The following is a 56,280-nucleotide window of genomic DNA, read 5'->3' as shown; positions in this document are numbered from 1 at the left end:
ATTCCGAACTCTGGTGGTTTGCGCGCAGCGGCGGCCAGATCGGCTGGCTGTCGCCGGATCACTTCCTTTCCTATTAGCGTCGGCACGGTGGCGGGCGTTGTCACGGCGCCCGCCGCCCGAGCTTGAATCGCTGACCCTCTCCCCGATCTCCGGGTCGGGCGGATGCGGCTGCTCGATGCCATTACCGGGCCGCCCCACTTGAATCTGGGAGCGCTACCCCCAAGAATTAGCAGCCTTTCATGGGGAGTGCTAACAACGGCCGCGGCAGAGCAGCCGGGAGCGTTCCCCTTTGAAGAATTAAGTCATTGAATCCTATTGGAGATTTCGTATGAACCTGCGTCCCCTGCATGATCGCGTGATCGTGAAGCGCCTCGAAGAAGAGAAGAAGTCGGCTGGCGGCATCATCATCCCGGACAACGCTTCGGAAAAGCCGTCGCGTGGCAAGGTCATCGCCGTCGGCGCTGGCAAGAAGGGCGATGACGGCAAGCTCATCCCGATGGACGTCAAGAAGGGCGACACCGTCCTCTTCGGCAAGTACTCGGGCTCGGAAGTGAAGGTTGATGGCGAAGACGTCCTCGTGATGCGCGAAGACGACATCATGGCGGTCTTCACGAAGTAAGCCGCGCGGGGTGCTCTCCTGCACTCCGGCAAACAATCAAACCCTGGATTCCCGCGTTCGCGGGAATGACGATTTAAAGAATTTAGTGAGGAATTGAGAAATGGCAGCCAAAGAAGTTCGTTTTGGTGATGACGCCCGCGCCCGCATGGTGGCCGGTGTCAACATTCTGGCCAATGCGGTCAAGGTCACCCTCGGCCCGAAGGGTCGCAATGTGGTGCTCGAGAAGTCCTTCGGCGCTCCGACCGTGACCAAGGACGGTGTGTCCGTGGCCAAGGAAATCGAGCTGGCCGACAAGTTCGAGAACATGGGCGCCCAGCTCGTCAAGGAAGTCGCTTCGAAGACCTCCGACGAAGCCGGTGACGGCACGACGACGGCGACGGTGCTGGCTCAGGCCATCGTCAACGAAGGTCTGAAGTCGGTCACCGCCGGCATCGACCCGATGGAAATCAAGCGCGGCATCGACAAGGCGGTTGCCGCCGTCGTCGCCGAGATCAAGAAGGTGTCGAAGCCCTGCAAGGACCGCAAGGCGATTGCCCAGGTCGGCACCGTGTCGGCCAACAACGACGAGTCGATCGGCGAGCGCATCGCTGAAGCGATGGACAAGGTCGGCAAGGAAGGCGTCATCACCGTTGAGGAAGGCTCCGGCCTGAGCGACGAGCTGGATGTCGTCGAAGGCATGCAGTTCGACCGCGGTTACCTCTCGCCGTACTTCATCAACAACGCGCAGAGCCAGACCGTCGAGCTGGAAAACCCGCTGATCCTGATCACCGAGAAGAAGATCTCCAACATCCGCGAGATGCTGACGGTCCTCGAAGGCGTGGCCAAGGCTGGCCGTCCGCTGCTGATCATTGCCGAAGACGTCGAAGGCGAAGCGCTGGCGACCCTGGTCGTCAACAACCTGCGCGGCATCCTCAAGGTCGCTGCCGTGAAGTCGCCGGGCTTCGGCGATCGTCGCAAGGAAATGCTCAAGGACATCGCCATCCTGACCGGTGGCCAGGTGATCTCCGAAGAACTGGGCCTGTCGCTCGAGAAGGTTGCCGTGACCGACCTCGGCACCGCCAAGAAGGTCCAGATCGACAAGGAAAACACCACGATCATCGACGGCGTCGGCAAGAAGGACAAGATCGAAGCGCGCGTCAAGGAAATCAAGGCGCAGGTCGAAGCTTCGACCAGCGACTATGACCGCGAGAAGCTGCAGGAGCGTCTGGCCAAGCTGTCGGGCGGCGTTGCCGTCATCAAGGTTGGCGCTGCTACCGAAGTCGCGATGAAGGAAAAGAAGGCCCGCGTCGAAGACGCGCTGCACGCCACCCGTGCGGCCGTTGAGGAAGGCATCGTCGCCGGCGGCGGCACCGCGCTGATCCGTGCACAGAAGGTGCTCGATGCGCTCAAGGCACCGACCGACGACCAGCAGGTCGGCGTCAACATCCTGCGTCGTGCGATCGAAGAACCGCTGCGCCAGATCGTCCGCAATGCGGGCGGCGAGCCGTCGGTCGTCGTCAACAAGGTCAAGGAAGGCAAGGGTTCGAACGGCTACAACGCCGGCACGGGCACGTTTGTCGACATGATCGACGCGGGCATCATCGACCCGGCCAAGGTCACGCGCATGGCGCTGCAGAACGCGGCCTCGGTCGCCGGCCTGCTGCTGACCACCGAAGCGATGATTGCCGAAGCGCCGAAGAAGGACGACGGCGCGCCGTCGATGCCTTCGGGTGGCGGCATGGGTGGCATGGGCGGCATGGGCGACTTCTAAAGCCTGCCGTTCGCTGCAAGCAATACCGACCAGGGCTCCGCAAGGAGCCCTGGTTTTTTGTGCCTGCCGAAAAACCCGCTTGTATCAGTCGCCCGGATGGAATCCGGAGTGCGGCCCGAACGATGAACAATCCCGGGTTGCACCCGGGCTACGCGAATCCCAGAGCTGTGTAGGCAGAAATTACAAGAACTACCCGCCGCAGAACTTTCATGTAATGTCCATTGGCGGCATCATGGCGGCCCGGTTTTCAAAGTGCCCCCGGAGTCGCTCATGAGTCAGTCCGCGCAGTTCATCACTCACGAAGTCAGCAACCAGGCCGCGCCGATCGGCCGCTACAACGCCTGGACGACGGACACCGCGCTGCGCGAGGCGGTCGAACGCGAAGGCGGCGGCTGGGCCGCGCCGCAGCTGACCGCCTTCGGCGAAGTTGCCGGGGGCGAGCTGATGGAGCTTGGTTACACCGCCAACGAGAACAAGCCGAAGCTGCGCAGCTTCGATCGCTATGGCAACCGCATCGACGAGATCGAATTCCATCCGAGCTATCACCGCGTGTTCGAGCTGGCGATGGCGCACGGCGTCCATGCGTTCGCCTGGCAGAACGAGAACAAGCCGGGCGCCCATGTCGCGCGGGCCGCGCTGTCGTACATGCATTCGCAGGCCGAGGCCGGCACTGGCTGTCCGCTGACGATGACGCACTCCGCCGTTCCGGCGATCCGTCACGAAGCCAGCGTGGCGAAGGACTGGATTCCCAAGATCATCGGCAACGCCTACGATCCGCGCGTGTTGCCGTTCGCGCAGAAAACTGCCGTGACGATCGGCATGGGCATGACCGAAAAGCAGGGCGGCTCGGACGTGCGAGCGAACACCACGCGCGCCACGCTGCAGCCCGACGGCAGCTACGAGATCGTCGGTCACAAGTGGTTCTTCTCGGCGCCGATGTGCGACGCCTGGCTGGTGCTCGCCTACACCGACGCGGGGCTCGGCTGCTTCCTGATGCCCAAGCTGCGGCCGGATGGTTCGCGTAACGCGATCCGCATCCAGCGTCTGAAGGACAAGCTCGGCGACTGGAGCAATGCATCCAGTGAAGTCGAATTCCACGGCGCCTGGGCGCAGCGCGTCGGTGGTGAGGGGCGCGGCGTCGCGACGATCCTCGAGATGGTTTCGTTGACCCGGCTCGATTGCATGATCGGATCGAGCGCTCTGATGCGCCAGGCCGTTATCCAGGCGCTGCATCACACGCAGCATCGCAAGGCCTTCGGCAAGCTGCTGGTGGAGCAGCCGCTGATGCGCAATGTGCTCGCCGATCTGGCGCTCGACTCCGAAGCCTCTACCGCGCTGACGATGCGTGTCGCCCGCGCCGTCGACGCGTCGGCACGCAATCCAAGCGAAGCGGCTTTCGCACGCATCGCGACCGCGATCGGCAAATACTGGATCTGCAAGCGCTGCCCGCCGCTGGTCAACGAAGCGCAGGAATGCCTGGGCGGCATGGGCTACGTCGAGGAAAGCAACCTGCCGCGCCTGTACCGGCAGGCGCCGTTGAATTCGATCTGGGAAGGCAGCGGCAACATCCAGTGCCTCGACGTGCTGCGCGCCTTGTCGAAGAGCCCGGAGACGCGCGAGGCGCTGTTCGCAGAACTGCTGAGCGCGCGCGGCGGCCACGCCGATCTCGATCGCGAAATCGGTTGGCTCAACGGCGCGCTCGATGACGTCAGCACGCTGGAGCTGCGTTCACGCATCGTCACCGAACGCATTGCGCTCGCGCTGCAGGCGACGATCTTGATCAAGGCAGGCGACGCGGCTGTCTCGGATGCTTTCTGCGCCAGCCGCCTGGGCGGTGAGCACGGCTTGAATTACGGCACGCTGGGGCCGCAGACACCGTTTGCGGCGCTGATCGATAGGGCGGTGATTGCTGCGTAACCCGCAAGAGAAACCAACGGGACGCAAGGAAAGAATTGGTCGGCGCGAGAGGATTTGAACCTCCGACCACCTCCACCCCAAGGAGGTGCGCTACCAGGCTGCGCTACGCGCCGACACGATGAATCTTTGCGAGGACCAGCGTTGCTGGCCGCCGCATGCGGGGGCGGCAGTGTAACGGACGCATGGGGGCAAGAAAAGGCGCGTTGGGGCGCCGTGCTGCGCGCGGGATTTACTCGGGCAGCAGCCTGAGCAGCGATTCCAGCTCGTCGCGCAGCTCCTTGATCTCTTCGGCGCGATGTTCCGGATGCGGCGTCGCGGCGGCAAGCAGCTTGCTATCGTTCGCGGCGCCGGCGTTTTTCGCGAGTTCCTTGAGGCGCAGGCGCGCGCCGCCGATCGTGAAGCCCTGTTCGTAGAGCAGGCTGCGGATCTTGCGCACCATCAGGACGTCGTCCTGCTGGTAATAGCGGCGATTGCCGCGGCGCTTGACGGGTTTGAGCTGCGGGAACTCCTGTTCCCAATACCGCAACACATGCGGTTTAACATCGCACAACTCGCTGACCTCGCCGATGGCGAAGTAGCGCTTGCGCGGAATCTCCGGCAGGTCGACAACCAGTGCTTTTTGATCAGCTGGTGACATCTGCCTCGACCCTCAGGCGCAGTTTCTGGCCCGGACGGAAAGTAACAACACGCCGTGCGGAGATCGGAATCTCTTCGCCGGTCTTGGGGTTGCGTCCAGGACGCTGATTCTTCGAGCGCAGTTCGAAGTTGCCGAAGCCGGAGAGTTTGACCTCTTCGCCAGCTTCCAGGCGACCGCGAATCTCCTCGAAAAAGAGGTCCACGAACTCCTTCGCTTCGCGCTTGTTGAGGCCCAACTCCTCAAACAAGGCTTCAGCAAGCTCCGCCTTCGTCAACGCCACGTGCAGTCCCTGGCTACTGCTTATTGTCGGATGGACGCTTCGACATCGCGCGCCAGCCCCTCTGTAATAGCAACCGTCGCAACATCTACGTCATCAATGGTTAGGGTGCGCGAATAGTCATTGAAAATCAAGCCCAAAGCCACGCTTTTGCAAGCCTTTCCGAGGGCTTGGTCGCGGTAGATGTCAAACACCAGTACTTTCTGCAAGAGATTGCCACCGGCGCGACGGGCGCTGTCGATCAAAGCCTGTGCGGATACCGATTCCTTGACCACGACCGCAATGTCGCGGCGCGACGAGGGGAATTCCGACAGCGCCTTGGCGCTGGGGATCGCCAGGTCGCGGATCGCGGCCCAGTCGACTTCGAAAACCAGCGGCGTTTCGGCGAGGTCGAGCTCGGCGACGCTGCGCGGATGCAGTTCGCCGATCCAGCCGATGCCCTGCTCGCCGCGCAGGATGCGCGCGCTGCGGCCCGGATGCAGGGCCGGATGCTGGGCGGCGACGAAGCGGAAGTCTTCCGCGGCCGGGCCGAACAGCGCGACGACATCGGCCTTCAGATCGTAGAAGTCGCTGGCGCGCTGCTTGGCATCCCAGTGCTCGGCACTCGCGCTGCCGGCGGCGAGGCCGGCGATGCGCAGGTTTTCGACGACTTCGCCATCCTGCAACGAGAAGCAGACGCCGGCTTCGAACAGCCGCTGACGCTGGACCTGACGCTGGCGGTTGTACTGCCAGGCGCCGACCAGGCCGGCCCACAGCGTCGTGCGCATCGCCGATTGCGGGTCGGCGATCGGATTGTCGACCGCGATCGCAGCCTCATCCGGATTCAAGGCCGCCTGGACGCGCGGCTCGACGAAGGCCAGCGAAACGATTTCCTGCCAGCCACGGGCGGCGAGTACATCGCGCGCTGCCGACAGCAGGCGCCGCTTCTCTTCCGGCTGTGCCGGTGCCATCGCGGCGCGGTAGGGCTTGGCCGGAATGCGGTCGTAGCCGTACAGGCGCGCGGCTTCCTCGATCAGGTCGACTTCGAGGCGCAGATCGTAGCGGTGGCTGGGGATCTTGCAGGTCCAGCTGTCGCCGATCTCGTTGCGCGTGACGATGCCCAGGCGCGCGAGCAGTTGCTCGACTTCGCGCGAGGGAATGTCGTGGCCGAGCAACTGGCCGAGGCGCGCGTGGCGCAGGCGCACGTTGATCTGCTCGGGCTGGCCGCGGCCGACCTGAGTGACCGGATGCACTTCGCCGCCGCAGATTTCGGTGATCAGCTGGGTCGCGCGATCGAGGCCGGTGCGCTGCAGCGCCGGATCGACACCACGTTCGAAACGGAAGGCGGCATCCGAGGTCAGCTTGTGGCGGCGCGCGGTGCCGGCAACGGCAGTCGGCGCGAAGCAGGCGGATTCGAGGAAGATCGCCGTCGTTGCGTCGGTCACGCCGGAAGCCAAGCCGCCCATGACGCCGGCCAGCGCCAGTGGGCCCTTGTCGTCGGCGATCAGCAGTTCCTGTTTGTTCAGCGTGACGTCTTCGCCGGTCAGCATCTTCAGCGTCTCGCCCGCGCTGGCGCGGCGCACGCGGATGCTGCCGCTGATCTTTTCCAGATCGAAGGCATGCAGCGGCTGGCCGAGTTCGAGCATCACGTAGTTGGTGATGTCGACCAGCGGATGAATGCAGCGCAGGCCGCTGCGCCGCAGGCGCTCGCGCATCCAGTCCGGCGTGCGCGCTTTCGGATTGATCTTCGAGATCACGCGGCCGGCGTAAGTCGGGCAGGTGGTCAGATCGTCGATGTCGACCTTCAGCTGCTTGTGGCCGACGACGACTGCCGGCGGCAGGTTTGGCCGCTTCATGTTGACGTTGAACAGCGCCGAAACATCGCGCGCGAGGCCCAGCACCGAAAGACAGTCGCCGCGATTGGGCGTGATCTCCAGATGCAGGACGTTGTCCTTCAGATTCAGGTACTCGCTGATCGGCTGGCCGGGCGTTGCGGTCGCATCGAGTTCGAGCAGGCCGTCGGACTTGTCCGACAGCGCGAGTTCCTTCGCCGAACACAGCATGCCGAAGCTCTCGACGCCGCGCAGCTTGGCCTCGCCGATCTCCATGCCGCCAGGCAGCTTGGCGCCGACCGTTGCACAGGCAACCGTCAGGCCTTCACGCGCATTCGCCGCACCGCAGACGATCTGCAGTGGAGTGCCGGTGCCGGCGTCGACGCTGCAGATCTGCAGGCGATCGGCGGTCGGATGCTTCTCGGCCTTGAGGATGCGACCGACGACGACACCCTGCGGCAAGGTATCGACAGCCGGCTCGATTTCCAGCTCGAGACCGCCCATGACCAGACGATCGGCGATTTCCTGAATCGTCGCCTGCGGATTGGCCCACTCGCGCAGCCAGTTTTCGGAGAGCTTCACTTGAACTGCTCCAGGAAGCGCAAATCGTTGTTGAAGAAAAGGCGAAGGTCGTCGACGCCGTAGCGCAGCATCGCCATGCGCTCGATGCCCATGCCGAAGGCATAGCCCGTGTAACGCTCGGGATCGATGCCCACCGCCTCGAATACCTTGGGATGAACCATGCCGCAGCCGCCGATCTCCAGCCAACGCCCGCGCTCGTCCTTGACGTCGATCTCGGCCGACGGCTCGGTGAACGGGAAGAACGACGGGCGCAGGCGGATTTCAGCCTCGCGCTCGAAGAAGCGCGACAGGAATTCCTTCATGTCGTACTTCAGATCGGTGAACGCAATTTTCTCAGCGACGTACAAGCCCTCGATCTGATGGAACATCGGGCTGTGCGTGCGATCGGATTCGCAGCGATAGACGCGGCCTGGACAGACGATGCGGATCGGCGGCTGGCGCGTGCGCATCGTGCGGATCTGCACCGAGCTGGTATGCGTGCGCAGCAGACGCGCGCCATTGAGCACGTAGAACGTGTCCTGCATCGCCCGCGCCGGGTGGGTCTCCGGAATGTTGAGCGCGGCGAAGTTGTGGAAATCGTCTTCGATCTCTGGACCTTCGACGGTCTCGAAGCCAAGTTCGTTGAACAGGCGGCAGATGCGGTTGGTCGCGCGCGTCAGCGGATGCAGGCCGCCGGTGACTTCGCCACGGCCGGGCAGCGTGACGTCGATCGCCTCGGCGGACAGGCGCTGCTCCAGCTCGGCCTGTTCCAGCGTGGCGCTGCGCGCATCGAGCGCTGCCTGCACCGCGACCTTGACCTTGTTGACCTTCTCGCCGAAGGCCTTGCGCTCGTAACCCTCAAGGGTCGCGAGCTGCTTCATCAAGTCGGTGATGCGGCCCTTCTTGCCGAGCAGTTCGACGCGCAGCGTTTCGAGAGCGCGCAGGTCGGCGGCAGCGGCAAGATCGGTCTTGGCCTGTTCCAGCAGTTGGTCGAGCGATTCGTTCATGACGGTCTGATCAGCGAAAACAAAAAAGGGGAGCGGCTTGGCGCCACTCCCCTTTGCTTAACATCCGTTGATAAGGATGCGTTGCGCTTTAGGCGGCGCCGAGCTGGGCCTTGGCCTGGGTCACCAGAGCTGCAAACGCTGCCTTGTCATGTACCGCGAGGTCTGCGAGCACCTTGCGATCCAGGGCGACGCCAGCTTTGGCGAGCCCGTTGATAAATCGGCTGTACGACAGACCGAGTTCCTTGGTCGCGGCGCCGATACGGATGATCCACAGTGCGCGGAACTCGCGCTTCTTCACGCGGCGGTCACGGTAGGCGTACTGGCCCGACTTGATGACCTGCTGCTTTGCACTGCGGAACTGGCGCGACTTGGCGCCGTAATAACCCTTCGCCTTGTCGAGCACTTTCTTGTGCTTCGCGCGGGCGGTAACACCTCTTTTTACACGTGCCATGGTCTATCTCCTCGCTTAAGCGTACGGCAGCATGATGCGAACTTCGCGGACGTCGGACGCGTGAACCTGCGCCTCGCCACGGAGCTGCCGGATGCGCTTGCCCGACTTCTTCGTCAGGATGTGGCGCTTATGCGAGTGAGAGCGCTTGAAGCCGCCCTTACCGGTCTTGGAAAAGCGCTTGGCGGCGCTTTTCACGGTTTTCATCTTTGGCATTTCTGTGACTCCTGTTTAGGTCAATTACCGGGTTCGCATCCTTGCCGAGGAGCTGGCCGGGCCTGCCACGGTGTTGCTGGCAGGACTTCCATACCGCTGCGGGGTACGCAGAGGGGGGCGAATTCTGGACTTTCCGGGCGGAATATTCAAGTGTTAGCGCGGTTTAGGCGCCAATCCACCCCTTTCAGGCGATGACCTCGCTGCGCGTAGTCGGCGCCAGCGATCTGTTCCTGACTCAGCGCACCGCTGGCGTCGAAGTAGAACTCAAGATGCCCGCTGAGGCTGATGCGCTCGTGTGAGGATGAGGCATCGAGGAGCACTGGGTCGGCTTGCGCTGCGGGCGCGCACAGCAAGGCCAGCAGCAGGCAAAGATGAATCAGCGTGGCATTGAAAGCGGACCTCGACACCCTCGACGCCCCCTGCGGCGGATACGGATGATCGGCAGGGAGGCATCATCGCATGGCGGCGGCCGCCGGACCGGCGGCGCGCTCGCCAGCAGCCGCAGCGCTTATTTGCGCTTGGGCGACAGAACCATGACCGACTGGCGGCCTTCCATCTTCGGGAACTGCTCGACGACGACCGTATCGCCCAACTCATCGCGCAGGCGGGTCATCATCTCCATGCCGAGTTCCTGGTGCGCCATTTCGCGACCACGGAAACGCACGACGATCTTGACCTTGTCGCCTTCTTCGAGGAATCGCATGATCGACCGCATCTTGGTCTGGTAATCGCCATCGTCCGTGGTCGGACGGAATTTGATTTCCTTGATCTGGATCTGCTTCTGCTTTTTCTTTGCAGCGTGCGCGGCCTTGTCCTTCTGATAAAGGTACTTGCCGTAATCCATGATCTTGCAGACCGGCGGTTCGGCGTTGGGCGATACCTCAACGAGGTCCAGCCCTTCTTCTTCCGCCCGGGCTAGCGCATCGCGGGTTGCGATGACGCCAAGCTGGGTGCCGTCGTCAGTGATGACGCGTACGCGCGGCGCGGTGATTTGATGATTGCGCCGATCTTCACGTTCCGAAGCGATGCGAAGTCTCCTAAGTCAGGCCGCGATGGGCCGAAAATGCGGCCAGAGTTGCACGCAAGTGCGTGCCGGGGGCCGACAAGACCGCGGATTGTAAGGGCGGGGGGCGGGGTTCACAAGGGGCGCTCGGCTGGCTTGCCGGCATCCGGCTACGGAGCCGGAGCGCGGGCACTGCAGCTCTGACTTCGAATCCAAGTAAGCTTTCACAAAAGGCGCGCCCCGTTTTCCGCGGTGATCTGCGCCGCTGCCATCCTTCAAGAGATCTCCGAATCATGAGTCAGGACGCCCCCGCCACCGAGCCCGGTGCCGATCGATCCCGCGCCGACCTGCGCAAGGCCGCACTCGACTATCACGAGTTTCCGACCCCGGGAAAACTCAACGTCACGCCGAGCAAGCAGCTGGTCAACCAGCGCGATCTGGCGCTGGCCTACTCGCCCGGCGTAGCAGCGGCCTGCGAGGAGATTGCCGCCGATCCGATCAATGCCTATCGCTACACGGCGCGCGGCAATCTGGTCGCGGTGATCACCAACGGCACCGCGGTGCTGGGCCTCGGCAATATCGGCCCGCTGGCGGCCAAGCCGGTGATGGAAGGCAAGGCTGTGCTGTTCAAGAAATTCGCCGGCATCGATGTCTTCGATATCGAGGTCAACGAACTCGACCCTGACAAGCTGATCGAGGTCATTGCCGCGCTGGAGCCGACGTTCGGCGGCATCAACCTGGAAGACATCAAGGCGCCGGAATGCTTCTACGTCGAGCGCAAGCTGCGCGAGCGCATGAAGATTCCGGTCTTCCACGACGATCAGCACGGTACCGCGATCATCGTCGGCGCGGCGGTGCTCAATGGCCTGGAAGTGGTCGGCAAGCGCATTGACGAGGTCAAGCTGGTGGTGTCGGGCGCGGGCGCGGCGGCGATGGCCTGTGTTGAGCTGCTCGTCGAACTCGGCCTGCGCAAGAGCAATGTCTGGCTGACCGATATCGATGGCGTCGTCTATCGCGGTCGCGAAAAGGGCATGGACGACATCAAGGCGCCGTTTGCGCAGGAGACCGCGGCGCGCACGTTGGCGGAAGTGATGCCGGGCGCCGACGTCTTCCTCGGCCTGTCGGCCGGTGGCGTGCTGAAGCCGGAGATGGTGCGCGGCATGGCGCCGCGGCCGTTGATCCTGGCGCTCGCCAATCCGACGCCGGAAATCCTGCCGGAGCTGGCGAAGGCGGAGCGCAGCGACGCGATCATCGCGACCGGTCGTTCGGACTATCCGAATCAGGTCAACAATGTCCTGTGCTTTCCGTTCATCTTCCGCGGCGCGCTCGACGCCGGCGCAACGACGATCACGCGCGAGATGGAAATTGCCGCGGTGCGCGCGATCGCCGGCCTCGCTCGCGAAGAGCAGAACGATGTGGTCGCCAGCGCCTACAGCGTCTCGGATCTCAGCTTCGGTCCCGAATATCTGATCCCACGCCCTTTCGATCCGCGACTGATCGTGCGGATCGCGCCCGCCGTCGCGCGGGCGGCGATGGAGTCCGGCGTCGCGACGCGACCGATCGCCGACTTCGATGTGTATATCGAAAAGCTCCAGCAGTTCGTATTCCACAGCGGCACGATGATGAAGCCCATCGTCAGTCTCGCGCGGCGCATCGAGCCGGAGGCCAAGCGCATCATCTTTGCCGAAGGCGAGGAGGAGCGCGTGCTGCGCGCCGCGCAGGTGCTGGTGGACGACCGCATCGCGCGGCCGATTCTGGTCGGCCGGCCGGCGGTGATCGAAGAGCGCCTCAAGCGCTTCGGTCTGCGCATCAGGGAAGGCGAGCATTACAGCGTCGTCAACACCGAAAACGATCCGCGTTATCGCGAATACTGGCAGTCGTATTACGCGCTGATGCAGCGGCGCGGCATCTCGGAACAATACGCCAAGCTCGAGATGCGCCGGCGCACGACGCTGATCGCTTCGATGCTGCTCGACAAAGGCGAGGCCGACGGCATGATCTGCGGCACGATCAGCACGACCGGCCGCCACCTGCGGTACATCGACGAGGTGATCGGCCGCAAGGTCGGCTGCAGCGTCTACGGCGCGATGAACGCGCTGGTGTTGCCGGGGCGCCAGGTCTTCATCGTCGACACCCACGTCAATCTCGATCCCAGCGCCGATGAGCTGGCCGAGATCACGATCATGGCGGCGGAGGAAGTCCTGCGTTTCGGTATCGAGCCGAAGATCGCGCTGCTGTCGCATTCCAACTTCGGCAGTTCCGACGGTCCGTCGGCGCGCAAGATGCGCGAAGTGCTGCGTCTGCTGCATGCGCGGGCGCCTTCGCTGCAGGTCGACGGCGAGATGCACGGCGACTGCGCGCTCAACGAACGCATGCGCAAGGCGGCGCTGGCGTCGACGACGTTGCACGGCGACGCCAATCTGCTGGTGATGCCGAATCTCGATGCGGCCAACATCGCCTACAACCTGCTGAAGACGGCGGCCGGCAACAACGTGGCGATCGGGCCGATCCTGCTGGGCTGCAAGCGTCCGGTGCATATCCTGACGCCGTCGGCGACGGTTCGGCGCATCGTCAACATGACGGCGCTGGCCGTCGCGGATGCGCACGCGGAGCGTTCAGCGAAGGCTTAAAGCAGGATCAGCGTTCCGAGGCCAAGCAACGCGAAGAAGCCGACGACATCGGTCACTGTCGTCAGCAGCACCGACCCGGCGAGCGCCGGGTCGACGCCGATGCGCTTGAGGAATAGCGGCACGATGACGCCGAAGGCGGCGGCGATCACCTGGTTGATCACCAGCGCGAGGCCGATGACGAGTGCCAGCGCAAGATTCTTGAACCAGAAGCCGGTGATCACCGCGACGACCACCGCCCAGATGGCGCCGTTGATCGCGGCGACGGCAAGCTCCTTGCGCAAGAGGAAGCGCGTGTTTCCGGAGACGACCTGGCCCATCGCCAGACCGCGCACCATCAGCGTCAAGGTCTGGCTGCCGCCGATGCCGCCCATGCTGGCGACGACGGGCATCAGTACCGCCAACGCGACGACCTGTTCGATCGTCGCCTCGAACTTGCCGACCACCCACGCGGCCGCGAATGCGGTCAGCAGGTTGATGCCGAGCCAGACGGCGCGCCGGAACGAGGCGTTGCGCACTGGCGCGAAGATATCTTCGTCTTCGGCGAGGCCGGCCATCGACATCATGTTGTGCTCGCCTTCGGCGCGGATGACGTCGACGACGTCGTCGACCGTGATGCGCCCGACGAGGATGCCCTTGGCATTGACGACCGGCGCCGAGATCAAGTCCGCCGATTCGAAGCGGCGCGCAACGTCGTGCGAATCTTCCTGGGCCGGGATCGCGGCTGTTTCGCGCGCCATCGCGTTGGCAACCAGGTCTTCCGGCGGGCGCGTGAGAATCTTGTCCAGCGTCAGCGCGCCGAGGTAGGCGCCGTAGCGGTCGACGACATACAGCGCATCGGTATGCGACGGCAGTTCGCCGCGCAGGCGCAGGTAACGCTGGACAACGTCCAGAGACACGTCCGGCCGCACCGTGACCGTGTCGGTATTCATCAGACCGCCGGCGGTGTCGGGCTCGTGCGCGAGCACCTGCTCAAGGCGCGTCCGATCGTCCTCGTCGAGGGCCTTGAGTACCTGCTGGGTGACGGTCTCCGGCAGGTCCTCGAGGAAGTCGGCGAGGTCGTCGATTTCTAGTTCTTCGGCCGCTTTGACCAGCTCGGCCGTGTCCATCTGGCGGATCAGGCCGGCGCGGACCGAGTCCGGCACGTGCAGCAGCACCTCGCCGTCGTCCTCCGGGCTGACCATCTCCCAGACCAGATTGCGCTCCGGCGGCGGCAGCGAGACCAACAGCTTGGCGATCTCGGCGGGATTGAGCGCATGCAGCGATCGCTTCACCGGCAGCATGCTGCCCGCCGCGAGGCGTTCGCGCAGGCGCAGCAGTGCAGCTTCGGTGGGGTCGCGCTCGGCCATGTTACTGACGCGTATCGATTCTGGATTCAGTGATCGATAGCGAGCATAGCATCGCGAAGTTTGATGCCGCTGTGATGCGCGTTCGAAAACGCGCAGTGTCGACAGACTCTACAGATGATCCAGCGCAGCGATGGCGTCGCGCAGCCTCTGCGGTTCGCCGTCTTCGAGGGCGATGCTCACCGCTCTGCGCAACGCGGCGATGTCGGACTCCACGACGATCTGCTTGACCTCGAGAATGTTCGACGGGTGCATCGAGAAGTCGGTCAGGCCCAGGCCCAGCAGGAGCCGCGTGAAGCGCGGATCGCCCGCCATCTCACCGCACATCGCAACCGGGATGCCGGCATTGCGTCCGGACTCGATCGTGTGGCGGATCAGTTCGAGTACCGCCGGATGGGTCGGGTCGTAAAGGTAGTTGACCTCGTCGTCGACGCGGTCGATCGCCAGCGTGTACTGGATCAGGTCGTTGGTGCCGATCGAGAAGAAGCGTGCATGCCGCGCCAGCATCTTCGAGGCGATGGCCGCGGCCGGCACTTCAATCATTGCGCCGATCGGCACATCGTCAGCCAGCTTGTAGCCCTCGGCACGAAGCTCGTCGCGGGCTGAGTCGATCAGGGTGTTGGCCTGGCGGAACTCCTGCAGGCTGGAGATCATCGGCAGCATGATCTGCACGCGGCCGAGCGCGGCGGCGCGCAGCAGCGCTCGGACCTGTATGCGGAACAGCTCGGGTTCCTTGAGGCACAGGCGGATCGCGCGCAATCCGAGGGCCGGATTGGTTGGTAATGGCCCATGGCTGCGACCGCTGTCGACCTGCTTGTCGGCGCCCAGATCGAGCGTACGGATCGTGATCGGCCCGGAAACGGCGGAGACGATGCGTGCGTAGGCCTCGTACTGTTCCTCTTCGGTCGGCAGCTCCTTGCGGTTCATGTACATGAACTCGGTGCGGTAGAGGCCGACGCCTTCTGCGCCCGCTTCCTCGGCAACCCTGGCGTCTTCCGGCAGTTCGATATTCGCCAGCAGGCGGATGCGCACGCCGTCGCGCGAGATTGCGTCGCGGCCCTTGAGCTTGTCGAGGCCGGCGCGATGGCGCGCGTGCGCGGCCTGCTTTTCACGATAGAAGGCGAGGGCCTTGGCGTCCGGATCGGTGATGATCTGGCCGGCTTCGCCATCGACGATGACCGTCTCGTTGTCGCGGATCAGGCGTCGCGCATCGCGCAGGCCGACGACGGCGGGGATGCCGAGGCTGCGCGCGAGAATCGCGGTATGCGACAGCGGGCCGCCGTACTCGGTGACGAACGCGGCGACCTGCTGTTGCGACAGCAGGATGATGTCGGCCGGCGTGACATCGTCGGCGACGATGACGAAAGCCTCGGCGCCGTCGCCTTGGGTCGGCAGCTGGCGTTCGGACTTCAGCAGGATGCGCAGGATGCGGCTGCAGACATGCTCGACGTCGTCCTTGCGCGTGCGCAGATAGGCGTCGTCCATCTTCTCGAACACCGCGACCAGGGCGTCGCGAGTGCGCTGCAACGCCGCTTCGGCGTTGATGCGATCGGTGCGGATATGCGCGACCGTCGCGTCGGTGATGGAGCGGTCGTCCATCATCAGGATGTGCGTGTCGATGAAGGCGGCGATGTCGCCGGGCGTGCCGAGCGGAATCTGCTCGCGCACTTCGCGCAGCTGCTCCTTCGCGCGGCGATGGGCTTGGTAGAAGCGGGTTACCTCTCCTTCGACGTCTTCCTTCGCCAGCCGGTATTCCGGAATGTCCAGCTCGCCGCCATGCATCTTCTGCACGCGGGCAATTGCGATGCCGCGCGAGACGCCGATGCCCGGCAGCCACAGGCTCATGGAGCGCCCCGCGGGTGTGCGGCCGGTTCGATCACTCGTCTTCGCCGAAGCAATCCGCGATCAACTGGGTCAGTTCGTCGAGCGCCTGTTCGGCGTCGCTGCCATTGGCGATCAGGGTGATTTCGCTGCCCTTCGCCGCGGCGAGCATCATCACGCCCATGATCGACTTGCCGCTGACCTCGCGGCCGTCCTTGCGGATCGTCACATCCGCCTCGAACTTGCTTGCCAAGGTAACCAGCTTGGCCGCGGCGCGCGCATGCAGGCCGAGCTTGTTGATGATTCCGACGGTACGTTCCATGGCGATCGCTTCGGTAGTGATTGGCGGCTAAGGGGTCCGGCGCGGGCACTCGATGATGCCGCGGCTGCCGCCTTCGACGGCGCTGCGGGTCATCTCGGCCAGCGGCAGATTCGGATAATTGAAGATGCGCACCAGCATCGGCAGGTTGACGCCGGCAACGACGGCGACGCGATCGTCGGTGCAGAGCTTGTTGGCGATGTTGCTCGGCGTCGATCCGAACGCATCGGTCAGGATCAGCACGCCGGCGCCCGAATCGAGACGGTCGATCATCTTGCGGCCCTGGCTGATCAGCACGTCGTGTGCCGACACGCGGCGCACTTCCAGCACGTCCGAGGCCAGCGGCAGGTCGCCAAGCATCTCGCGCAAGGTATCGAGCAAGTGATGGCCGAGCTTGCCGTGGGTCACCAGCAGCAACCCGGTCCGCAGTCCTACGCCACCACTCATGCCGGGGTCTCCACAGGGTTGCGTTGCTGGGTGGCGTCCCACAGCTCGCGATGACGGACAGTCAGTTGTTCGTAGTGATCGCGCAGCAGCGCGGCCAGGCGTTCGACGATGTAGACGCTGCGATGCTGGCCGCCGGTGCAGCCGATCGCGATCGTCACGTAGGCGCGGTCCTGCTTGCGGTATTCGGGCAGCCAGCGCGTCAGAAGCCGGTGCAGGTCGTTGATCATGTCCTGCACGATGGGCTGCTGGGAAAACCATTTGGCGACGGCGGCATCGCGGCCGGACAGCTTGCGCAGCGAGGCTTCCCAATGCGGATTGGGCAGGCAGCGCACGTCGAACAGGAAGTCGACATTGTCCGGCGTGCCGTTGCGAAAGCCGAAGGATTCCAGCTGCACGCTCAGCTTGCCCGGTCCGCCGCCGGGAATCTGATTGAGGATTTCCTCGCGCAGCTCGTGCAGGTTCTTGTAGGTGGTGTCGATCGTCGCATCCGCGACGCTGGCGATCGGTGCGAGCAAAGCCTTCTCGGCGCGGATCGCTTCCAGCAGCGGCAGTTCGCCAATCGCCAGCGGATGGCGGCGCTTGGTGTCGGAATAGCGCTGCAGCAGCACCGATTCGTCGGCGCGCAGGAAGATGACGCGAATATCGATTCCGCGGTCGCGCAGCTTCTGCACATAACGCGGAAAGCGTTCGATCTCGGTCGGGTTCTCGCGCGCATCGACGCCGACGGCGAGATTCTTGTAGCGACTTTCGGTGGCACGCAACGCGGTGCGCGAGATCGGCGCGAACAGCTGCAGCGGCAGGTTGTCGATGCAGTAGTACCCCATGTCCTCATACTGCTTGAGGGCCACGGTCTTGCCTGCACCCGACAGGCCGCTGACGATGACGACTTTCATCTCGACCTCCGCTGCCGCATCAGAGACTCACCTTCAATTCCGTTGTGGATTCTTCTTGAGCTGGCTCTTGATCGCGAGCAGCTGGCGCCGCGTCAGATCTTCGTCGGCATGATATCCATCGCGCCGCAGCTTCAGATCGCGGCACGCCGCCTCTACCAACACCGCGAGATTATGCCCGAGGCGTATCGGGATCGAGATTTCGGCGATTTCGATGCCCAGCACCTCGCGCGTGCCGCGCCGGCCGCTGAGGCGCTCGATGCCGCTGTCGCCTTTGGGCAGCGGCGCATCAAGTGCAATGATCAGATCGATCGGCGTCGACTGCTTCAGGCTGCGCCCACCGTACATGCGCCGCACATTCAGAATGCCGAGGCTGCGCGCTTCGAGAAACCCGCGTAGCAGGGGCGGGCAACGGCCATGGACCCGGCCTTTGTGCACGCTCAGATCGGCGGCATCATCGGCGACCAGATGGTGGCCGCGGCTGAGCAGTTCCAGAGCCAGCTCGCTTTTGCCGACGCCGCTGGCGCCGGTCAGCAGCACGCCCATTCCATGAACCTGCATCAACACGCCATGCAGTGTGATCGCTGGCGGCACGGCGCCGCTGGGCATGGCGCGCTCCGGAAATCAGGCCGGGGTGTAGCCACTCACGAGTTGGAACAACGCGCCTTCGTCGGCGGACTCGCGGGCTTTCTGGCAGAAGCTGCTGTCGGAAAACATCTCGGCAATCGCGGCCAGATGCTTCAGGTGGGTTTCGGTTGCGCCCTGCGGAACGAGCAGGCCGAACACGAGATCGACGGCCTGGCCGTCATGCGCGTCGTAGTCCAGCGGATGCTTGAGGCGCATGAAAGCGCCGACGCTCTGGGTGACGCCGGCCATGCGGCCATGCGGGATCGCGACGCCATGGCCCAGGCCGGTGCTGCCGAGTTTTTCACGGGCCGCGAGGCTGGTCAGGATATCGCTGGCCTGGACGCCGGGCACGCCACGCGCGAGCAGGGCAGCGAGTTCTTCAAGCGCCTTCTTCTTGCTGGTGAAAGTGTGCCCCTGACTGACACGGTCAGGCGACAGAATTTCGGCGATCTTCATGCGTAGCTTTCCTGTGAAAAACGAAGGGCCCGGGTACGAGGCGTACCCGGGCCCTCGCGAATGACGGTGATTCTAACCGCGTCGCGGTCAGCCGTGTTCGCCCGAACTGCTGCTAGCTCATGCGCTTGTGCGCTTCCTTCTGATGATGGTCGCGGATCTTTTCCTTGTACTTGCGCGTCTGCTGGTCGAGCTTGTCCGTGAGCATGTCGATCGCGGCGTAGAGATCGCCGTCCGTGGCCTCGGCGTGCAGATTGGCGCCGCTGGCGTGCACGGTGGCTTCGGCTTTCTGACGCAGCTTCTCGACGGATAAAACAACCTCCGCACTGATCAGATGGTCGAAGTGTCGTTCCAGCCTCTTGAGCTTGGTGACAACGTATTCCCGCATCGGGGGTGTGACTTCGACATGGTGTCCGGAGATGTTCAAATTCATCGTGGCCTCCTGTGAAGTGCCGGCGGATTCAAGCCGGCGGTTTGCGCTCATGCGAGGGAGGGATTCCCAGGCCTTCGCGGTATTTAGCGACCGTACGTCGCGCAACTTGAATGCCTTCCTTGAGCAGCATGTCGGAAAGGCTGGCGTCGGACAGCGGACGGTTGGGGCTTTCGGCAGTCACCAGGCGTTTGATCATGGCCTGGATTGCCGTAGCCGAGCAGATGCCGCCGCCCGTGGTCTGGACGTGGCTGGAGAAAAAATATTTGAGTTCGCAGAGCCCACGCGGAGTGAGCATGTACTTGTTGGCTGTGGCGCGCGATACGGTTGATTCATGTATGCCCAGCTGTTCGGCGATGTCTCTGAGGACCAAAGGTCGCATCGCCTCGGGTCCATATTCCAAGAAAGCACGTTGTTCTTCAACTATGGAGTGCGCAACCCGCAAAAGAGTTTCATTGCGCGCCTCCAGACTGCTCAAAAAGTATCGGGCTTCCTGCAAGTGCTGCTTGAGCATGGTCTGGTCGCGCGAGCTGTCGGCGCGGCGGATCATGCCCTGGTACTGACCACTGATCCGCAGGCGCGGCATGTGTTCCGGGTTCAGGCGCACGGTCCAGCGACCATTGCGTTTCAAAACAAAGACATCGGGGGTGATGTAATCCGCTTCGTGAACCTGGAAAGGGCGCCCTGGACGCGGCTGCATGGACTGAATCAGATCCACCGCGACCCGCAGCTCGGCCTCGGCGGCATGGGTGCTGCGCCCCAGCGCGGCGAGATCGTGACGCGCCAGCAGCATCATGTGATTGCCGACAATTTGCAGAGCAAGGTTCGCGCCCGGCGTACGTGCCGGCAGGGCCTCGATCTGCAGTCGCAGGCACTCGCCGAGGTCGCGCGCGCCGACGCCGAGCGGATCGAACTCCTGGACCATCGCCAGCACGGCGTCGACTTCCGCCACGCTGACCTGCAGCGCAGCGACGATCTGCGCCTTGAGTTCGTCCCACTCGCGTAGATAGCCGTCCTCGTCGACGGCATCGATCAGGAAAGCCGCGATCTCCGTCTGGCGCAGTGTGAAGGGCGCGGCGCGGGCCTGTTCGAGCAGGTGTTCGTAGAGGCCGGTCGCCGCGCGGCGGTTGGCTTCCATGAACTCGCGCAGTTCTTCGTCGTCGCCGCTGCGCGGCTGTGCCGGCAGGTCGTCGAAGACATCGCCCCAATCGGCATCGACCGGCAACTCGTCCGGGATGTCGCTATCGGTGCCGACTTCCTTGGTGACGCCCTCGCTGTCGCCCCCCTCTTCGCCGGCAGCATCGCCGGCGCTGTACGTGTCTTCGCCGCTATCGGCGCCGTCCGGTGCTGAGTCGTCGCGCTCCAGCAGGATGTTGGATTCCAGCGCCTGCTCGATTTCCTGCTGCAGATCGAGGCTGGACAGCTGCAGCAGACGGATGGCCTGCTGCAGCGCCGGCGTCATCGTCAGCGACTGACCCAGTCGCAGTCCCAGTGCTGCCTTCATGCGTGAGCGTGTCCGATCGAGGTGACGGCGCCAGGTCTCACTTGACCGTGATCGTGATCTTTTCCGACAGCACCGTCGGGTTCTGCGGCTGATGCTTCCAGTCGCCGAGCACGAGCTGCAGCGTGTGCTTGCCCGGCTTGAGTTCCAGCGACGTCTCGGTCTGGCCGCCGCCGAAATGCTTGATCTGGTCCGTCGCCGGCAGCGGCTTCGTGAAGTCGACTTCCGGCCCGTCGATCAGCAGATGGTGATGGCCGGTGCCGGTCTGGTTGACGCCAGCCGGGGCAACGCCCATGCCGGACAGGCCGAAGACGACCTTGACCGGGCTGCTGACTTCGGCACCGTCCAGCGGCGAAACGATGTAGGCCTTGGCGCCGGCGGTCGCGGCCTGCGGCAGTCCCAGCTCGACTTCGGCGCGCTGGTTGGCCTGGGCCTTGGCGGCGCCTTTGAGATCTTTCCAGGTGTCGGCCTGCGCACTGAAGCTGCTGCAGGCGGCGACGATGGCAACGGCGGTGGCAATGGCGGTGGTTTTCATTGGCGGATCCGTTTCAGTGGGCTGTTCGTGGGGGGGCGGTGGCTATTTTTTCGGCATGGAATTTGCGTGCCGTTATGGTGAAGATTAGGTGAATCAGCGCCAGATCGCTATACTGCCGCCCGTTTGTGGCGCATACCGGTTTGCGCACCCCGTTTGGCCAGCCTCTGGCCCATGGTCGCAGACCTCTCGGTGACATCCGTCCCGTATCAACCCTTTGCCTGAACCGGCCCCGGTAAGCACTGCTTGCCAGGCAGGCCATAGGCGGCTTTCGAGCCGCCTGAAGCACTATTCAGGAGTTTCACGTGTCATTTGATGGACTAGGCCTTGCGCCGAACATTGTTCGCGCCGTGGCCGAACAGGGCTATTCGACGCCCACCCCGATTCAACAGCGCTCGGTTCCCGAGATTCTTGCCGGCCGCGATCTGCTCGCTGCCGCGCAGACCGGTACCGGCAAGACCGCTGCCTTCACCCTGCCGATGCTGCAGCGTCTGCAGGCCAATCCTCCCGCCGAAGGCGCGCGCCGTCCGGTGCGTGCGCTGGTGCTGGTGCCGACCCGCGAACTCGCCGCCCAGGTCGAGGAAAGCATCCGCACCTACAGCAAGCACCTGCCGACGGTTCGCACGGTGCTGATCTTCGGTGGCGTCAGCATCAACCCGCAGATCGATGCGCTGCGCCGCGGTGCGGACATCGTCGTCGCCACGCCGGGTCGTCTGCTCGACCACGTCAGCCAGCGTACGATCGATCTGTCGAAGGTCGAGTTCCTGGTGCTCGACGAAGCCGATCGCATGCTCGACATGGGCTTCATCCGCGACATCCGCCGCGTCATCGAGAAGCTGCCCAAGCAGCGCCAGAATCTGATGTTCTCGGCGACGTTCTCGCCGGACATCCGCAAGCTTGCCGAAGGCCTGCTGCACAACCCGGCGACGATCGACATCGCGCCGCGCAACAGCGCCGCCACGGCGGTGACCCAGCGCGCGATCTTCGTCGACAAGGCCCACAAGGCCGAGCTGGTCGGTTACATGATCAGCAAATTCAACTGGAAGCAGGTGCTGATCTTCACGCGCACCAAGCACGGCGCCAACCGCCTGATGGAGCGCCTGATCAAGGACGGCATCAATGCCGCCGCGCTGCACGGGAACAAAAGCCAGAATGCGCGCACCAAGGCACTGGCCGGTTTCAAGGATGGTAGCGTCCGCGCGCTGGTTGCCACCGATATCGCCGCCCGCGGTCTGGATATCGAGCTGCTTCCGCATGTCGTGAACTTCGAGCTGCCGGCGGTGCCTGAGGACTATGTGCACCGCATCGGCCGTACCGGCCGTGCCGGCGAGACGGGCGAGGCGATCTCGCTGGTCTGCAAGGAGGAGTACGACGAGTGGAAGGGTATTGAAAAACTGCTGAAGCGCAGCATTGAAGCGTTTGAGGTCGATGGCTTCACGCCGCGTCCGCGCTCCGAATCCGCCAGGGATGAGGACGCGCGGCCGCCGCGCGAAGGCCGTGGTCATCGTCACGGCGGTCGCCATCAGCAGCCACGCAGCGGCAACGGCGCCGCACGCGCGAATGGCCACGCGGCTCATCCGGGCGGCGGTCAGCGCAAGCCGGCCGGCAACGGCCAGAGCCAGGGCGGCAACGCACAGGGCGAGCGCAGGCCCGCGTCGGCGGCACCGGGACGTGGGCGTGGCGATGGCCGGCGTGCCCCGCAGGGCGGCGCTCCGGGCCAGTCGAATCAGGGAGGCCGCCATCGGGGCGGCCGTTAAGGATTTTTGTAGCAATTTACTAGGAGTACCGCATGAAACGAGTCTTCGCCGGAAACCTGCCTGCCGATACCACGGAGCGCGAGCTCACCGAGATCTTCGCCACGTTCGGCAAGGTGTTCTCGATCAAGCTGGTGCAGGACGTGTTCAGCGGCCAGTGCAAGGGCTTTGGCTTCATCGAGATGGAAGGCCACGAAGCACGTGCCGCGATTGCCGGCCTGAACGGCAAGGACCTGCGCGGCAAGCCGATGAAGGTCAACGAAGAGCAGCCGCGCGACATGAAGAAGGGCGGCCGCCGCTAAGTTGTCGAGCTTCAACAAAAAACCCACCTGACATCAGGTGGGTTTTTTTGTGCCTGCTTGTCGGCTGCTTACGAAGCCTTGAGCGTACGCACGCCACCGGCGCCGCCGAGAATCAGCACATCGGCCGGGCGCTTGGCGAACAGCCCCACGCAGACGACGCCGGCGAGGCTGTTGATCTCCGCTTCGAGCTTGAGCGGATCGACGATATCGAGGTTGTGGACGTCGATAATGACGTTGCCGTTGTCGGTCGTCACGTCCTTGCGCAGCACCGGATGGCCACCCAGGCGGGTCAGCTCGCGGCCGATGTAGGACTGCGCCATCGGGATGACTTCGATCGGCAGCGGAAACTTGCCGAGTACGCCGACCAGCTTCGATTCGTCGGCGATGCAGATGAACTTGCGGCTGGCGGCCGCAACGATCTTCTCGCGCGTCAGTGCCGCGCCGCCGCCCTTGATCAGCTGCAGGTGCTTGTTCGCCTCGTCGGCGCCGTCGACGTAGATCGACAGCGTGCCGGTCCGGTTCAGATCGAGCACCGGAATACCGACCTTCTTGAGCCGCTCGGTGCTGGCGTTCGACGACGATACCGCGCCGGGAATGTCGCCGATCAGGCGTTTCTCGGCGATCAGGTCGATGAAATGATTGACCGTCGAACCGGTGCCGACGCCCAGGACTTCGCCCGGCTCGATATAGGCAAGGGCGGCTTCGGCGGCAAGACGTTTGGCGGTATCGGCGGACATGGGCGGGCATCGTGCATGGGACGGGCGCGCAGCCTAGCAAATCGGAACTGCGGCGACAGCGCGGGGTTACCGGGGGCTCACATAACGAGGTCGCAAATGCTTAAATGCCGTTCACCTCGGGGAGTACCGCAATGGCGCCGCAGCAGTTCGAAATCCTCGCCGAGTTACGCGTCGATATACAGCGGGCGTTCGGGCTGCTCAGCACCGCGGAAGGCATGCAACAGTGGATTCCCGGCTGCCGCGGGGTGCGGATCGAGCATCCGGACGGCGGCAAACGGCTGGCGGTCGGCTCGGTCCGTTACGTGACGATGGGCAACGGTACGACCGCTGTGGAGCAAGTCGTGCTGCTGCAGGCGCCGCAGCGGATGGACTACATCCTTGTGTCGACCGGCACGCCGCTGATGGACCGTCTGGTCCAGGACTATATGGGGCGGGTCACCCTGATCCCGCGCGGGTTGGGGCGCTGCGAGCTGCAATGGGCCATCCATTTCCAATGCAAGGGCTTGATGCGCCCGTTCACGGGCCTGTTGCGCCGCAGCCTGCACAGGATGCTGTGGGATATGACCCACAGAATCTGCCGTCTGACGGATGGCAGTCCGCTGTAGCGGCTCAGTGCAGCAGCATGAAGGTCTGCAGCTCACCGACGATGAAGCCCAGCACCGCGCCGACGATGATCAGCGACCATTCGTCTTCCTTGAACGCCGGGCGCAGCATGCCCTCGAACTCCTCGGGGCTGAGTTTCTGCATGCGCTCGGTCAGGGTGTTGCGGATGTCCATCGCCCCTTCCGCGTAGTTGTCGACGTGACGCAGGGTCTGCGGCAGGGCTTCGACCAGCTTGGATGTGACCGATTTCTTCATGTCCTGGTAGCGCCGTGAGCCGATCGCGAAGGCGACCAGCGGCCGCGCGATGCCGGCCTGCTCGTCGACCATCTGTTCGACGTGCTTCTGCACCAGCGCGAACAGGCGATCCGAGCCCGGGCCTTCGAGGATGGCCTGCCAGATGTTGGCCGGCGTGATGATCTGGTCGGCGACCAGGCGCGCGTAGTCGCGTGAAACTTCCTGCTGGCGGCGCAGGAACAGGCCTTGATAGGTCAGGCCGAGAATCTTCACCGGCTTCTTCGGATGGAACAGCATCTGCAGCGCCAGCCAGTCCGACGCAAAACCGATGAACAGGCCGAAGGCCGGCAGGATCCAGGGCGACTGGTAGAACAGCCAGACGACCATCTGGACGATGCCGATCATGAAGCCGAACACGAGGCCGGAATGACCGAAGAAGCGGAACTCCTTGCGGCCGACTTCGGCGAAGACGCGATTGAGCAGTCGCTTGTCGCGCATCAGCGCGCCGATGACCATGTGCTTGAGATCGAACACCTGGCGCACGTTGGCGCGCAGCTCGGACATCACCTGCGCGACGACCTGCGGTGCTTCGGCCTGGACGCGCTTGATCAGCCGTTCGCGTGCGAAATTCGGCAGCATCTCCCACAGGCCGGGTTGGTGCTGAGACAGCACTTCGCGGGTGATCTGCTCGACCGCGCCGAGCATCGGTTTTTCGATCTGGTTGGCAATCTCGCGCGGATCGAGGCGCGAGAAGATTTCCTCGACCGTGATCAGGCGGCGGGTGATGACGTCGACGGCGATGCTCGCCATCTTCTCGGCCTTGCGCGGAATCACGCCCTGCCAGCCCAGATAGGGCTTGATGCCGACGAACTCCAGCGGCTCGAACATCATGCGCACCGCGGCAATCTTGGTGACGTAACCGATGATCGCGGCAATGATCGGCATCGACAGGAACAGCCACCATTGCGCGACAAAAGTCGCCTGCGCGGACAACAGTGCGGCGTGTAGGCTCTCCAGCATCTCCACCTGCCCCCGTAACCTGATTCTGTCGGCGCGCGGCGCTGCTCGCGGGCAGTCACCGGTTGTTGGCCGTTATCGGTGACGGATAGTGAGGACAAGCGCCGCCCAAAAGCAACGACCGCGCTGACAGCCTGTCTGGCGGTACGGCCGCGATCCTTCGCCGCTCGGGCCCTAGCCGCGTCTGCCGAAAATCGCCGTGCCGATGCGGACCATCGTGGCACCTTCGGCAACTGCGGCTTCCAGATCGTCCGACATGCCGGCGGAGAGACTGTCGAGCGCAGGATGCAGATCGTCCATGCTGTGCTGCAGCGACCGCAGCGCACGGTAGGGCGCACGCGCGTCGCCGCCGGCGGCCAGCGGCGCGGGGATCGCCATCAGCCCACGCAGTCGCAGGCCCGGCAACGCCGCAACGGCCCGGCACAAGGCCGGCGCTTCGGACGGCAGGCACCCGGACTTGCTGTCCTCGCCGGAGATATTCACCTGCACGCAGACCTGCAGCGGCGGCAGCGACGGCGGCCGCTGTTCGGACAATCTTTGCGCAACTTTCAGGCGATCCACGCTGTGGACCCAGTGGAAATGCTCGGCCACCGCGCGGGTCTTGTTCGACTGCAGCGGGCCGAGGAAATGCCAGACCAGGTCCAGGTCGCGCAGTTCGGCCTGCTTGTCCAGCGCCTCCTGCAGGTAGTTCTCGCCGAAATGGACCTGGCCGGCGGCCGCCGCGGCGCGCACGGCGTCGGCGCCGAAGGTCTTGCTGACGGCCAGCAGCTCGACTTCCGCCGCGGTTCTGCCGGCGGCGGCACAGGCGGCGGCGATGCGCTGCCGCACGGCAGTGATTTGCGCTGCGATCTGCGTCATGTTGCCTCTACCCCGAATAGTCTTTAACGTCTGTGCAGTAACATTCCACGTCGGACCGCCTTGCCGCCCGAGGGGAAGGCAGGGGCGGGAACAATAACGAAATCTCTAGAGCATCCGCATGGATATTGCGCAGCTACTGACCTTCAGCGTGAAGCAGGGGGCCTCGGATCTTCACCTGTCGGCCGGCATCGAGCCGATGATCCGTGTCGACGGCGACGTCAAACGCATCAACTTGCCGGTGCTGGACCACAAGCAGGTCCACGACATGGTGTACGACATCATGAACGACAAGCAGCGCAAGGCCTGGGACGAATTCCTCGAAACCGATTTCTCGTTCGAGATTCCCGGCCTCGCGCGCTTCCGCGTCAATGCCTTCACCCAGGCACGCGGCGCCGGCGCGGTATTCCGTACCATTCCGTCGAAGATCATGTCGCTGGAAGACCTCAAGTGCCCCGGCATCTTCAAGGAGATCTCCGAGACGCCGCGCGGCATCGTGCTGGTGACCGGCCCGACCGGCTCCGGCAAGTCGACGACGCTGGCCGCGATGGTCAACCACATCAATGAAAACGAGTACGGCCATATCCTCACCGTCGAGGATCCGATCGAATTCGTCCACCAGGCCAAGCGCTGCCTGATCAACCAGCGCGAAGTGCACCGCGACACGCTGGGCTTCAACGAAGCCTTGCGCTCCGCATTGCGCGAAGACCCCGACGTCATCCTCGTCGGCGAAATGCGCGATCTCGAAACCATTCGCCTCGCGCTGACCGCCGCGGAAACCGGCCACTTGGTGTTCGGCACGCTGCATACGTCCAGCGCGGCGAAGACGGTCGACCGTATCGTCGACGTCTTCCCGGCGGCGGAAAAGGACATGGTCCGCGCGATGCTGTCGGAATCGCTGCGCGCGGTGATTTCGCAGACCCTGCTCAAGCGCAAGGGCGGCGGCCGCGTCGCGGCGCACGAGATCATGATCGGTTCGCCCGCCATCCGTAACCTGATCCGCGAGAACAAGATCGCGCAGATGTACAGCTCGATCCAGACCGGCCAGAAGGAAGGCATGCAGACCCTCGACCAGTGCCTCAAGGAAATGGTCCGCAAGGGCCTGACGTCGGTCGAAGAGGCGCGCTACAAATCCGCCGATCCGCGCAACTTCACCGTCTAATCACCAGAGCCCGAGCATGGATCGCGAACAAGGCATAAAACTGGTCCAGCAGCTGCTGGCGCTGATGAAGCAGAAAGGAGCTTCCGACCTGTTCATCACGACCGGCTTTCCGCCGGCCATCAAGCTCGATGGCCAGATGACGCCGGTGATGGACAAGGCACTGCCGGCGGAAGCCTCGGCGATCATCATGCGCTCGCTGATGAACGACCGGCAGATCAAGGATTTCGAATCGACCAATGAGTGCAACTTCGCGATCTCGCCGCCGGGCATCGGCCGTTTCCGCGTCAACGCCTTCATCCAGCAGGGCCGCGTCGGCGGGGTGCTGCGTACGATCAATACCGAGATCCCGACCTTCGAACAGCTCGGCCTGCCGCCGCAGCTGGCGAAGATCGTCATGGAGAAGCGCGGTCTGGTGCTGATGGTCGGTGCGACCGGCTCGGGCAAGTCGACCTCGCTGGCGTCGATGGTCGGTTACCGCAACCAGAACACGCGCGGCCACATCATCACGATCGAGGATCCGATCGAATACGTGCATCCGCATATCGGCTGCATCGTCACCCAGCGCGAAGTCGGCACCGATACCTACAGCTGGGAAAACGCGCTGAAGAACACGTTGCGTCAGGCGCCGGACGTCATCCTGATCGGCGAAATCCGTACCCGCGAGGGCATGGAATACGCGGTCAACTTCGCCGAAACCGGTCACCTCGTGCTGGCCACGCTGCACGCCAACAGCTCCAACCAGGCGCTGGATCGCATCATCAACTTCTTCCCGGAAGAAAAGCGCGAACAGCTGCTGATGGACTTGTCGCTGAACCTCAAGTCGATCATCTCGCAGCGCCTGATCCGCAAGGAAGGCGGCGGCCGCGTCGCGGCGATGGAGATCCTGATCAACTCGCCGCTGATTGCCGACCTGATCTTCAAGGGCGAAGTCGCCGGCATCAAGGAAGTCATGGCGCGCTCGAACGAGCAGGGCATGATCACTTTCGACCAGTTCCTGTTCCAGCTCTTCGAGGAAGGCCAGATCGGCTACGACGAGGCCGTGCGCAACGCCGACTCGCAGAACGAAATCCGCCTGCGCATCAAGCTTGAATCCAAGCGCGCGCAGCAGAACCTGCTTGAGGACGAGGGTGTGCGCCGCATGCGCATGAAGGAAGACGAATCCGCCAACGTGCTGCGCCGCTGATCCGCCATGCTCAAGATTCTGCCGTACCTCAAGCTGTGCATCGAGAAGAACGGCTCGGACCTGTTCTTTACCGCCAACGCGCCGGCGCAGATCAAGATCGAAGGCGAGCTGATGCCGATCGGCAAGCAGATCCTGACGCGCGAGTTCATCAAGGAAATCGCCCACTCGATCCTGACACCAGAACAGCAGGCGCATCTGAACGAGCACTGGGAGATCGACCTGGCGACCGAGGCCGGCGGCCTCGGACGCTTCCGCGTCAACATCTTCAACCAGCGCGGTTCGCTCGGCATGGTGCTGCGCTACGTGCGCTCGTCGGTGCCGCGGCTCGACGACATCCCCGGCCTGCCGTCGGTGCTCAAGGATTTGATCCAGCACAAGCGCGGCCTGGTGCTGATGGTCGGCGCGACCGGCTCGGGCAAGTCGACAACGCTGGCGGCGATGATCAATCACCGCAACGAAACCCAGTCCGGCCATATCCTGACGATCGAGGACCCGATCGAGTTCATTCACCCGAACGTGCGCAGCATCATCAACCAGCGCGAGGTCGGGCAGGACACGGTCAGCTACGAGCGCGCGCTGAAGAGTTCGCTGCGTGAGGCGCCGGACGTGATCCTGGTCGGCGAGGTGCGCACCCGCGAAACCATGGATGCCTGCATCCAGCTCGCCAATACCGGCCATCTGGCGATCTCGACGCTGCACGCCAACAACGCCTATCAGGCGCTGCAGCGCATCGTGAACCTGTATCCGGAAGCGGTGCGCGGCCAGCTCTATATGGATCTCTCGCTGACCCTGCGCGCGATCGTTTCGCAGCGCCTGGTCAAGCGCAAGGACGGCAAGCGCTGCGCGGCGATGGAGGTGATGGTCAACACGCCGTTCATCCAGGATCTGATCCTCAACCAGCGCATCGACGAGCTGAAGGAGGCGATGAACCAGTCCTCCGACAAGGGCATGCTGACCTTCGACGCCTCGCTGTACGGCCTCTACCAGTCCGGCGCGATTGCGCTTGAGGAAGCCCTGGCCAATGCCGATTCGCGGACGAATCTGGAGGCGAAGATCAATTTCGGGACCTGAGCAGGGCCGATTTGGTCAAAAGTTCGCCAGAATCTGGGCTGCGCTGGTCACTTCGTTATTCCCGGCATATTGCGCCACCGGGCGTCGGTGGGTACAATCCGCGACCGTTTTTCGAGGTTGTCAGGCATGTGCGGTACGGCATGCAGGGCAACTGAACTATAAATCGCCCCAAAGGGGCCTAAGCAGGACAAGGACCAATGAAGACCATCTTCGCCAAGTCCGAAACCGTCAAGCGCGACTGGTACGTGATTGACGCATCGGACAAGACCCTGGGTCGTCTGGCAACGGAAGTTGCCAACCGTCTCCGCGGCAAGCACAAGCCCGAATACACCCCGAACGTCGACACCGGCGATTACATCGTCATCGTCAACGCCGAAAAGGTGAAGACCACGGGCGACAAGGTCAAGAAGAAGGTGTACTACCGCCACACCGAATATCCGGGTGGTATCCGTTCGCAGACGCTGGGCGAGATGCTCGAAAAGCATCCCGGCCGTGCGATCGAGAAGGCGGTCAAGGGCATGCTGCCGAAGGGCCCGCTGGGCTACGCGCAGTTCCGCAAGCTGAAGGTTTACGCCGGTGCCGCGCACCCGCATGAAGCTCAGCAGCCCAAAACTCTGACTTTCTGATCGGACACATCCCATGGCCAAGACCACTGAATACAAGTACGGCACGGGCCGCCGCAAGACTGCAACGGCGCGCGTGTTCCTCAAGCCCGGCAAGGGCGCTATCTCCATCAACGACAAGACGGTCGAAGAGTATTTCGGCCGTGAGACCTCGCGCATGCTGGTTCGCCAGCCGCTCGAGATCTCCGACGCTGTCGGTCGCTTCGACCTCATGATCACCGTCGCTGGCGGCGGCCCGAGCGGCCAGGCCGGCGCGATCCGTCACGGCATCACGCGTGCGCTGATCGAATACGATGAAAGCCTGCGTGGCGCGCTGCGCACGGCCGGCCTCGTCACCCGCGACGCTCGCGAAGTCGAGCGTAAGAAGGTCGGTCTGCACAAGGCCCGCCGCGGTACGCAGTACTCCAAGCGTTAATCTGTGCAGGGCGGCGAGCTATACTCGCCGCCCTGTCATCCATTCGTTCATATGTTCGAATGGGGGATCGTCTAATGGTAGGACAACAGTCTCTGACACTGTTTATCTAGGTTCGAATCCTAGTCCCCCAACCAAACTCAACCCCGCCGAAACGCGGGGTTTTTTGTGCGTGTAAGGAGTGATGCGATGGAAGCCTTCGGCGCCTGGTTGCAGGAGATGCTGCAGCATCTTGGCTATTTCGAAATCGTCTGGCTCATGGCGATGGAGTCCAGTCTGTTTCCAGTGCCGTCCGAGCTGGTGATGATCCCGGCCGGGTATCTCGCCGCGCAGGGCACGCTCAATCCGTTCTACGCGACACTGGCCGGCGGCTTCGGCTCGCTGCTCGGGGCCAGCGCCAACTACGCGCTCGGTCGTTACGTCGGCCGCGCTTTCCTGCTCAAGTACGGCCGCTACGTGCTGATCAGCGAGGCCAAGTACCACGAGGCCGAGGCGCTGTTCCTGCGCAATGCCAATGTGGCCACCTTTGTCGGCCGCTTCATTCCCGTGATCCGCCATCTGATCTCGCTGCCGCCCGGCGTATTCGGTATGCGTTTGCTGCCCTTCGCCGTGCTGACCAGCCTTGGCGCGACGATCTGGTGCGGCGTGCTGGTATCTCTGGGGTATTTCTTCGGCGAGGCCACGGTCGCCATCGTTGCCGAGTATTCCCATCTGTTCGCCTACGCGGCTATCGGGCTGACGGCGATTTTCGGCTTGTGGTTTCTGCTGCGGCGCCCGCAGCGCTGAAACCGAACTGCGCCGGTGCGCTGTCAATCGGGCAATTGCGTGTAACCGTTTCGTGGGCGAGAGTCGGGGTCCTCTACTGATGGCCGGACCCGTCTCATGAGCAACAAGACGAAAGCATCCAGCGACAACGTGATCCGCGCTGCCGACCTGCTGCGCGGCGCGCTGCGCAGCCTGCCGGATTCGTTCAAGGTCCAGGGCGGCCTGCTCAACCTCGCGCTGGCGCGGGCCGAGCGCAAGCAATCCGTTGGCCGCCGTTTCGAGCAGCTGGCGCAGCGCCAGCCGCAGCATCCGGCCGTGCAGTGCGGTGAGCGGCGCTGGACCTATGCGGAGTTCAATGCCTGGGCGAACCGCATCGCCGCAGTTCTCCGAGAGCAGGGCGTGAATCATGGCGATGCCGTCGGCATCCTGATCGAGAACCGCGCCGAGGCGCTGGCCTGTGTGCTCGCCACGATCAAGCTGGGTGCCATCGCCGGCATGCTCAATCACCAGCAGCGCGGCGACGTACTGGCCCACAGCCTGCGCCTGACGCGTGCGCGCGTGCTGATCGCGGGCGAGGATTGCATGGCGGCACTCGACGATCCCGCGATCGATCTGGGCACGATGCAGCGCTTGTGGGACGGCGAGGGCAAGGCGCCGCAGGGCTGGTTGAATCTGCGCGAGCTGACGGCCGGCGCGACCAGCGCCAATCCACCGGAGACGGCGGAAGTGCGGATGAAGGATCCGTGTTTCTACATCTTCACCTCCGGGACCACCGGTCTGCCCAAAGCATCGGTGATGACGCACTACCGCTGGTGGCGCGGCATGGCCGGCATGGGCCAGATGACCTTGCGCCTGAAGCCGGACGACGTTCTCTACTGCTGTTTGCCGATCTACCACAACAATGCGTTGACGGTGTCGTGGGGCGCGGTCCTCGGCGGCGGTGCGACGCTGGCGCTCGGCCGCAAGTTTTCGGCGACGCGCTTCTGGGATGAGGTCCGCCGCACGCGGGCAACCGCCTTCTGCTACATCGGCGAGTTGTGCCGCTATCTGCTGAATCAGCCGCCGAGCGCGAAAGATCGCGACCATCAGGTGCGGGTCATCGTCGGCAATGGCCTGCGAGCGGAAATCTGGGCGGATTTCCAGGATCGCTTCGGCATCGAGCGCGTCTGCGAGTTCTACGGCGCCAGCGAGAGCAATGTCGCATTCGCGAATGGCTTCGATGTCGCGCGCACGGCCGGCTTCTGTCCGCTGCCGTTCGCCGTCGTCGCATTCGATGCCGATGCGGAAGCGCCGCTGCGCGATGAACGCGGCTTCATGCGCAAGGTCGCGGTCGGCGAGGTCGGGCTATTGATCTCCGAGATCACCAGCAGCGCGCCGTTTGACGGTTACACCGACGCCAAGGCGACGCAGTCGAAGTTGCTGGGCAATGTCTTCAAGCGCGGCGACAGCTGGTTCAACACCGGCGATCTGGTGCTGAATCAGGGCTATCGGCATATCCAGTTTGTCGATCGCATCGGCGACACCTTCCGCTGGAAAGGCGAGAACGTCGCGACGACCGAGGTCGAAGCGGCGATGGAACGCTGCGCGGGCGTCAGCCAGGCCATCGTCTATGGCGTGCAGATTCCGCAGACCGACGGCCGCGCCGGCATGGCGGCGTTGAGCGTCGAGGGCCCGCTGGGCGACGCGCAGCTGCGGGGACTGGCCGAACAGCTCTGCGCAGCCTTGCCGGCTTACGCCGTGCCGGTGTTCCTGCGCTCCGCCGAAGTCGAGCTGACCAGCACGTTCAAGGTCCGCAAGGGCACGCTCAAGGAGCAGGGCTTCGATCCGGCCAAGGTCGCTGGGCCGGTCTATGTGCTGCTTGATCGCCAGCGTGGTTACGAGCCGCTGACGCCCGAGCTTTTTGCAAGAATCCAGCAAGGCGGCGTCAAGCTGTAGGACCGATTGGCCGCGTTTGCCGCGCGGGATGTTCGTCCGGCCAAAGGCGCCGACCGGGCTTGCTGCCAAGCTCGTCTGACTATCAGAACGTCGTGAGCGAGAACCCATGAAGGTCAATATCAGCATTGCGCGCAGCGTCGATGTGCCCGCGCCGATCGATCGCGTTCGCGGTCTGCTGGAAGATTACGAAGGCACGATCAAGCGCTTTCCCAAGCTGCGCAAGCTGACACCGCTGGGCAAGGACAGCTATCTCTGGGAAATGGCGCCGATCGGTTCCAAGGCTGCGCGCATCGCGCATGAAGTCAGCTATGGCGCCAAGTACAGCTGCAATCCCAAATCCGGCGAGCTGAGCTGGGTGCCGGTGGCCGGCAAGGGCAATGCGACGATCGAAGGTCGCATGCGGGTCGAGGCCAAGGGTTCGCAGACGCGCGTGTCCTTCGATGTGCGCGGCGAGCTGCGCGATGTGCCGGTGCCGCTGATGTACCGCCTGGTGGCGCCGCCGTTCATCCAGGGCAAGTTCACTCGTCTCGTCGACGTATTTCTCGAGCAGATTCGCGACAACCTCAGCTGATCCGTCGTCATCGCGGTTCGTTGCGGTACCTGCATAACGACTAGAACTAAATAGGAGAAGCGAGCATGGCCAAGTCCGGCAATGGGGCGAGCAAGGGGGCGGGCAGGGCGATGGGGCTGGGCCTGCGCGCCATCAACCGTTTCGCGGGTTTGCCGCTGATCGAGAAGCTCGGTCTGCGCAAGCCGGCGGAGCGCGCGCTGTATCACGGCAGCCGGATCGGTTTTCGCAGTGCCGGTGCCGTCGCACGCAGCTTCCAGTCGACGCTGAAGCTGGTACGGCCTGAGCGGCTGTCGCGCGGCGGTGGCGCCGGGTTGTTCGACCTGACGCCGAGCGAAGAACAGCAGATGTTGCGCGAGGCCGTGCAGGGTTACGCGCTCGAGCAGATGCGACCCGCGGCAATGGCGGCGGATACCGCCTGCAGCGCTCCGGATGCTGTGCTTGCCGGCGCGGCCGAACTGGGCATCGCGCAGATGGCGATTCCCGAGGCGCTGGGCGGTGTCGGCACCGAACGCTCGGCGGTCACCGGCATGCTGATTGCCGAAGCACTGGCGCAAGGCGACATGGGCCTTGCGGTTGCGGCGCTGGCACCGACCGCAGTCTCGACCGCGCTGGTGCTGTGGGGCGACGAGACGCAGCAGGCGACCTATCTGCCGGCCTTCGCCAATGAACATGCGCCGGCTGCGGCACTCGCTGTGCTGGAACCGCGACCCTTGTTCGATGCGCTGGTGCTGAAGACGACCGCGCGCCGCGAGGGTAGCGGCTTTGTGCTCGATGGCATCAAATCCCTGGTGCCGCGCGCGGCGACGGCCGAACTGTTCATCGTCGCCGCGGAACTGGATGGCCTTGGTCCGACGCTGTTCATCGTAGAGTCCTCGAACGCGGGCCTCAGTATCGAAGCCGAGCCGGCGATGGGCCTGCGCGCGGCGGCAACGGCGCGTCTGCACCTGAACAAACTGAAACTGCCTGCATCGGCATTGATCGGTGGCGGCCAGCAGACGTATCTCGAGTGCATCAACCTCGCGCGCCTCGGCTGGTGTGCGCTTGCGGTAGGCACCGCCCAGGCGGCGCTCGACTATGTGATTCCCTACGTCAACGAGCGCGTTGCGTTTGGCGAACCGATCAGCCATCGGCAGTCGGTCGCGTTTGCAGTTGCCAACATGGCGATTGAGCTCGATGGCATGCGTCTCGCCAGCTGGCGCGCTGCGAGTCGCGCCGATCAGGGCAAGGACTTCGCTCGCGAGACCGCGATCGCGCGCCGTCTGTGCGCCGACAAGGGCATGGTGATCGGATCCGATGCAGTGCAGTTGCTGGGTGGCCACGGCTTCGTCAAGGAGCACCCGGTCGAACGCTGGTACCGCGATCTGCGCGCGGCGGCGGTAATGGAAGGCGTGGTCCTCATTTAAGGCGGAGACGAACCATGATCAATCTCGAATCTCCGAAGAAGTTCCAGATGCTGGTGGAGCAGGCGCATCAGGTTGCGCAGGAAATGTTCCGCCCGAATTCGCGCCGCTACGACCGCGCCGAGCATGAGTTTCCCAAGGAGCTCAACATGCTGTCGGCACTGCTCGACGGCATGAGCGCCGGCGGTGGCGGCGAGGGCGCCGGTGCGACCGGCGTACGTCGCTCGAACGACGGCGATACCGCGAACCGCAACAGCAGCAACCTGTCGACCGTGCTCGGCACGATCGAACTGTGCTGGGGCGATGTCGGCTTCCTGCTGACGATGCCGCGTCAGGGCCTCGGCAACTCGGCGATTGCCAGTGTCGCCAGCGACGAACAGCTCGAACGTTTCAAGGGCAAGTGGGCGGCGATGGCAATCACCGAACCGCACTGCGGTTCCGACTCGGCCGAGATCCGCACGACGGCGCGGCTTGATGGCGATCACTACGTTCTCAACGGCGACAAGATTTTCGTCACCGCCGGCGACCGTGCCGAGCTGGTGGTGGTCTGGGCGACGCTGGACCGTAACGTTGGCCGCGCCGCGATCAAGTCCTTCGTCGTCGAGAAAGGCACGCCGGGCTTCGAGCTGGTGCGCCTGGAGCACAAGCTTGGTATCCGCGCCTCGGACACTGCACAGTTCGCGCTGCGCGATTGCCGCGTGCCGCGTGAGAATCTGCTGGGCGATCCGGAGGTGCGCACCGACAAGGGCTTTGCCGGTGTCATGCAGACTTTCGACAACACGCGGCCGCTGGTTGCGGCGATGGCGCTGGGCCTGGCGCGCGCCTGTCTCGAGCACACGGCGGCGGCGCTCAAGCAGGCCGGCGTCGAGATCGACTACAACCGTCCCGCGCAGGTCCAGCATGCCGCTGCCGCCGAGCTGCTGCGCATGGAGTCCGACTACGAATCCGCGCGCCTGCTGACGATGCAGGCGGCCTGGATGGCCGACAACCGCAAGCCGAACTCGCTGCAGGCTTCGATGGCGAAGGCCAAGGCCGGCCGCAGCTGCGTCGAGATTGCGCTCAAGTGCGTCGAGCTATGCGGCAGCGCCGGCTATGGCGAAGGCGAGCTGCTGGAGAAGTGGGCGCGCGATGCCAAAATCCTCGATATCTTCGAGGGGACCCAGCAGATCCAGCAGCTGATCGTTGCCCGTCGCCTGCTCGGCAAGTCGTCGAGTGAGCTGAAGTAGCGGAGGCAGGCGGCTGAGGATGTCCGGGGCGCGGTATGATTCGCTCATGCCACGTGCCACCGGAAAATCCCGCAAGCCTCCTGCGCGCAAACAGCCGTCGTCCGCGGAGTCGCGCAAGCTGGTCGAGTACAGCGTCGACGATCTGGCGAAGGTGACGCAGACGACGGTCCGCAATATCCGGTCCTATCAGGACCGCGGTCTGATTCCGCCGCCGGAGCGGCGCGGACGCAACGGTGTCTACAGCGACGCTCATGTCTCGCGCCTGCGCATCATTGCCCAGCTGCTGGCGCGCGGTTACACGCTGAACAGCATTGGCGAACTGCTGGAAGCCTGGGAGCGTGGCGCGGATCTGTCCGGCCTGTTCGGCCTTGAACTCGCGGTGTCGAGCCCCTGGACCGATGAACAGTCGCGGCTGTATTCGTTGACTGAGTTATTGCGCCTGTTCGGTGATCGCTTCGACGTGCGCTGGCTCAACAAGGCGGCGGAACTGAAGATCCTCGTCGCTGAAGGGCAGGGCTTTCGCGCGTCGAGTCCGCGCCTGATCCAGGCGGGTGCTGAACTGGTCAAGGTCGGTATCCCGCTCGATCAGATGCTCGACGTCATCGGTGCGCTGCGCGCCAACGTCGAGCGCGCGGCCGACCAGATGGTGCAGCTCGTCGAACAACATCTGTTCGATCCCTTCGGTGATGGCCTGCCGCCGCCGGCCGAAGTGCCGCGGCTCGCCGACGTCATCTGGCGCCTGCGACCGCTCGTCGAAATGGCCGTCAACGCCGAGGTCGCCCGGGCGATGGAGATGGCGGCAACGCGTCATCTGGGCGATCGTCTGGCGGCCGTGCTAGACCACCAGATCGCCAAGCCGAAGCAGGACTGACTGCTGTTGCAGACGCCCGCTTGCGGGCTCCTGCAGACTTACCGCATCGCCAGCCGCGTCACGCCGGACACGATGCGCTGATAGGTGCTCGGCATCAGGCGCACGGCGAGGTCGATGGCATGCGCATCGGCACCAATCAGCACACGCCGAGAATTTCTCTGCACGCCACGCAGGATGGTCTGCGCCGCCGACTGTGCCGAGGTCATGAACAGTTTCTCAAAGCGTGCCTTGCCTTCCGCTTCGCCGTGGCCGGTGATGTCGCGGACACTGGCATCAAAGCGCGCATCGCGGGCGATATTGGTCTTGATGCCGCCCGGGTGCACGCAGGTGGCGCTAACCGGCGCGCCGGTGACTTCGAGTTCCTGGCGCAGACATTCGGTGAAGCCGCGCACGGCGAACTTGGTCGCGTTGTAGGCGCCCTGGCTCGGCACGGCGGCGATGCCGAACACGCTGGAGATGTTGATCACGTGGCCGTCACCGGACGCGCGCAGGTGCGGCAGGAAGGCGCGCGTGCCGTGCACGACGCCCCAGTAGTTGATGTCCATGATCCAGTGCAGGTCTTTGTCGCTGGCGCCTTCGATGCTGGCGCCGAGCGCGACGCCGGCATTGTTGAAGATCAGGTTGATCTGTCCATGCGCCTCGGCGCTGGCATCGGCCCAGGCATAGATCGCATCGCGGTCACGGACGTCGAGGCGGCGCGTCGTCACGGTCGCGCCATGCGCGCGAGCCTGCTCTGCGGTCTGTTCGAGCGCGTCGACATTCGTGTCCGACAGCGCCAGGTTGCTGCCGCGGCGGGCGAGATCGATGGCCAGCGCACGGCCGATGCCGGAAGCCGCACCGGTGATGGCAGCGGTCTTGTTCTGGAATGTTTTCATGGAGACGGATCTGGAGTGCAAGGGGAAAGGCGCGAGGACTGCACGACGTTCATGCCGACTGATAGCACCTTGGTGATCGCGCCGGCGCTGGCCATCGCCCGATGGCCAGTACCGTTGCCCGCCGCCGTCTGCGGGCCGCGTGATCGGTTGCCGCCTGCGCTCGCCTGCTCGGGTTGACGATCAGCTGCCACGCTTTTCTCCAAACGCGTCTTCGGCACCGCCGGTCAGGTCTTTCCCGGCGTGCTTGAGTTCCTCCTTGCCGAAGAAATAGGCCAGCGCGGGTAGCACGACGATCGCGCCGACCATGTTGGCGGTGAAGCCGAACAGCAGCAGCACGCCCATGTCACGCTGGAACTGCAAGCCGGAGAACAGCCATAGGAAAACGCCGGCGGCCATGCCCACGCCGGTGAACAGCGTCGCCTTGCCGGTGGTTTTCATCTTTTCGAAGTACGCGTCTTCCAGGGTCATGCCTTTGCGCAGCCCCGCGGCGATCACCGAATAACTGTAGATGCCGTAGTCGACGCCGATGCCACAGGCAAACGCCAACACCGGCAGCGTCGCCACCTTCTGGCCGATGCCCATGAACACCATCAGCGCCCAACCCAACAGCGTGACCGTGGCCAGCGGCAGGATTACGCACAACACGCCGGAGAGCGTGCGGAACGACAGCCACAGGAACAGGATGATCACCGAGTAAACGTAGAACACCACCGGTAGCTCGTTACGCTTGACCTCTTCGTTGGTCGCCGCCATCACGCCGATGTTGCCGGACGCGAGGCGCAGATTGACCCGTTTGTCCTGTTGCAGGTTGTCTTTGTAGTACTTCACCGCGTCGGTCAGCGCGGTGATGGTCGGCGCTTTGTGGTCGCGGGTGAAGAAGAACAGCGCCAGTGCCGAACAGTCGTCGTTCAAGAAGCCGGTCGTGGTCGGCACCAGCGAGGTGATCTGCGCCAGTGCTGCCTTCTGGCGCGGCAATACCTCGGCGTCGAGCCGCCCTTCGTTCAGGCCGGAATACGCAAGCTTGGACAATTCGACCAGAGACAGTGCATCGCGCACTTCCGGCAGGTTCTTCATGTACCAGCTGAAGCGATCGATCTCCATCATCACGCCGTCATCCACGCAACCGTCCGGGAACGATTCGGCAATGATCTTGAGATGATCCACGCCCAGCGTGAAGTGGCTCGCGATCACTCGGGCATCCTGGTTGAAGCGCGAATCCGGACGCAGCTCGGGAACGCCTTCGGTGGTGTCACCGATCTGCAGCTTGTGGAATTGCGAGGCACCGAAGATGGCCAGCAGCACCATGACCGTCACCGTCGCGATCGCCGGGCCGCGATGGCATAGCAGCTTCATCTTCTCGAAGACCTTCGAACTGAGCTCGTCGCGGTACTCGGTGGCCTTGCGGAAGCCCTCGACATTCGGCAGTTTCATGTACGACAGCACGATGGGCAGCAGCATCTTGTTGACCATGATGACGCCGACCATGCCGAAGGCCGCGTTCACCGACATCTCGCGGATGATCTGGATGTTGATCAGGTAGATCGTCGAGAAGCCGACGACATTGGTCATCAACGCGACGATGCCGGCAATGGCCAGCGCGCGAAAGGTCGCCAGCGACGCCTGGTAGTTGGTCGCGCCCCGGGTGGCAATCTCGTTGCCCCAGGAACTGACGTACTGCACGCCGTGACTGACCGACACCGACATGATCAGGAACGGCACCAGCAACGCAAACGGATCAAGCCCGTAGCCCATCAGGTGTAGCAGTCCCAGCTCCCAGATGCAGGCCACGACCGACGTGGAGACGACGATCGTCGCCAAGCGGAGCGAACCAAGATAGATCCAGAGCAGGCCACCCATCAGGAACAGCGCGACGAAGAAAAAGCCCCCGACCTGCACCGACGCCTTGGTCATCTCGTCGACGACCTTGGCGAAGCCGACGATATGAATCGTGATGTCGTCGGTTTCGTACTTGGCGCGGATCGTTTCGAGTTTCTCGCCGACCGCCACGTAGTCCAGCTTGCCGGCCTGCTCCTCGTTGCTTTTGAAGTTCGCCAGAGTCAGGTTCACTACTGCGCCGAGGCGATCTCCGAACGCCGGTTGTGCCGGTACGTCCTTGGCGTTCGGCGATGCGCCGCGTGACCAGGCTTCGCTCAGTTGCTCGAAAAACGAGCCCTTCGCCTTGCCTTGCGCGGCAAGCATCTGGGTCGTCGGATCGTAGTCCAGCAACTCCATCTGGATCAGCGCGGTTTCATGATCCTGAGCAACCAGCCGGCCGATGACGTTGGCCTTGGCGACGTTCGCGCGAATCGTCTGCATCATCTCTGGTGTCGGTGCGTACCGCGCCGGAATCACCGACTCGCCGGAAAGTCCGCCCTCGACCACCTCGATGTACAGGATGCTCGGCGAGAAGATTGACGTGACGCGCGCGCGATCCACGCCGGGAATGAAGAAGACATCGTCATGGACCTGGCGCAAGGTCTCCATGAATTCCGGCTGGTAGATATTGCCCTTCTTGTTGTGGACCGCGACCAGCACCGTATTCGCGCCACCGAAGGTGTCGTAGTACTCCATGAAGGTCTGCATGTACGGATGCGCCTGCGGCACCATCTTCAGCCAGCCGGCGTTCGGACGCAGCAGCGCCATGTGCCATGCCAGGAACAGGGTGATCAGCACCAATATCGCCAGCGTCTTCCCCCGGTGGTGAAAAATCGGCGGTTCGGCCAGTCGCAGGAAGGCGCGGGTGAAGCTATTGGAAGGAGTGACCGCGGTCATGGCGTCGTCCCGTCGATGTTCGTGGTGCCGACGAAGTCCTGGATTATTCGGCGTGCGCCGGTCGTCGGGCAGGGGTTCAGCTCGATGGCGCGTTGGTTCCGTATGTCTTTCACGGTGCGGCTCCCAGATCCTGCACACCATCTGAGCCGACGCCGAGGATGCGTCCCTGGTACTCCACGAGACGGTTGAGCGTCTCGTCCGCCGGCACGGCGACCGCAGTCACGGTGCCCGTGCCGCGGTCGAGCTTCAACGAGGTGCCGTTGATGCCGACGAACATCGCGGTCTGTGGATCGAACGACCAGGCGCCGAACAGGCTTTCCTTGGTAGGCGTGTCCAGCTTGCGCCAGCCCAGCGCCGCGATCGCTGCCGGATCGGTGAGAATCAACCGCGCATACGGATCCCAGTTCTCGGCGTCGATGACGGTGCATGCGGAGAGGTCGTCGGTGACGAACACATTGCCGCGCATGCCGTACACCAGTACGCCCTTGTCGCCGTACGGCAGCGCGCCATACCACGAACCCGCGTACGGCATGTCCAGCATCTTCCAGGTGGCACCGGCATCGGTTGAGCGCGCGGTCAAGCCGCGTTCGCCGACGACCAGTAGCGAACCATCGCTCAGCGACAGCAACTGATTCAGGTGCATGCCAGTCAGCCCGAAGCTGTTGTCCTGCTCGGCCCAGGTCTTGCCACCATCGCGGGTTTCCAGATAGCTGCCGTAGGCACCAACCGCAATCCCGTGCTGCGCATCGAGAAAGATCAGGTCGTACAAAGGGCGGCTCTTGGGATCGAAATGCCGCAGGCTCCAGTGCGCGCCGCCGTCGCTGGTCTGCAGGATCGATGCGTCGTAGCCCAGCGCCCAGCCATCCTTGTCGCTGGTGAAGCGCAAGCGGGTCAGCATCGCGCTGACCGGTACCTCGGCCTGTTGCCAGCTCTTGCCGTCCGCGGACGTCAGGATAACGCCCTGCTCCCCGACAGCGACCAGACGCGGGCCCAGCGCGGCAATGTCCATCAGCCGATACTGCGCGGCTTCCGGTGCCGCCATCGCCGGCACTGGCTGTTGTGGTGGACTTTCCCGTTCTTCTTCCTGTGCCCAGGCGCAGGACCAAAGCCCAGCCAGCAGTACGGCAAGCAAACGTGCGCTCATCGGCCGATTCCTCTTCGATTTCTGGTCACGACTCCCCCTCGTGCGTTGCTGACCCCTCCGCAACGCTATCGGCGGCAGGCGCCGACAGCGTCTGCGGCGGCTTCAGCGGCTCTGGGCCTTGCGGGCCAGACCGTTCGGTGCGAAGTCCTTGTCGTCCAACTTGATCTTGAAGTCGCTGATCTTGTCTTCGTTCGACAGCGCGGTGACGAAGTAACGGCCGCTCTGCAGGTCGTAGATGATCTCCGGGATGCCGGTGACGGTCGGCACAAACGGCACCGTGATCAGCTGCGCTTCCTGCACCTTCCACAGCTGGTCGCGGTTGTCGTAGCAGTCGACGACGGCGACGGCCCAGCTGTCTTCGTCGATGTAGAAGCGGCGCTTCTTGAACTGGTGACGCAGACCCGAACGCAGCGTGGCTTCGACGACCCAGACGCGGTGCAGCTCGTAGCGCGACAGGTTCTGATTGATGTGGCCCGGACGGATGATGTCCTTGTACTTGATCAGCGGCGCGTTGATCAGGAAGGAGTTGTACGCGATGTACATGTCCTTCTTGCCGAGCAGCTTCCAGTCGTAGCGATCGAGCGCACCGTTGAACAGGTCGACCTGGTCGTTGAACTGTTCGCCGTCGGTACCGATGTACGGGTTGTCGTAACCCACGTCCGGTGCGCGGTTCACGCGGCCGAGGCCCGGGTTGTAGATCCACGCATCACGACCGCTGGCTCCGGCGCCGGAGGTTTCGTGGACGAGGATCAGCTGGCCGGCAACGCGCGGCGGCGACAGCACTTCCGAGAGGTAGTACAGCAGGTTTTTCGTACCCGGTGCCGGTTCCAGCAGGTTGGCGTACTTGAACTTCACGTCCTCGACCAGCTTGGAAATCTTGAAGCTGCCGTCGAGCTTGACGATGGCCTGGTTGTTGTAACGCCGCACCGCGCTGCCGCGGAAGCGCATCTTGTGGTTCCACAGCACCTCGGCACCGCTCTTGGGGATCGGGAACGGAAAGCCGAGCACGGCACCCTTGATCTCGTCGGTGCCGATCAGCTCGGCGTTGGTCGCGTTCTTGATCGTCGCAGCTTCGATTTCCGGCGGGAAGTACGCCGAGCGCAGCGTCGGATAGACGATCATCTTGTAGTCGGGGTACTTGGCGAACATGGCCTTGTGGCCGTCCGTCAGCTTGTCCGCGTACTTCGACAGATTGTCCTTGTTGATGATGAACTGCGGCGCTTCGTACTTGCCGCCGCCGCCGATCTGCGCGCGCTGCTTCTTCGCGAGCGCCTGCTGGTCGGCCGGCAGCTTGCTGATGATGACGTCGATCTGCTTGGAGATCGCCGGGTAGTCTTCGATCTTGAAGCTGTCGAGATACTTCAGTAGCGCGTCGAAATCGGCTGGGCTCTTCGTGCGCACGCCTTCAAACTGCTGGCGCACGGCTTCGAGGGTCGCCGGCGTCTGGCCGCGGATCGTGTCGTCGAAGTACTTGCCGCCGATCCATTCGGGGATCGAGCCATCGGCGTTGGGGCCGGCGGTCGCGCCGACGGCGGTCAATTCCTTGCCGAGCTTCGCCGCTTCATCAGCCGACGCCTTGGCGGCGACGGCGGATGCCACCGTCATGCAGCCGACGGCAATCAAGCCGACCCAGGGTGTTGTCTTGCGCATATGGCTCTCTCCTGATCAAACGCGATGTCTTGTGTCCCGGCCGTATCGCGGCTGCGGCCGGGCTTGTACTGCGATGCAGATGCCTCAGAACGTGTACGACGCGGCGAAGCCGGCAAAGTCCTTGTCGCGATAACCGTTGACCGTGCCGCCATCGGCCCAGCCCTGATAGAAAAACTGCAGACCGATCTGGCTGTTGACCTCGATGTCGGTGCCGATCTGCCACAGCATCGTGTCTTCGATGAAGTTCTGTGACGGGCTGATGGCGATGCCCTCGACGTCGTGCGACCACACGATCTGCGGCTTGAAGGTCCAGTCGAACAGCAGCTGGTTGTATTCGAAGCGGACGATGAAGCGATAGCCGGCGGCGAAGTCGTCGGCATAGCCATCGAGCGTTTGTGTCGGGTTCAGGCGCATCGTTGCTGGCGAGCCGTCGGCAGGCAGGCCGCCGGTGCCGTCGGCACCGGGGCTGTAGTGCGTGCCGTTGTAGTCGCCGCCTTCGAACTGCAGGACATCCCGGTCCGGCATGTCCGGCACATAGGTCATGCCGAGCTCGGCAATCAGCTGGATCTGGTCGGCGCCGAAGGGATTGTCGCTGCTGCCGAAGATGCGGATGCCGGTGAAATCGAGCTGCAGCACATCGAGGCGTTCATAGCCGCGGATCAGCTGGTTCGGCTGCACCTTGTCCCAGCCGCGATAGGCCATCAGATAGCTCGGCACGGCGTGGTCGCGCGCGGGCAGCGCAAAGTCGTTGGCCGGATTGCCGACGATCAGGCCCAGCAGCTGAAGGGTCTCCGGCGACGTCAGCGTCGCCAGCGCGGTCGCCGGATCGAGGCCCAGATTGATCAGACTCTGCAGCGACAGCTGGCCGACGGTGCCGACGCCGAGGCGGATGTCGTTCTCGGGCAGCGCCGGCTGCAGTGCGGTGAACACAACGTCGGTGATTTGAACCTGAACTGGCAGATTTGGCCGGTAGGCGGCTTCACCGGCGAGCGACCATTTGCCGATCGTCGTGTTGAAGCTCAAGCCGTAGAGCTGAATGTCTTCCGGGTAATCGAGGAAGATTCGCGCCGTGTCGATCGGCGTGGGTTCGAGGCCGTTCTCGGTCAGCTTCATGCCATCGCAGTCGGCAACCGCCTGCAGCGCGTCGGTTGTCGTATCGGCGATGCAGCTCGCATCCGCCGCATACATGCTGAGCAGCGGCAGGCGGCTGTGATAGTTCAGCGCGTACAGGCTGAACTCGGTGCCGATGTCCTGGATGAACCAGGTGAACTTGGCGCCGAACTGGCCGGAGTTGCGCGGCTCGCCTTCGGTCTGGCCGACCGGCACCGTCAACGAGGTATCGGAGATCAAGGCGCCGAGACCCGGCAAGCGCTGCAGCCCGCGCGGATCTTCGTGGAAGGCGCCGAGCGACAGCAGCGCGGTCTTGCGGCCGATGACGTCGAACGGTGCGAAGAAGCTGCCGCCCTTGGGTACTTCGACGCCGTCCCAGGCCAGCAGATAGATCAGGTCGATCGTCGTGTTCTCGGTGATCGACGTGCTCAGCACGGCGGCTGGCGTTGTGCGGAACACCGCGGAGATCTGGGTGCCGGGCTGGTACAGATAGCGCGCATCCGGTGCGTTGATCTCGCTCAGGCTGTTGACCGCAACCAGCGTCGATTCGCCCCAGCGGATGTTCTGGTAGCCGACCGCCAGCGCGAAGTCGTGATCGAGGACGTTGAACAGGCCGCTGACCAGCAGATTGCCGATCGTGAAATCGAGACCGACATTGTCGGAGACGTCCTGCGCGCGCTCGGTGTGGCGCTGCTGGAAATTGGTATCCGGATGGGTTTCGTCGAACGCGTAGTTCAGCGGATCGTAGAAGACGGTGCCGCCGGCCTTGAAGCTGAAGTCGCCCCAGGTCATCGACAGCTCGCTGGTCAGCTTCGATACGGCGGCGACGATATCGCCCTGATCGTAGTTGAGATTGCCGTCGTCCTTGTTGGCGGCGAAGAAGCCGCCCGGCGCATCGACCAGTTTCTGGTTCGGCGCCGGATTCTCGTTGAACGAGATGCAGGCATCGTTGACGCCGAAGCCGCAGAGATTCGGGTTGAGATTGTTCTTGTCGATCAGCTGCTCGTTGCGGTCTTCGACTCGCACGGAAGCGCCGAACGAGGCACGCGTCTTGACGCTGCCGTAAAGGTCGCCGTACTCGAACTCGAGTGCGCTCGCGGGGCCCGCGGCCAACAGGGCCCAAGCGGCGACTGCAATGAATGCCCCTGAGGGGGCAGTCTCTTGAATACGCATTTCTCCTCCACGCGTAACGCTACGGTGAAGCGGCTGCCGGGCGCATTTTCTTCAATGATGCGCTCATCGGCTGCCGCGGCTGCAACCCTTGCAACTGTGACACCAATCAATGTCAATGTCACTAGACGCGGTTGCTGCGGCTGATGCGTCGCGCCGGCAGCCGGATCTACGAACTCACTTCTTTTTCACTTTTGCCGCAAGGCCTTGCAGCGCCTTGTTGAGGCGGTCGAGCAGGCCCTGATTCTGCTTGCCGGCAATCATCGCCATGCGCTGCAGCGTCGCGGCTTCCATCTGGGTGACCAGCGGCAGCAGCTGCGCCCACAGCCCGGCGGCGTCGGCGGCGAGGATCATTGCGGTCAGCACGTCATCGTTCTGCAGCGCCTTGGCCTGGCCCAGATGCTGCAGATCGGCATCGTCCATCTCGGCGACCACCGGCAGCAGCGAAGTCCACAGCTGGTTCGTGTGGGTCAGCTCGATCATGCGGTTGATGTCGGCATCGCCCAGCTTCGCCGCCTGCGCGGCCATCATGCGGCGCTGCGGCGCGGCGATGGCATTGATCAGCGCGAGCGCTTCGGGCCACAGCTCGGCGCCGCGCTGCACCGCCAGCTCGATCATGTGATGCAGGCGCTGCGGCGCGAGCATGTCGATCACTGCACTGAGCTGGCTCGGGTCCTCGACGAAGAAGCCGATGCGCAGCAGCGCTTCGTCGTCGGTCAGCGCCTTGAGAATCGCGCGCATCGACGGTTCCGGCAGGCTGTCGACGAAGCGCCCCATCGTGATGTATTCCTGGCGTCGCGCGAGCTCGATCGCGACGTCGACCGTCTGCGGAATCGGCATGCCGGCGATCAGGTCGCGCACCTGGCGCGGATCGATCTGCAGGCAGACTTCGGCGAGAAAATCGGTCTTCTGACGCTTGGCGATATCGATCGCCCTATCGGCCGGCAGCGAGCCGGCGACGCGCGCGCACAGCAACGGGCCGAGCGCTTTTTCGGCAATCAGGCCGGCAACCGCAGCCGGCACCAGCTTGGTCGCGGTCGCAACGCGCTGGAACAGGTGACGGTCGGCATCGAACAGCGAGGCGGAGACCTTTTCGCGCAGCGCACGGATGGTCGGCGCGTCGAGCTTGTTGAGCGCCTGCAATTGCTCGGGCTTGGCGCCAAGAATGCGGCCGAGCTTGAGAATCTCGGCGTGCTGGGCGAGTGCGCTCATGGAATCAGGATTTTGCGGACGGCGCCGCGCAGCAGCATCGGGATATGCGACAGCGCGCTTTCCATGGCCTGCGCCAGCTGGGTCTTCTGCGCACGGCGCGCGGCCTGGATCAGGCCGACCAGCTGTTCCTGCTCTGTCGCGGTCAATGCGCTGAGATCGGGCAGCGCGGCGCCGCCCAGTTCACGTTGCAGCGTCCCCGAATCGGATTTGCCGGCCACCAATTTCTCCCCGTGACGGACGCGAAGGATGCCCCGCGTCGTTCAAGATGAGGCGGAGCATAGGACCCCGCCCGAAGCCGGACATTGACCGCTCGGACAGGCGGGCGGGCCCGGAGGCCCTACAGCTTGTCGCCCGGTGTGCGGTGCTGTTCGCGGAATTGCACCGGCGTCAGGCCCGACCAGCGCTTGAACGCCCGGTAGAAGGTGCTCGGCTCCGAGAAGCCGGTCAGGTAGACGATGTTCTCGATCGATTCGGTGGTCCGCGACAGCAGGCGTTTGGCCAGGGTGAAGCGGAAGTCGGTGACGATCTGGCTGAAGCTGGTGCCGGCGCGCGCCAGCTCGAAGCGCAGGCGGCGCGGCGCGAGGCCGACTTCCTTTGCCACCTCGTCGAGATCGCAGGATTCCAGCTCGAGGCGCTGCGACAGCACCTTGCGTATGCGTTCGACCAGATCGCGGCGGTGCAGGTCGGACAGGCGCTTCTGCGCGAGTTCTTCGTGCAGCTCGAGCAGGTCGGGGTCCCAGCGCGGCGAGCGGTATTCAAGGAGCGCCGGGTTGAACCAGATTTCGCTTTCGGCGCCATCGAACTCGACCGGGCAGCCGAACACGGCCTCGTAGTCCGCCTGCGGACTGCGCGGACTGCAGCGCAGCTTGACCTTGAGCGGCGGCGCAAAGTGGCTTTCGGTCACCGAGCGGGCGAACTGGATCAGTTCGTAGACGACGCAGATTTCGGTGTGGCGCAGCTGCGGTGCTTCAAGCGTGCTGCCGATGACGCACATGCGCGCGCCACGCTCGTCGCGAACCAGATGGACGCTCAGCGCGTCGCTGACCAGGCGCAGGTATTTGAGCGCGCGCTGGATGCCGTCACCGAAGGTCGGGCTGCTGAACATCAGGTACTCGAGCACCTCGCCACGGAACAGCGGCAGGTGCGGGCACAGATGCAGGCCGATGTCCGCATCGCCAGTGACGCCTTCGACGATCTGCCAGAACAGGGCCTGCTGCTGGTGCGGCGTACGCAGTTCCTTGAGCGGCAGCTTCTCGGCGTCGTAGCCGAGCCGGCTGTACAGCGCGTTGATGTCGACGCCAGCCTTGAGCATGGCCTCGTGCACCACGAGCAGAAACTGTCCGGAATCGCGCATCGTCGGGTGTTGTTGTTTTTCGCGGTTCGATCGGGGCAACGGACTCTTAGTGTGCCGACTCGGCCCATGGACTGCTAGGGCCGGCCCGGCGGATTGCCGGTGCCGTGCTGACGCGCCCGTAGGGTTTTGGCGGGCCCGACTTACCGCACAGACGCTGCGCCGGCACCGTACGGCCAATGGCATGGAGGCGCTGACGGGCGAAACTGCCGCCCGGATTCCCCCATTTGGTCTGAGAGCTCCCATGCCTGCCTATAAAGCGCCCCTGCGCGACATGCGCTTCCTGCTCAACGAAGTCTTCGCCTATCCCAAGCACTACGCCGAGCTGTCGAACGGCAAGGATGCCGATCCGGAGACGGTCAACGCGATCCTCGACGAAGCCGCCAAGTTCTGTGAAGAAGTGCTGTCGCCGCTGAATCTGTCCGGCGACGAGGAAGGCTGTCACCTCAAGGACGGCAAGGTCACGACGCCCAAGGGCTTCAAGGACGCCTACGACCAGTTCGTCGCCGGCGGCTGGCAGGGTCTGTCGCATCCGTCCGAGTACGGCGGCCAGGGCATGCCGATGTCGCTGGGCTTGCTCAAGTCGGAAATGATGGGCACCGCCAACTGGTCGTTCACGATGTATCCGGGCCTGTCGCTCGGTGCGATGAACACCGTGCTGCAGCATGCCAGCGACGAGCTGAAGGCGATCTACATGCCGCCGCTCACCGAAGGCCGCTGGACCGGCACGATGTGCCTGACCGAGCCGCAGTGCGGTACCGATCTCGGTCAGGTCAAGACCAAGGCCGAGCCGCAGGCCGACGGCTCGTACAAGATCACCGGCACCAAGATCTTCATCTCGGCCGGCGAACACGACCTGACCGAGAATATCGTTCACATCGTGCTCGCACGCCTGCCGGACGCGCCGGCCGGCACCCGCGGCATTTCGCTGTTCATCGTGCCGAAGATGCAGGTCACCGCCGACGGTGGCGTCGGCGCTTCCAACAACGTCGTCTGCAGCGCGATCGAACACAAGATGGGCATCCGCGCCTCGGCGACGGCGGTGCTCAACTTCGACGGCGCGATCGGCTACATGATCGCCGAAGAGAACAAGGGCCTCGAGGCGATGTTCACGTTCATGAACACCGCCCGCATCGGCACCGCGGTGCAGGGCGTTGCTCACGCCGAGCTGTCGTTCCAGGGTGCGCTCGCGTATGCCAAGGATCGCCGCTCGATGCGCGCGCTGCGCGGCAAGCAGGAACCGGACAAGGTGGCCGACGCGATCATCCATCACGCCGACGTACGCCGCATGCTTCTGACGCAGAAGGCGATCGCCGAAGGCGGCCGCGCGATGATCTACTTCGCCGCGCAGTACGCCGACCACATGACCAACGGCATCATCGAAAACGATGCCAAGAAGTACAAGCTGTGGGACGACAAGCTCGGCTTCTTCACGCCGATCCTCAAGGGTTTCCTGACCGAGCTCGGCCTGGAAGCGGCAAACGCCGGCATGCAGGTGTTCGGCGGTCACGGCTACATCAAGGAACACGGCATGGAACAGATTGCGCGCGATGCGCGCATCTCCACGCTGTATGAAGGCACGACCGGCATCCAGGCGCTCGACCTGCTCGGTCGCAAGGTGCTGCTCGGCACGCGCGGCAAGGTCGTCCGCGAGTTCACCGGCCAGATCGGCAAGTTCGCGCTCGAGCACATGGGCAACGCCAAGCTGCGCGGCTTCGCGACGCAGCTCGCGCGCCATGCCGCCGAATGGAACGTGCTGACGATGCGCGTCATGCTGATGGCCCGCAAGGATCGCGAAGTGGTCAGCGCCGCGTCGCATCACTTCCTGATGTACTCGGGTTACGTGACGATGGCCTACTTCTGGGCGCTGCAGGCGGCAGTCGCCAGCCAGAAGCTCGCGCAGGGCGGCGACGAGAAGCCGGAGTTCTACAAGGCCAAGATCGCTACCGCGAAGTTCTACTTCGACCATCTGCTGCCGCGCGCCAAGGGCCATGCGACGTCGATGATCAAGCCGAGCAAATCGCTGATGCGTCTGAAGATCGAGAACTTCAGCTTCGATTGATCTGCGTCGCTGCAAAGAAAAAGGGCGCCGATCGGCGCCCTTTTTCTTGCCTCGTGTACAGCTCGCGCTTCAGCGGCCGAGCAGCTTGCCGACCGGCTGCGAGACCGAGGGCGCCACGCGGTCGTTGTCGAAGCTGGCCCGCGGGCGGGCCGGGGCATCCGATCGCCGCGGTGGCGAGACGCCGATGTCCGGCGGAATCGGCGCGCCGACACCGGGGCGCGCCGGCTCGCGGTAGTAATGATGATGCGGATAGTAGAAATAGTAGGGATACGGATAGAAGAACGGGTCGACGTAGCGCGTTTCGACGGCCACGCGTTCCGGCCACAGATAGACGGTCTGCGCCTGCAGCTTCGGATAGCGGTAGTCGAAATCATCGACCTTGTGTTCCTCGATGCCGGTGACGGCACCGATGATCGTCACGTCGCGCCCCGGCTCGAATACCGCCGGATCGATGAAGCCGGCCTTGCAGGCGAGGAAACGCCCCTGTTCGCTGTCGGTCGTCAGCGGCCGTGCGTTGTAGTCGAGCGGCCGACCGAGAATCTCGAAGCAGCTCTGCTCGGGGGTGATGTTCGACGACAGGATGGTGCCGCCCCAACGGACCGGCGATACCGCGACGGACGGGCTCAGTGCGGCCTGCTGCGGGGTGATTTCGGCGAAGTCGCCGTTGAGAACCGACGGTGCGGCGCAAGCGCCGAGCAGCAATGCGCCGACCAGCAGGGAAGTGCGGATCAGCGAACGGTACAGGGGTGACGACATGGAAGCTCCAGCGAAGGGTTCCGCCGCAGGCGGAAAGCGTAACGATTGAATTGTCGTGCTTCGCCGGTGAACCCGATGTGAACGGTTTTACTGCGACGGGACGTGACTGGTGGTGACGTCGGCCAGAATGCGGCCATCGGCACCGCTGACCGTTGTGCGCACGACGCTCAGGCGCTTGCCCTTCTTGACATAGACCGCCTCAGCTTTCAGTTCGCCGTCTTTCTGGTTGCCGACCAGATTGGCGCTGAGCTGGATCGCCAGCGGGAAACCGGCCTGTCCCGCCTCGAACTCGCCGCCGCCGAATGCCAGCACGGTCGCGCAGACATCGGCGAACCAGAGCATCGCCCCGGCATGGACGGTGCCGTAGGGATTGAGGATGCCGGTCTGCACCGGCATGCGGCCGACCACCTTTTGCGCAGACTGCTCGACGATCTCGAACTCGATCTTGCCGTTGACCTTCATGCCGTGCTCCGCCGATCCGTGAGCCTGCAGTCTAAAGCGTCCGGCGGATGCCAATATCCTCAGTGCTGTGCCAGCCAGGCCTGGCTCTGGAATTTGGCCAGCTGGACCAGATCGTTCTGCGCGATCGAGATATCGAGCAGATGCAGACCCCAGCCGGTGCCGCCGAAGAACTCGCCGGCATAGTCGTCGGCGCGCGCATCGCTGCTGTCGGCGGCGATCCGCACTTCGAGATAGCTCGTGCCATTGGCATCCACGACGCATTCGCCCTGGATCTGCCCCGGCGCCGTGAAGTACGCGGTCTTGACCGTCGCGTTCTTGAGCGGATCAGCGTAGGGGCCACCGCTGCCGCGCGGCTTGAGCAGCAACTGGAAGACCGGCGGCAGGCGCATCGGCAGCACGGCATTGAGCAGCTGCGGACCGCCGGCGAGCGCCATCGGATGGTTGCACAGCGCCTGCATGTTCGGCGTTGCCGCACGGCCGTAACGCGGCTTGCTGAGTTCCGGGTCGCCTTTGCGGAAACTGGAGTAGGCGACGACGCAGTGGGTCTGGTCGGTGTGGCGGCAGGCCGGTGTGACGGCGAAGGTGCCACCGACATCGGCGCCGATCGGTACTTCGACGGTGCTGCCGAGCAGATGCGCGGCGATCATGCGGTCGTGCAGCGCCGGATTGGTTTCGATGTCCTCGGCGATCAGTCGCTTGAGCAACGTGGCGCCCTGCGAGTGGCCGATCAAAATGAAGCCGCGGCCCTGATTGTGCGTGTCCAGATAGGTGCGGAATGCGCTGCGTACATCGGCGTAGGCGAGCGCGTCGGCGTTCGTGCTGATGTCCGTCAGCCATTCGATCTCGGTCGGCAGATAACCGGCGACGACATTGGTGACGAGCAACGGCAGGGTGCGCTGTCTGTAGATCGGCGCGAAGACGCGGCATGCCGCGGTGTAGCGCGCGGCCTGCGCTTCGGTGATCTTGATCTCCTGCGCGTCAGCGAGGAAGTCAGAGTTCGGCGTCGGGTCGGCGCTGGTCGTCGGGTAGACGTAGAAGCAGTCGACCGGTGCCTGGCTCACGGCTTGGAAATGGGAGATGACCGCCTGACCGCCGGGATCGATATTGGTCGTGTCGATATTCGCGGCGCAGACGTTCGCACTGCTGGCGAGGCCCGGGTGGCAGAGCCAGCGCCCCGCATCACGGTAGGACTGCGAGAGCAGTGCATTGAGCGTCAGCGTCTTGTTGATGTCGAGCGCAGACGAGCTCGATGCGGACGCCGCCGTCAAAGTGAGCAGCATGGCGGCCGCGAGCGCGCCCGAGTGTTTGCATCGCATGTCCCGTCCCTCTGGCCTGGCTAGGCCTGTCGTCAAATCGGGCATGCGCCCGTGCGCCGTCTATGCGGCTGTCGGACGAAATACTACGGCAAGCGTCGAGCGGGCGAAATCCGGTAACTCTTATCTACAAGCTTCTCTCTAGAGGCTTGCGGCGAGCCGCGAGCCCTGATTGATCGCGCGCTTGGCATCGAGTTCTGCGGCAACGTCGGCGCCGCCGATCAGATGCACGGAAATTCCTGCGGCTTTCAGCGGCGCCTGCAGTTCGCGCAGCGGCTCCTGGCCGGTGCACAGAACGATCGTGTCGACTTCCAGCAGCGTCGCCTTCTCGCGCTTTTCGCCGTAGCTGATCAGGATGCCGCGCTCGTCGATGGACTCGTAGTTGACGCCGCCAATCATCTCGACCTGCTTCATCTTCAGCGTCGCGCGGTGAATCCAGCCGGTGGTCTTGCCGAGGCGCTTGCCGAGCGACTCGGCCTTGCGCTGCAGCAGCGTCACCTTGCGCGCCGGCGGCGCGATCTGCGGACGCGTCAGTCCGCTGCGTTGCGCGGCCGGATCGGTGACGCCCCACTCGCGATTCCAGGCTTCGAGGTCGAGGCTCGGCGAATGACCGTCATGCGTCAGGTATTCGGAGATATCGAAACCGATGCCGCCGGCGCCGATGACCGCGACGGATTGGCCGACCGGCTTCTTGTGCAGCAGCACGTCGATGTAGGTCAGCACCTTGCCGGTTTGCTCCTGCTCGGCCTGGCCGGGAATCTTCGGGCTGCGCGGCACGACGCCGGTCGCGAGGATCACGTCGTCGTAGCCGCCCTGGATCAGCGCCTGCGCATCGACGCGCCGATTGAGACGCAGATCGACGCCGGTGGTCTGCAGCTTGCGGCCGAAGTAGCGGATCGTTTCGTGGAACTCTTCCTTGCCCGGCACCTGCTTGGCCATGTTGAACTGGCCGCCGATCTGCGCCGCGGAGTCGTACAGATGAACCGTGTGGCCGCGTTCGGCGAGCACGGTCGACGCAGCGAGGCCGGCCGGACCGGCGCCGACGACGGCAATCTTTTTCTTCTGCGTGGCCGGCCTGTAGTTCAGCTCGGTCTCGTGACAGGCGCGCGGATTGACCAGGCAGCTCGCGGTCTTGGCCGAGAACGTGTGATCGAGGCAGGCCTGGTTACAGGCGATGCAGGTGTTGATTTCGTCCGCACGGTTCTCGCGCGCTTTCTTCACGAAGTCCGGATCGGCGAGCAGCGGCCGCGCCATCGACACCATGTCGGCCTGGCCGGAAGAGAGAATGGTTTCTGCGACGCCGGGATCGTTGATGCGATTGGTCGCGCAGACCGGAATGCTGACGTGGTCCTTGAGCTTGTGCGTTGCCCACGCAAACGCGGCGCGCGGCACCGAGGTCGCGATCGTCGGAATGCGCGCCTCATGCCAGCCGATGCCGCTGTTGATGATCGTCGCGCCGGCCTTCTCGATCGCTTTTGCCAGCTCGACGGTCTCGTCCCAGGTCTGGCCGTTCGGAATCAGATCGAGGATCGACAGGCGATAGATGATGATGAAGTCCTTGCCGACCGCCTCGCGCACGCGCGAGACGATCTCCACCGGCAGGCGCATGCGCTTGGCCCAGTTGCCGCCCCAGGCATCGTCGCGCTTGTTGACGTGCTCGACGAGGAACTGGTTGATGAAGTAGCCCTCGGAACCCATGATCTCGACGCCGTCGTAACCGCCTTCGCGGGCCAGTTTGGCGCAGCGCACGAAGCTCTTGATCTGGCGCTCGACGCCGCCGCTCGACAGCTCGCGCGGGGCGAACGGCGTGATCGGCGATTTCGCCTTCGAAGCCGACACCGAGATCGGCGTATAGCCGTAGCGTCCGGCATGCAGGATCTGCAGCGCGATCTTGCCGCCTTCGGCATGGACTGCGTCGGTGACCAGCCGGTGCGCGCGCGCGCCGCTTGAGCTGGTCAACTTGGAGGCGAACGGAAACAGCCAGCCTTCGATGTTCGGCGAGAAGCCGCCGGTGACCATCAGGCCGACTTCGCCACGCGCGCGTTCGGCGAAGTAAGCCGCGAGTCGCGGGAAGTTCTTCGCGCGATCTTCAAGCCCGGTATGCATCGAGCCCATCAGCACTCGATTGCGCAGTGTCGTGAAGCCGAGATCGAGGGGTTTCAGCAACTGCGGATAAGCGACTGACGAGCTGGCCACGGAACGGCTCCCGATGCTGGCAATGAAGGATTGCGGCGATCTTAGCCCTTCCCCGGCAATGTGCCTTGGCCGTAATACGTCTTACCGCGTCGCGCCGGCCAGCCGCTCCCGGCACAATGGCGGCGATCCAATTTCTGCAGGGGCGGCGCGATGGAACAGCGGGTGCTGGTGGCAGTCAACGATGGCGTTGCGACGGTCACGATGAATCGGCCGGACAAGCTCAACGGCCTCGACTACGAGATGTTTG

At 64.0% G+C, this 56,280-nt stretch carries 54 protein-coding genes and 2 tRNA genes (2 of these 56 only partly in view); 22 read left to right on the top strand and 34 right to left on the bottom strand.

Going from position 1 to position 56,280, the window contains the following annotated elements:
• The 4 genes from AC3WUF_RS19250 to AC3WUF_RS19235 all read left to right on the top strand — a co-directional run.
• Positions 1-77, top strand: the 3' end of a protein-coding gene (locus AC3WUF_RS19250) for an SH3 domain-containing protein (RefSeq protein ID WP_492428665.1). The gene continues 283 nt to the left of window position 1, outside the view; 77 of the gene's 360 nt are visible here — the last part of the coding sequence; the start codon falls outside the window, past its left edge; its stop codon occupies positions 75-77.
• 251 nt (positions 78-328) lie between these two features.
• Entirely contained in the window at positions 329-619 is a 291-nt protein-coding gene (gene groES / locus AC3WUF_RS19245; RefSeq protein WP_492428663.1) for a co-chaperone GroES, read from the top strand.
• 100 nt (positions 620-719) lie between these two features.
• Complete coding sequence (gene groL / locus AC3WUF_RS19240) at positions 720-2,369, top strand: chaperonin GroEL (protein ID WP_492428661.1); 1,650 nt, start codon at positions 720-722, stop codon at positions 2,367-2,369.
• Between the two features lie 270 nt (positions 2,370-2,639).
• Positions 2,640-4,286, top strand: coding sequence for an isovaleryl-CoA dehydrogenase (locus tag AC3WUF_RS19235; RefSeq protein WP_492428659.1), 1,647 nt, complete (start codon positions 2,640-2,642; stop codon positions 4,284-4,286).
• A 36-nt stretch (positions 4,287-4,322) separates the two neighbouring features.
• On the opposite strand, the gene AC3WUF_RS19230 is transcribed toward AC3WUF_RS19235, so the two are convergent.
• From AC3WUF_RS19230 to infC, 9 genes are all read right to left on the bottom strand, one after another.
• A tRNA-Pro gene (locus AC3WUF_RS19230) sits at positions 4,323-4,399 on the bottom strand.
• A gap of 116 nt (positions 4,400-4,515) precedes the next feature.
• On the bottom strand, positions 4,516-4,923 hold the full coding sequence (locus AC3WUF_RS19225) for a MerR family transcriptional regulator (RefSeq protein ID WP_492428657.1): 408 nt from the start codon (positions 4,921-4,923) through the stop codon (positions 4,516-4,518).
• The gene (locus tag AC3WUF_RS19220) at positions 4,910-5,203 is read right to left on the bottom strand and encodes an integration host factor subunit alpha (protein WP_492428655.1); all 294 of its coding nucleotides are present in this window, start codon (positions 5,201-5,203) and stop codon (positions 4,910-4,912) included. The genes AC3WUF_RS19225 and AC3WUF_RS19220 overlap by 14 nt, the downstream gene beginning before the upstream one ends.
• A 20-nt stretch (positions 5,204-5,223) precedes the next feature.
• A complete protein-coding gene (gene pheT, locus AC3WUF_RS19215) occupies positions 5,224-7,593 on the bottom strand; it encodes a phenylalanine--tRNA ligase subunit beta (RefSeq protein WP_492428653.1) in 2,370 nt (789 codons plus the stop codon).
• Positions 7,590-8,579, bottom strand: coding sequence for a phenylalanine--tRNA ligase subunit alpha (gene pheS / locus AC3WUF_RS19210; protein WP_492428651.1), 990 nt, complete (start codon positions 8,577-8,579; stop codon positions 7,590-7,592). Before pheS ends, pheT begins: the two co-directional genes overlap by 4 nt.
• Before the next feature lie 88 nt (positions 8,580-8,667).
• Entirely contained in the window at positions 8,668-9,030 is a 363-nt protein-coding gene (gene rplT, locus AC3WUF_RS19205) for a 50S ribosomal protein L20 (protein ID WP_492428649.1), read from the bottom strand.
• Between the two features lie 15 nt (positions 9,031-9,045).
• Positions 9,046-9,243 carry a 50S ribosomal protein L35 gene (gene rpmI, locus AC3WUF_RS19200; RefSeq protein WP_028080456.1) on the bottom strand — a complete coding sequence of 66 codons (198 nt, stop codon included), beginning with the start codon at positions 9,241-9,243 and terminating at the stop codon, positions 9,046-9,048.
• 146 nt (positions 9,244-9,389) lie between these two features.
• Positions 9,390-9,650: a hypothetical protein gene (locus AC3WUF_RS19195; RefSeq protein WP_492428646.1), complete on the bottom strand. Its 261-nt coding sequence runs from the start codon at positions 9,648-9,650 to the stop codon at positions 9,390-9,392.
• A gap of 101 nt (positions 9,651-9,751) precedes the next feature.
• The gene (gene infC, locus AC3WUF_RS19190; protein WP_492429081.1) at positions 9,752-10,270 is read right to left on the bottom strand and encodes a translation initiation factor IF-3; all 519 of its coding nucleotides are present in this window, start codon (positions 10,268-10,270) and stop codon (positions 9,752-9,754) included.
• Between the two features lie 269 nt (positions 10,271-10,539).
• Here infC and AC3WUF_RS19185 point away from each other — a divergent pair, with 269 nt between their 5' ends.
• On the top strand, positions 10,540-12,876 hold the full coding sequence (locus AC3WUF_RS19185) for an NADP-dependent malic enzyme (protein WP_492428644.1): 2,337 nt from the start codon (positions 10,540-10,542) through the stop codon (positions 12,874-12,876).
• Here the strand turns inward: AC3WUF_RS19185 and mgtE are convergent.
• The 10 genes from mgtE to AC3WUF_RS19135 form a co-directional block, all read right to left on the bottom strand.
• Positions 12,873-14,222 (bottom strand): magnesium transporter, encoded by a 1,350-nt coding sequence (mgtE, locus tag AC3WUF_RS19180; protein ID WP_492428642.1) that lies wholly within the window; start codon positions 14,220-14,222, stop codon positions 12,873-12,875. The two genes, AC3WUF_RS19185 and mgtE, sit on opposite strands and share 4 nt — an antisense overlap.
• 108 nt (positions 14,223-14,330) lie before the next feature.
• Complete coding sequence (gene ptsP, locus AC3WUF_RS19175; protein WP_492428640.1) at positions 14,331-16,064, bottom strand: phosphoenolpyruvate--protein phosphotransferase; 1,734 nt, start codon at positions 16,062-16,064, stop codon at positions 14,331-14,333.
• A 31-nt stretch (positions 16,065-16,095) separates the two neighbouring features.
• Entirely contained in the window at positions 16,096-16,362 is a 267-nt protein-coding gene (locus tag AC3WUF_RS19170; protein ID WP_492428638.1) for an HPr family phosphocarrier protein, read from the bottom strand.
• A 27-nt stretch (positions 16,363-16,389) separates the two neighbouring features.
• A complete protein-coding gene (locus tag AC3WUF_RS19165) occupies positions 16,390-16,806 on the bottom strand; it encodes a PTS sugar transporter subunit IIA (RefSeq protein ID WP_492428636.1) in 417 nt (138 codons plus the stop codon).
• Entirely contained in the window at positions 16,803-17,699 is an 897-nt protein-coding gene (gene rapZ / locus AC3WUF_RS19160; protein WP_492428634.1) for an RNase adapter RapZ, read from the bottom strand. The genes AC3WUF_RS19165 and rapZ overlap by 4 nt, the downstream gene beginning before the upstream one ends.
• Positions 17,700-17,732: 33 nt before the next feature.
• Positions 17,733-18,305 (bottom strand): hypothetical protein, encoded by a 573-nt coding sequence (locus AC3WUF_RS19155; RefSeq protein WP_492428632.1) that lies wholly within the window; start codon positions 18,303-18,305, stop codon positions 17,733-17,735.
• 15 nt (positions 18,306-18,320) lie between these two features.
• Complete coding sequence (ptsN, locus tag AC3WUF_RS19150) at positions 18,321-18,779, bottom strand: PTS IIA-like nitrogen regulatory protein PtsN (protein ID WP_492428630.1); 459 nt, start codon at positions 18,777-18,779, stop codon at positions 18,321-18,323.
• Between the two features lie 112 nt (positions 18,780-18,891).
• Positions 18,892-19,209 carry a ribosome hibernation-promoting factor, HPF/YfiA family gene (gene hpf / locus AC3WUF_RS19145; RefSeq protein ID WP_492428628.1) on the bottom strand — a complete coding sequence of 106 codons (318 nt, stop codon included), beginning with the start codon at positions 19,207-19,209 and terminating at the stop codon, positions 18,892-18,894.
• A 28-nt stretch (positions 19,210-19,237) separates the two neighbouring features.
• Positions 19,238-20,710 (bottom strand): RNA polymerase factor sigma-54, encoded by a 1,473-nt coding sequence (locus AC3WUF_RS19140; RefSeq protein WP_492428626.1) that lies wholly within the window; start codon positions 20,708-20,710, stop codon positions 19,238-19,240.
• Positions 20,711-20,747: 37 nt separating this feature from the next.
• Positions 20,748-21,242, bottom strand: coding sequence for a DUF4399 domain-containing protein (locus AC3WUF_RS19135; protein WP_492428624.1), 495 nt, complete (start codon positions 21,240-21,242; stop codon positions 20,748-20,750).
• A gap of 302 nt (positions 21,243-21,544) precedes the next feature.
• On the opposite strand from AC3WUF_RS19135, the gene AC3WUF_RS19130 reads away from it, so the two are divergent.
• A complete protein-coding gene (locus AC3WUF_RS19130) occupies positions 21,545-22,996 on the top strand; it encodes a DEAD/DEAH box helicase (RefSeq protein WP_492428622.1) in 1,452 nt (483 codons plus the stop codon).
• A 32-nt stretch (positions 22,997-23,028) separates the two neighbouring features.
• The gene (locus AC3WUF_RS19125; RefSeq protein WP_492428620.1) at positions 23,029-23,295 is read left to right on the top strand and encodes an RNA recognition motif domain-containing protein; all 267 of its coding nucleotides are present in this window, start codon (positions 23,029-23,031) and stop codon (positions 23,293-23,295) included.
• A gap of 68 nt (positions 23,296-23,363) precedes the next feature.
• Here the strand turns inward: AC3WUF_RS19125 and rpiA are convergent, their stop codons facing one another.
• Entirely contained in the window at positions 23,364-24,032 is a 669-nt protein-coding gene (gene rpiA, locus AC3WUF_RS19120) for a ribose-5-phosphate isomerase RpiA (RefSeq protein WP_492428618.1), read from the bottom strand.
• Positions 24,033-24,163: 131 nt separating this feature from the next.
• Between rpiA and AC3WUF_RS19115 the strand changes: the two genes are divergently transcribed.
• Entirely contained in the window at positions 24,164-24,637 is a 474-nt protein-coding gene (locus AC3WUF_RS19115) for an SRPBCC family protein (protein ID WP_492428616.1), read from the top strand.
• A gap of 4 nt (positions 24,638-24,641) precedes the next feature.
• Here the strand turns inward: AC3WUF_RS19115 and AC3WUF_RS19110 are convergent, their stop codons facing one another.
• Complete coding sequence (locus AC3WUF_RS19110) at positions 24,642-25,889, bottom strand: DUF445 domain-containing protein (protein WP_492428614.1); 1,248 nt, start codon at positions 25,887-25,889, stop codon at positions 24,642-24,644.
• Between the two features lie 171 nt (positions 25,890-26,060).
• Complete coding sequence (locus AC3WUF_RS19105) at positions 26,061-26,744, bottom strand: YggS family pyridoxal phosphate-dependent enzyme (protein WP_492428612.1); 684 nt, start codon at positions 26,742-26,744, stop codon at positions 26,061-26,063.
• Between the two features lie 118 nt (positions 26,745-26,862).
• On the opposite strand from AC3WUF_RS19105, the gene AC3WUF_RS19100 reads away from it, so the two are divergent.
• The 12 genes from AC3WUF_RS19100 to AC3WUF_RS19045 all read left to right on the top strand — a co-directional run bounded on the left by AC3WUF_RS19100 (position 26,863) and on the right by AC3WUF_RS19045 (position 37,960).
• A complete protein-coding gene (locus tag AC3WUF_RS19100) occupies positions 26,863-27,903 on the top strand; it encodes a type IV pilus twitching motility protein PilT (RefSeq protein ID WP_492428610.1) in 1,041 nt (346 codons plus the stop codon).
• A gap of 16 nt (positions 27,904-27,919) precedes the next feature.
• Positions 27,920-29,086 carry a PilT/PilU family type 4a pilus ATPase gene (locus AC3WUF_RS19095; protein ID WP_492428608.1) on the top strand — a complete coding sequence of 389 codons (1,167 nt, stop codon included), beginning with the start codon at positions 27,920-27,922 and terminating at the stop codon, positions 29,084-29,086.
• A 6-nt stretch (positions 29,087-29,092) separates the two neighbouring features.
• Complete coding sequence (locus AC3WUF_RS19090; RefSeq protein ID WP_492428606.1) at positions 29,093-30,157, top strand: PilT/PilU family type 4a pilus ATPase; 1,065 nt, start codon at positions 29,093-29,095, stop codon at positions 30,155-30,157.
• A 197-nt stretch (positions 30,158-30,354) separates the two neighbouring features.
• The gene (gene rplM, locus AC3WUF_RS19085) at positions 30,355-30,783 is read left to right on the top strand and encodes a 50S ribosomal protein L13 (protein WP_492428604.1); all 429 of its coding nucleotides are present in this window, start codon (positions 30,355-30,357) and stop codon (positions 30,781-30,783) included.
• A gap of 13 nt (positions 30,784-30,796) precedes the next feature.
• Positions 30,797-31,195, top strand: a complete 399-nt coding sequence (gene rpsI / locus AC3WUF_RS19080) for a 30S ribosomal protein S9 (RefSeq protein ID WP_492428602.1) — start codon at positions 30,797-30,799, stop codon at positions 31,193-31,195.
• Positions 31,196-31,255: 60 nt separating this feature from the next.
• Positions 31,256-31,329, top strand: a tRNA-Gln gene (locus AC3WUF_RS19075).
• A 52-nt stretch (positions 31,330-31,381) separates the two neighbouring features.
• Positions 31,382-31,978, top strand: coding sequence for a DedA family protein (locus AC3WUF_RS19070; protein WP_492428600.1), 597 nt, complete (start codon positions 31,382-31,384; stop codon positions 31,976-31,978).
• A gap of 96 nt (positions 31,979-32,074) precedes the next feature.
• Positions 32,075-33,892 carry a long-chain-acyl-CoA synthetase gene (locus tag AC3WUF_RS19065; protein ID WP_492428598.1) on the top strand — a complete coding sequence of 606 codons (1,818 nt, stop codon included), beginning with the start codon at positions 32,075-32,077 and terminating at the stop codon, positions 33,890-33,892.
• A gap of 106 nt (positions 33,893-33,998) precedes the next feature.
• The gene (locus AC3WUF_RS19060; protein WP_492428596.1) at positions 33,999-34,463 is read left to right on the top strand and encodes an SRPBCC family protein; all 465 of its coding nucleotides are present in this window, start codon (positions 33,999-34,001) and stop codon (positions 34,461-34,463) included.
• Between the two features lie 110 nt (positions 34,464-34,573).
• A complete protein-coding gene (locus AC3WUF_RS19055; RefSeq protein ID WP_492429079.1) occupies positions 34,574-35,866 on the top strand; it encodes an acyl-CoA dehydrogenase family protein in 1,293 nt (430 codons plus the stop codon).
• A 14-nt stretch (positions 35,867-35,880) separates the two neighbouring features.
• Positions 35,881-37,089 (top strand): acyl-CoA dehydrogenase family protein, encoded by a 1,209-nt coding sequence (locus tag AC3WUF_RS19050; protein WP_492428594.1) that lies wholly within the window; start codon positions 35,881-35,883, stop codon positions 37,087-37,089.
• A 46-nt stretch (positions 37,090-37,135) separates the two neighbouring features.
• Positions 37,136-37,960: a MerR family transcriptional regulator gene (locus AC3WUF_RS19045; RefSeq protein WP_492428592.1), complete on the top strand. Its 825-nt coding sequence runs from the start codon at positions 37,136-37,138 to the stop codon at positions 37,958-37,960.
• Between the two features lie 38 nt (positions 37,961-37,998).
• Here AC3WUF_RS19045 and AC3WUF_RS19040 read toward each other — a convergent pair whose 3' ends face one another.
• From AC3WUF_RS19040 to AC3WUF_RS19005, 8 genes are all read right to left on the bottom strand, one after another.
• On the bottom strand, positions 37,999-38,835 hold the full coding sequence (locus AC3WUF_RS19040; protein ID WP_492428590.1) for an SDR family NAD(P)-dependent oxidoreductase: 837 nt from the start codon (positions 38,833-38,835) through the stop codon (positions 37,999-38,001).
• Positions 38,836-39,015: 180 nt separating this feature from the next.
• A complete protein-coding gene (locus AC3WUF_RS19035; RefSeq protein ID WP_492428588.1) occupies positions 39,016-41,607 on the bottom strand; it encodes an efflux RND transporter permease subunit in 2,592 nt (863 codons plus the stop codon).
• 109 nt (positions 41,608-41,716) lie between these two features.
• A complete protein-coding gene (locus tag AC3WUF_RS19030) occupies positions 41,717-42,751 on the bottom strand; it encodes a WD40/YVTN/BNR-like repeat-containing protein (RefSeq protein WP_492428586.1) in 1,035 nt (344 codons plus the stop codon).
• Between the two features lie 102 nt (positions 42,752-42,853).
• Positions 42,854-44,401, bottom strand: coding sequence for a DUF1329 domain-containing protein (locus AC3WUF_RS19025; protein ID WP_492428584.1), 1,548 nt, complete (start codon positions 44,399-44,401; stop codon positions 42,854-42,856).
• A gap of 84 nt (positions 44,402-44,485) precedes the next feature.
• Complete coding sequence (locus tag AC3WUF_RS19020) at positions 44,486-46,684, bottom strand: DUF1302 domain-containing protein (RefSeq protein ID WP_492428582.1); 2,199 nt, start codon at positions 46,682-46,684, stop codon at positions 44,486-44,488.
• A 174-nt stretch (positions 46,685-46,858) separates the two neighbouring features.
• Positions 46,859-47,893 (bottom strand): hypothetical protein, encoded by a 1,035-nt coding sequence (locus AC3WUF_RS19015; protein ID WP_492428580.1) that lies wholly within the window; start codon positions 47,891-47,893, stop codon positions 46,859-46,861.
• Complete coding sequence (locus tag AC3WUF_RS19010) at positions 47,890-48,111, bottom strand: hypothetical protein (protein WP_492428578.1); 222 nt, start codon at positions 48,109-48,111, stop codon at positions 47,890-47,892. The genes AC3WUF_RS19015 and AC3WUF_RS19010 overlap by 4 nt, the downstream gene beginning before the upstream one ends.
• 119 nt (positions 48,112-48,230) lie before the next feature.
• A complete protein-coding gene (locus AC3WUF_RS19005; protein WP_492428576.1) occupies positions 48,231-49,247 on the bottom strand; it encodes an AraC family transcriptional regulator in 1,017 nt (338 codons plus the stop codon).
• A gap of 241 nt (positions 49,248-49,488) precedes the next feature.
• On the opposite strand from AC3WUF_RS19005, the gene AC3WUF_RS19000 reads away from it, so the two are divergent.
• On the top strand, positions 49,489-51,306 hold the full coding sequence (locus AC3WUF_RS19000; RefSeq protein WP_492428574.1) for an acyl-CoA dehydrogenase C-terminal domain-containing protein: 1,818 nt from the start codon (positions 49,489-49,491) through the stop codon (positions 51,304-51,306).
• Positions 51,307-51,375: 69 nt separating this feature from the next.
• Here the strand turns inward: AC3WUF_RS19000 and AC3WUF_RS18995 are convergent, their stop codons facing one another.
• The 4 genes from AC3WUF_RS18995 to AC3WUF_RS18980 all read right to left on the bottom strand — a co-directional run bounded on the left by AC3WUF_RS18995 (position 51,376) and on the right by AC3WUF_RS18980 (position 56,033).
• A complete protein-coding gene (locus AC3WUF_RS18995; RefSeq protein ID WP_492428572.1) occupies positions 51,376-52,062 on the bottom strand; it encodes a Slp family lipoprotein in 687 nt (228 codons plus the stop codon).
• Positions 52,063-52,149: 87 nt separating this feature from the next.
• On the bottom strand, positions 52,150-52,524 hold the full coding sequence (locus tag AC3WUF_RS18990) for a PaaI family thioesterase (protein ID WP_492428570.1): 375 nt from the start codon (positions 52,522-52,524) through the stop codon (positions 52,150-52,152).
• A 59-nt stretch (positions 52,525-52,583) separates the two neighbouring features.
• The gene (locus tag AC3WUF_RS18985) at positions 52,584-53,840 is read right to left on the bottom strand and encodes a DUF3089 domain-containing protein (protein ID WP_492428568.1); all 1,257 of its coding nucleotides are present in this window, start codon (positions 53,838-53,840) and stop codon (positions 52,584-52,586) included.
• A 138-nt stretch (positions 53,841-53,978) separates the two neighbouring features.
• Positions 53,979-56,033 carry an oxidoreductase gene (locus AC3WUF_RS18980; RefSeq protein ID WP_492428566.1) on the bottom strand — a complete coding sequence of 685 codons (2,055 nt, stop codon included), beginning with the start codon at positions 56,031-56,033 and terminating at the stop codon, positions 53,979-53,981.
• A 150-nt stretch (positions 56,034-56,183) separates the two neighbouring features.
• Here AC3WUF_RS18980 and AC3WUF_RS18975 point away from each other — a divergent pair, with 150 nt between their 5' ends.
• Positions 56,184-56,280 carry the 5' portion of a crotonase/enoyl-CoA hydratase family protein gene (locus AC3WUF_RS18975; RefSeq protein WP_492428561.1) on the top strand. The gene runs 701 nt beyond the window's last position, so the window shows 97 of its 798 coding nt (coding positions 1-97); its start codon is at positions 56,184-56,186; its stop codon lies beyond the right edge, outside the window.

It is taken from the genome of Fontimonas sp. FW305-C-3, assembly GCF_058783185.1.
This window is presented reverse-complemented; position numbering and strand designations above follow the sequence as displayed.

Bases quoted from the DNA above. Each gene is read 5' to 3' on its own strand.
- groES (WP_492428663.1), top strand. From the start codon at position 329: ATGAACCTGCGTCCCCTGCATGATCGCGTGATCGTGAAGCGCCTCGAA.
- groL (WP_492428661.1), top strand. From the start codon at position 720: ATGGCAGCCAAAGAAGTTCGTTTTGGTGATGACGCCCGCGCCCGCATG.
- AC3WUF_RS19235 (WP_492428659.1), top strand. From the start codon at position 2,640: ATGAGTCAGTCCGCGCAGTTCATCACTCACGAAGTCAGCAACCAGGCC.
- AC3WUF_RS19225 (WP_492428657.1), bottom strand. From the start codon at position 4,923: ATGTCACCAGCTGATCAAAAAGCACTGGTTGTCGACCTGCCGGAGATT.
- pheS (WP_492428651.1), bottom strand. From the start codon at position 8,579: ATGAACGAATCGCTCGACCAACTGCTGGAACAGGCCAAGACCGATCTT.
- rplT (WP_492428649.1), bottom strand. From the start codon at position 9,030: ATGGCACGTGTAAAAAGAGGTGTTACCGCCCGCGCGAAGCACAAGAAA.
- rpmI (WP_028080456.1), bottom strand. From the start codon at position 9,243: ATGCCAAAGATGAAAACCGTGAAAAGCGCCGCCAAGCGCTTTTCCAAG.
- AC3WUF_RS19185 (WP_492428644.1), top strand. From the start codon at position 10,540: ATGAGTCAGGACGCCCCCGCCACCGAGCCCGGTGCCGATCGATCCCGC.
- mgtE (WP_492428642.1), bottom strand. From the start codon at position 14,222: ATGGCCGAGCGCGACCCCACCGAAGCTGCACTGCTGCGCCTGCGCGAA.
- ptsP (WP_492428640.1), bottom strand. From the start codon at position 16,064: ATGAGCCTGTGGCTGCCGGGCATCGGCGTCTCGCGCGGCATCGCAATT.
- AC3WUF_RS19170 (WP_492428638.1), bottom strand. From the start codon at position 16,362: ATGGAACGTACCGTCGGAATCATCAACAAGCTCGGCCTGCATGCGCGC.
- AC3WUF_RS19165 (WP_492428636.1), bottom strand. From the start codon at position 16,806: ATGAGTGGTGGCGTAGGACTGCGGACCGGGTTGCTGCTGGTGACCCAC.
- rapZ (WP_492428634.1), bottom strand. From the start codon at position 17,699: ATGAAAGTCGTCATCGTCAGCGGCCTGTCGGGTGCAGGCAAGACCGTG.
- AC3WUF_RS19155 (WP_492428632.1), bottom strand. From the start codon at position 18,305: ATGCCCAGCGGCGCCGTGCCGCCAGCGATCACACTGCATGGCGTGTTG.
- ptsN (WP_492428630.1), bottom strand. From the start codon at position 18,779: ATGAAGATCGCCGAAATTCTGTCGCCTGACCGTGTCAGTCAGGGGCAC.
- hpf (WP_492428628.1), bottom strand. From the start codon at position 19,209: ATGAATTTGAACATCTCCGGACACCATGTCGAAGTCACACCCCCGATG.
- AC3WUF_RS19140 (WP_492428626.1), bottom strand. From the start codon at position 20,710: ATGAAGGCAGCACTGGGACTGCGACTGGGTCAGTCGCTGACGATGACG.
- AC3WUF_RS19135 (WP_492428624.1), bottom strand. From the start codon at position 21,242: ATGAAAACCACCGCCATTGCCACCGCCGTTGCCATCGTCGCCGCCTGC.
- AC3WUF_RS19125 (WP_492428620.1), top strand. From the start codon at position 23,029: ATGAAACGAGTCTTCGCCGGAAACCTGCCTGCCGATACCACGGAGCGC.
- rpiA (WP_492428618.1), bottom strand. From the start codon at position 24,032: ATGTCCGCCGATACCGCCAAACGTCTTGCCGCCGAAGCCGCCCTTGCC.
- AC3WUF_RS19115 (WP_492428616.1), top strand. From the start codon at position 24,164: ATGGCGCCGCAGCAGTTCGAAATCCTCGCCGAGTTACGCGTCGATATA.
- AC3WUF_RS19110 (WP_492428614.1), bottom strand. From the start codon at position 25,889: ATGCTGGAGAGCCTACACGCCGCACTGTTGTCCGCGCAGGCGACTTTT.
- AC3WUF_RS19105 (WP_492428612.1), bottom strand. From the start codon at position 26,744: ATGACGCAGATCGCAGCGCAAATCACTGCCGTGCGGCAGCGCATCGCC.
- AC3WUF_RS19100 (WP_492428610.1), top strand. From the start codon at position 26,863: ATGGATATTGCGCAGCTACTGACCTTCAGCGTGAAGCAGGGGGCCTCG.
- AC3WUF_RS19095 (WP_492428608.1), top strand. From the start codon at position 27,920: ATGGATCGCGAACAAGGCATAAAACTGGTCCAGCAGCTGCTGGCGCTG.
- AC3WUF_RS19090 (WP_492428606.1), top strand. From the start codon at position 29,093: ATGCTCAAGATTCTGCCGTACCTCAAGCTGTGCATCGAGAAGAACGGC.
- rplM (WP_492428604.1), top strand. From the start codon at position 30,355: ATGAAGACCATCTTCGCCAAGTCCGAAACCGTCAAGCGCGACTGGTAC.
- rpsI (WP_492428602.1), top strand. From the start codon at position 30,797: ATGGCCAAGACCACTGAATACAAGTACGGCACGGGCCGCCGCAAGACT.
- AC3WUF_RS19070 (WP_492428600.1), top strand. From the start codon at position 31,382: ATGGAAGCCTTCGGCGCCTGGTTGCAGGAGATGCTGCAGCATCTTGGC.
- AC3WUF_RS19065 (WP_492428598.1), top strand. From the start codon at position 32,075: ATGAGCAACAAGACGAAAGCATCCAGCGACAACGTGATCCGCGCTGCC.
- AC3WUF_RS19060 (WP_492428596.1), top strand. From the start codon at position 33,999: ATGAAGGTCAATATCAGCATTGCGCGCAGCGTCGATGTGCCCGCGCCG.
- AC3WUF_RS19055 (WP_492429079.1), top strand. From the start codon at position 34,574: ATGGGGCTGGGCCTGCGCGCCATCAACCGTTTCGCGGGTTTGCCGCTG.
- AC3WUF_RS19050 (WP_492428594.1), top strand. From the start codon at position 35,881: ATGATCAATCTCGAATCTCCGAAGAAGTTCCAGATGCTGGTGGAGCAG.
- AC3WUF_RS19045 (WP_492428592.1), top strand. From the start codon at position 37,136: ATGCCACGTGCCACCGGAAAATCCCGCAAGCCTCCTGCGCGCAAACAG.
- AC3WUF_RS19040 (WP_492428590.1), bottom strand. From the start codon at position 38,835: ATGAAAACATTCCAGAACAAGACCGCTGCCATCACCGGTGCGGCTTCC.
- AC3WUF_RS19035 (WP_492428588.1), bottom strand. From the start codon at position 41,607: ATGACCGCGGTCACTCCTTCCAATAGCTTCACCCGCGCCTTCCTGCGA.
- AC3WUF_RS19030 (WP_492428586.1), bottom strand. From the start codon at position 42,751: ATGAGCGCACGTTTGCTTGCCGTACTGCTGGCTGGGCTTTGGTCCTGC.
- AC3WUF_RS19025 (WP_492428584.1), bottom strand. From the start codon at position 44,401: ATGCGCAAGACAACACCCTGGGTCGGCTTGATTGCCGTCGGCTGCATG.
- AC3WUF_RS19020 (WP_492428582.1), bottom strand. From the start codon at position 46,684: ATGCGTATTCAAGAGACTGCCCCCTCAGGGGCATTCATTGCAGTCGCC.
- AC3WUF_RS19015 (WP_492428580.1), bottom strand. From the start codon at position 47,893: ATGAGCGCACTCGCCCAGCACGCCGAGATTCTCAAGCTCGGCCGCATT.
- AC3WUF_RS19005 (WP_492428576.1), bottom strand. From the start codon at position 49,247: ATGCGCGATTCCGGACAGTTTCTGCTCGTGGTGCACGAGGCCATGCTC.
- AC3WUF_RS19000 (WP_492428574.1), top strand. From the start codon at position 49,489: ATGCCTGCCTATAAAGCGCCCCTGCGCGACATGCGCTTCCTGCTCAAC.
- AC3WUF_RS18995 (WP_492428572.1), bottom strand. From the start codon at position 52,062: ATGTCGTCACCCCTGTACCGTTCGCTGATCCGCACTTCCCTGCTGGTC.
- AC3WUF_RS18990 (WP_492428570.1), bottom strand. From the start codon at position 52,524: ATGAAGGTCAACGGCAAGATCGAGTTCGAGATCGTCGAGCAGTCTGCG.
- AC3WUF_RS18985 (WP_492428568.1), bottom strand. From the start codon at position 53,840: ATGCGATGCAAACACTCGGGCGCGCTCGCGGCCGCCATGCTGCTCACT.